This is a genomic window from Lancefieldella rimae ATCC 49626, assembly GCF_000174015.1.
In the GTDB taxonomy this organism is placed as follows: Bacteria; Actinomycetota; Coriobacteriia; order Coriobacteriales; family Atopobiaceae; genus Lancefieldella; species Lancefieldella rimae.
In genome coordinates this window covers 57,672-115,342 of record NZ_ACFE01000005.1, presented here as the reverse complement: position 1 = coordinate 115,342, position 57,671 = coordinate 57,672, and the positions used below count along the sequence as shown (strand labels likewise).

Here is a 57,671-nt window from a genome sequence, read left to right as displayed (position 1 = left end):
GTTGGCAGCACATCACTTCCGACGTGTGGCTTTGCGTCCCATAAAATACTTCGGGAAGCACCGGCTTCAACGAATGCCTCAAGGATGAAGCGGTGAGAAGGACTCTTAGTTCCGGTATTGAGTTTGCCATCGGAGAAGGTGCCCGCGCCACCAAGACCAAACTGGATGTTGCTTTCAAGATCGAGTTCGCCGGTTTGATTGAAATGAGTTACGGCTTCGGTGCGTCGTTGTGCATCGTCGCCGCGCTCAATAAGCAGGGGAGCAAGGCCTGCACGTGCCAGGACGAGAGCGCAAAAAAGTCCGGCACAGCCCGCGCCTATCACCACAGGACGCTGGCGGGGAGGCTGAGGGAGCATTGTTGGAAGTGCAAATGCTTCGGGCTCAATGCGTTTGATATGCTTGGCTATCGGTTTGCGCGAAAGCTTATGCAACAGGTTCTTCTCGGCAGCCAATCCGCCGCGAAGTGTAAGGCGATACGTGAGTACCAATATGATGTTATTGCGCTTTCGTGCGTCAATGGAGCGGCGATGTAGTTCTATGGAAGATATGTCTTCAGGCTTCAGATGCAGTGTTTGGTATAGGGCAGTACGTCCGGCTGGTGCTTCTGCTTTTGTGTTGCCATGAAGAGACGAAATAGGAAGTTTAATGTTTGATACTTCAAGCATGTAAGACCTTCTTTTGGAATGTGCTATACCAAATGTCGTGCGGCAGATATACCTGCAATCATGCCGGACCTCCATGCCCAGGCAAGGTTAAATCCGCCGCAGGGAGCATCGATGTCAAGCGCTTCTCCACAGGCAAAAAGTCCGGGATATGCATGGGCTTCAAGATTCTGGTCAAAATTCTCTATCGCAAGTCCACCGATGGTGATTTGCGGAGGCACGCTTTGTGCAACATCGGTAACGGTGAGGACAAGATGCCGTGCTGCGCTGATTTTTGCGGGAATGGATGTGCTAGGAGCCACAAACTCGGCAAGTGCGGAATCGAGAATACCGTCAGTGGTCTGCGCTTCAATGGCGGCCTGCAGGGCACCACGGTCAACTTCGTAAAGCAAATCAAGGCTGATTGTATCGCCGCTATGAGCCATGCGGGACAAATTAAACACCATGATGCCCGAGATGCCAAAGCTCCTAAAAAGAACTTCGCCTTGCTCCGTGGCTAGGAGCTTTCCGTCGCGCATCAAGTGCGCACGAACGTGAGCACGCTTGCCGTCCAGTTGCGCAGGAATTTTGGGCAGACAAGCAAGCGCACAAAGTCCCGGCCGCTCCGAAACCATGGCAAGACCAAGGTGATGAGTAACAGCGGAGGTAGAAGCTCCTCCTCCGGCAAGGATAACGGTGCGCACCGTCAGAGTGTGGCGTGTCTCTTCCTCAAACGTTTCCTTCCAGGCCACCTCAAAGTCTTGAGACGTTGTTTGAATGTCAACGATCTCTCGTGCACATGCAAGAATGACGCCTGCTTTCTTGGCACGGGTGAGAAGAACGTCTCGCACCGAAGATGCCTCGCGCGTAACGGGGTACATGCGCCCTTCGTCTTCGGTGATCCACGCAAGTCCGCATGTGCGAAAAAACGACAGCACCTCTTTTAAGTATTTGCCGCCCACAACGGAGCGTACAAACGCCGGATGCCGATAGTTTTCAGGACGCACGTCCTCATTGGCAAAGTTGCAGCGTCCGCCACCGGTTGCAAGGATGGTCCGTCCACATTCCAGCGCTCGTTCAAAAACAACAACGGTGCCGGGATGTCCTGCATCTTGCAGTGCCTCCGCTGCGCTGATGGCGGCCGTAAGGCCGGAAGCGCCTCCGCCTACCACAACAATGTCGGCAACGGAAGGCACCTTAACGGCGGCAGCCTGTGCGAGAAGCGCATTGTTCTTCTCGGTACGCGAAAGACGTTTTTTACGCTGAGCTGCCATTACCTGTCCAAGTCAAGTACGCACTCGGTGGCATGGGGGATAAGGTCGTGGGGGAGGTTGCTGCTAAACGTTCCCTGATCGGAAAGTTTGGAGAAAATAGGGTCAATGGGTAGCTGTCCAAGAGCGGAAATGCCAAAACTTGCGGCGGTATCCTCAAGGCGGCTGGGGCCAAACGGCTCAATTTTCTGGTTGCAATGCGGGCACTGCACATATCCCATATTTTCCACAAGACCCAGCACGCGGATGCCCATCATGTTGGCCATCTTAACGGCTTTGCCTACCACCATCTGCACCAAATCTTGAGGAGAAGACACAATGACAATGCCTTCAACGGGCAGTGATTGAAATACCGTGAGCGCCACATCACCCGTTCCCGGAGGCATATCGATAAGGAGATAATCGAGTTCTCCCCAGTTGCACTGTCCGTAGAACTGCTGGATTGCACCGGCAACTACAGGGCCTCGCCAAAGCACCGGGTCGGTTTCATTTTGGAGCACCAAATTGGCGCTCATAATCTTGATGCCACGTGCTTCGGTAACGGGGACGAGTTGATCGTTTTCACCGTGTGCATGAACGCCCGAGAGTCCGAACATCTTGGGGATTGAAGGACCAGTGATATCTCCGTCAAGGATTCCCACGCGTTTTCCTGCACGCATAAGATTGGTTGCCAAGATGCCGGCTACCAAAGATTTGCCGACACCACCCTTGCCTGAAACTACGCCGATGACGTGTTTTACTCGTGAGTTTGCATTCAGCTCAAAGCCGGAAGGCGCAACGGGCTCTTTCTTTTGGCCGTGAAGAGCTTCATCAACCTCGCGTCTCAAGGCCTCTTTATCAATGGTAACGTCGGACATTTCCTCTCCTTATAAAACGACCGGAATTGCTCGTTAATTGGTGATGGCAGCTTTATTCTACCCAAGCTTTTTGAAACTTCACAATACATCAGGAATGGCGAGATTGTGAGCGACAAAAAGGGGCCTCCATGCGTTGCGCTTTTGTGGTTCTCCGTTCAAAATTCAAGATAGTACTCATTGAAGGATGTCGGCTTGGGTAAACTAGAAGATTAGAAAAAAGTCGTCCGGTAGGGTTTGCTCCATTTGCCCTATCAGTATTGATATACCAAGTGAGGAAGTATGGCATCAAGCAAAATTGCGATCCGCGGCGCGCGTGAACATAATCTGGCGGATGTGGACATTGATATACCGCGCGACAAATTAGTAGTTATCACCGGTCTTTCGGGATCAGGAAAATCAAGTCTTGCGTTTGATACCATCTATGCCGAAGGCCAGCGTCGCTACGTTGAGTCGCTCTCAAGCTATGCGCGCCAGTTTTTGGGTCAGATGGATAAGCCCGACCTTGATTCCATTGACGGCCTTTCGCCGGCGGTTTCCATCGATCAGAAGACCACCAGTAGAAATCCCCGTTCTACCGTTGGAACCGTTACGGAAATCTATGATTACCTGCGTCTTTTGTATGCCCGTATCGGCATTCCGCATTGTCTCGAGTGCGGTCGTGTGATTGAGCGTCAGACTACCGACCAAGTTGCCGACAAGATCCTCGAGGCCGGACAGGGACGCCGTGCTCTTGTGCTTGCTCCCGTTGTTTTGGGTCGCAAGGGCGAGTATACCAAGCTGTTTGAAGATCTCAGGAGAGAAGGCTTTTCTCGCGTTCGTGTAGACGGAGAAGTGCGCGAGCTCGATGGGGAAGAGATTAAGCTGGGCAAGACCCTCAAGCACACCATTGAAGTCGTGGTGGATCGTATTGTGATCAGGCCGGATTCTCTCGGCCGCGTCGTTGAAGCGGTTGAACAAGCAACCAAACTCGCCCAAGGTAAGGTGGGTGTATTTCTTCTTGCGGATCGCAATGATCCGGAGCATATGCCTGACGAGCTTTTGCAGTACTCTCTGGCGCTCGCCTGTCCCATCCACGGCCATTCCATGGATGATCTGCAGCCGCGCGATTTCTCGTTTAACGCTCCTTATGGCGCGTGTCCTGACTGCGACGGCCTTGGTGTCCGCAAAATCATTGATGCTGCGGCACTCATCACCGATCCTAAGCTCTCCGTTTCCGAGGGCGTTTTTGGCAGTATTTTTGGTCATTCCAACTACTATCCGCAGATTCTTTCCGCCGTCTGTGCTCACCTGGGAGTTTCTGATACAACGCCGTGGGAAAAGCTGCCGAAGAAAGTTCAAGATGCGCTGCTCGGCGGTCTGGGGGCAACCAAGATCCGCGTTGATTATGTAACGCGCGACGGCCGCAATACCCATTGGTTTACCACGTTTGCAGGCGTGCGCAAGATTCTCTTTGACAAGTACCAAGAAACTACGTCAGAGACGATGAAAACCCATCTTGAGCACTATATTCGCGAGATGCCATGCTCTGCGTGCCATGGAGCGCGCTTAAAGCCTGAGATTTTAGCGGTCACGGTTGGTGAGAAGAACATCTGGGAAGTTACGGAGATGTCCTGTCGGGAAAGCCTGCAGTTCTTCAAAGCTCTGAAGCTGACGGAACGCCAGCATTTCATTGCAGGCCCCATTGTGAAAGAAATTGTGGCGCGATTGCAATTTCTTGTAAACGTTGGCCTTGATTATCTGACGCTTTCGCGTGCGGCGGCCACGCTTTCCGGCGGCGAAGCCCAGCGTATTCGCCTGGCAACCCAGATTGGTGCGGGCCTCATGGGCGTGCTGTACATCTTGGACGAGCCTTCCATCGGACTTCATCAGCGCGACAATAACCGCCTGATAGAAACCCTGAAACAACTTCGTGACCGCGGCAATACGGTACTGGTGGTAGAGCACGACGAAGACACCATTCGCGCGGCGGACTACGTGGTAGATATGGGACCGGGTGCCGGTGAGCTGGGAGGCAAAGTGGTTGCTGCCGGTACACCGGAAGAGATTATCGAAAATCCCGATTCCATCACCGGCGCCTACCTTACGGGCAAACGCCAAATCAGGCTGCCGGAAAAACGTCGTAAGCCCGGTCGAGGGGCGATTAAAATTACCGGCGCGTCGGCAAACAACCTCAAGGGCGTAACCGCCAAAATAGAGCTGGGCACGCTTACCCTGATAACGGGCGTTTCCGGTTCGGGCAAGTCTTCTTTGGTAACGGATACTCTTGCACCCGCACTCACCAATGCGGTTCAACATTCCAAGCGAGCCGTCGGGGAGTATAAGAAACTCTCGGGCATTGATCTTATCGACAAGGTCATCGATATCGACCAGAGTCCCATTGGCCGGACGCCGCGATCCAATCCGGCAACTTATATCGGGCTTTGGGATGATCTTCGTGCGCTGTATGCGTCCGTTCCTGAGTCTCGAGCTCGAGGATACTCGGCAGGACGCTTCTCGTTCAACGTACCGGGAGGCCGCTGTGAAGCCTGTAAGGGTGACGGTCAGATTAAAATTGAGATGAACTTCCTGCCTGATATTTACGTGCCTTGTGAGGTTTGCCATGGTAAGCGCTATAATCGCGAGACTTTGGAGATTCTCTATCACGGCAAATCCGTTTCCGACGTGCTTGACATGACGGTTCATGAGGCGCTTGCCTTTTTTGCCAACATTCCACGGATCAAGAACAAGCTTCAGACCTTGCATGACGTTGGTCTTGGCTACATTCATTTGGGTCAGCCTGCCACTACGCTTTCCGGCGGTGAGGCTCAGCGCGTGAAATTGGCAAAAGAGCTTCACCGGACGCAGACGGGCAAGACCCTCTACATTTTGGATGAGCCTACCACGGGTCTTCATTTTGAGGATGTCCGTCAGTTGGTGGACGTGCTGGAGCGTCTTGTGGACGCAGGCAATACGGTGCTGGTCATTGAGCATAACCTTGACGTTATCAAGATGGCCGACCGCATTATTGATATGGGCCCTGAGGGCGGAGACGGTGGCGGAACCGTGGTTGCCTATGGCACTCCTGAGCAGGTGGCTAAGGTAAAGGGCTCGTATACCGGAGAGTTTCTCGCCCCCATTCTTGAGCGAGACCGCAAACGTTTGGCTCGGGAGCAGGCGTAATATGACAAAGCGAGAAAAGCTCCAGAGGATTCAAAAGACAAACGCCATGCGTGAACTTGAGGCCGCCGGCATTTCATTTGACATACATCAATACGATGTGGATGACAGCATTCCCTCAGGTGAGCTAGGTGTGCGCATTGCAGAGTCATTGGGTGAAGATGTGGATGCGTCGTTTAAGACGTTGGTGTGTGAGGGCGCAGATGGCGGCTATGTGGTGTGTTGCGTTCCGGTAGCACAAGAGCTTGATCTCAAAAAGGCCGCGGCAGTGGCAGGCGAGAAGAGTCTCTCGATGTTGCCCGTTAAAAACCTTGAAGCGACTACGGGCTATGTTCGAGGTGGTTGTACGCCGATAGGGATGAAAAAACAGTTCCCTACGATTATTGATGAAACCGCACAGCTTTTTGATGAGATTAACCTTTCAGGAGGCCGTAAAGGTCTTGGGATCACCGTTTCACCGATTGCGGTAGCATCATGTATACATGCAGTATTTGCCGATATCGTTCGAGAGGCACGGTTGTGAGCTATCAACCAAAACATATGCGTGACGTCTACGCAAAGCAAAATGAATTTCTCTTGCATGATGATGCGCTTGCCACGGCATCCCAAAAGACGCTTGAAGAAGAACCCGGACTTCTCGCTGAAGACCGTCAGAAAGAAGTGAGCCGTTCTGCTTCCATGATGAGCGTGCTGGTTATTATCAGCCGTCTCACTGGCTTTGCCCGCACATGGGCTCAGTCGATTGCCGTTGGCACTACGGTTTTGGCCAGCTGCTATGCGATTGCCAATACGCTGCCCGATCAGCTGTATGAGCTTGTGGGGGCGGGTATGCTGACCACGGCGTTTTTGCCGGTTTATATGTCCATCAAGAAGAAGATTGGTAAAGAAGGGGCAAATGCATACACGTCAAACTTGCTTTCAATTGTAGTTATAGCCACTTTGCTCACTTCCATTTTAGGCATTGTTTTTGCAGGACAAGTCATTTATACACAGTCCTTCTCGGCTAATGTTGAATTTGACTCTGAGCTTGCCATCTATTTCTTCCGGTTTTTTGCCATTGAGATAGTCCTGTACAGTTTCTCGACCATTTTTTCCGGAGTGCTCAATGCGGAGCGTAGTTATTTTTGGCCGATGGCAGCGCCTATTTTTAATAACTTCATAACTACGGCTTCTTTTATTGCATACGCGCTTTTAGCTCCGGTAAACCCCTCTTTGGGCCTTCTGATTTTGGCATTCGGTAATCCGTTGGGTGTGTTGGTTCAGGTTTTGGTACAAATCCCATCCCTTAAAAAGAACGGTATCAGGCTCAGACTGCGCATTAATTTCCATGATCCCGCGCTGAGGGATACGCTTAAAATCGGAGCTCCGGCGCTCATCGTTGTCATTGCCAATTTTATTACGGTATCGGTCCAAAATTCTTCCCAGCTTTCCGTTAGCGCGGCAGGCGGCGCCATCTCCAACTATGCCCGTCTTTGGTATACGTTGCCATATGCCATTCTCACGGTACCTCTTACCACGGCACTCTTTACGGAACTTTCCGACAACTGGGCAAAAAAGAACATTGCGGCATTCAAGCGCGATCTCACACAGGGCGTCTGCCAGATTCTGCTTTTTACCGTGCCTTTTATGCTGTATCTGATTGTGTTCTCGGTGCCTCTGATCTCCATTATTTCATCGCGACAATTTGAGGCAGAGGATATCTTTTTGACCGCTGAGTTTTTAAGCGGCCTTTCTCTGGCGTTACCGCTGTACGGCGTAGGTATGTACCTGCAAAAAGTCTGTTCCGCCATGAGACGGATGACTTTATATGCCGTTGCGGCAACGCTCGGCTCCGGGGTTCAGGTAGCGTTGCTCATCTTTGGCACACCATACTTTGGCCTAGGGTTTGTAGCCGCAACCTCAGCGATATTTAACGTGATCATTGATGTCGTTATGCTCCTTGCGCTCCGTAGGCGCTTGGGACATATCGGACTGGTATCTATGGCATTTGCCTTTGTTCGCTCACTGGGTCTCGGTCTTCTCGGGTCGGCCGCGGCCGTTTTGATCATGCGTGTTCTTGAAGCGTTCATTGGTCCGGTTATCGGATCTCCTTTGCGCGGCATTATCAACTGCTTTGCCGCAGGCATTCCGGCTGTCTTGGTAACGTATGGCCTAGCTGTTATGTTCAAGTTCCCGGAAGCAGCGGCTATCCGCTCTCTGCTTGGTCGTCTGAGGCGCTAACATGGCACGCTCTTCTCGCGATGCAGAACTTCCAAGTCACAAAGATTTTGACGATTTGGTTTCCATACGAGAGCAGGTCGATCAGGTTCCCGTAAGTCCCGGCTGCTATTTGTGGAAGGATGGCTCGGGCAAAGTTATCTATGTGGGCAAGGCAAAAAATCTGCGCAGTCGCATGCGACAGTATGTGACGCTGCAAGACGATCGCGCCAAGATTCCTCTGATGATGCAGGTGGTGCGGAGCTTTGATTACATCGTAGTGGAAAATGAGCATGAAGCGCTGGTATTGGAGCGCAACCTCATTGCCCAGTATCGGCCATACTTCAACGTTGATTTTAAGGACGATAAGAGCTATCCCTTCATCGCCATCACGGAATCTGACGTATTTCCCGCCATCAAGTACACGCGCGAAAAGCATAAGAAAGGAACGCGCTACTTTGGCCCGTATACGGACTCGTATGCCGCTCGTCAGACTATCGATACGCTGCGAAAAGTGGTGCCCATCTGTACGGCAAGTTGTACGGAATGGAAGCGATGCCGGCGTGAGTTGGAAAAGCATCCCAATGAAGCGGCCGTGGCCAACATGATCTTTGCCGAGAAGGGAAGACCATGCTTTGACTATCACGTGGGGCGCGGGCCCGGCGTGTGTGTGGGTGCCATTTCAACGGCTGAGTACGGTAAGCACGTGCGGCAGGTGGAGAATTTCTTGCGAGGCAACCGGTCTGAGATTGTTATGGAAGTTCAAGAGCAGATGCAAGAAGCTGCAGCGGATTTGGACTTTGAGCGGGCGGCGCGCCTGAAAGGACGTCTTGATGCGCTGAGTGCTCTTGACGACAGGCAACAGGTGACATTTCCCACCTCGGTTAATCTGGATCTCATTGGATTTTATCGCGAGGAAACCATCTCTGCCGCATGCGTCTTTGTTGTCCGGGAGGGTCGTACCGTTCGCTCCGTTGAGTTTATTTTGGACAAGGGTCTTGACGTTTCGGAAGACGAGTTGGTTTCGGGTTTTGTGAAGCGCTACTATGACGAAACCGCGGACGTCCCTGCAGAGGTGGACGTACCCCTTGAACTCTCTGATGCGGAGGTTATCTCAGAGTGGCTTTCAGATAAGCGTGGACACAGATGTGGTCTTCATCTTCCACAGCGTGGCGAGAAGTTCCGTCTGCTTGAGATGGCTTCCAAAAATGCACGCCATGCTCTTATGCGCCATATGATTCGCACGGGTTATTCTGATGATCGCAGTAACCAAGCGCTCTTACAGCTTGAGTCAGCACTTGCCCTTGAAGCGCCTCCTTTGCGTATAGAATGCTTTGATATTTCTACGTTGCATGGTAGTTTTACGGTTGCGTCCATGGTGGTATTTACCAATGGAAAACCCGATAAATCACAGTATCGCCGCTTTAAGATTCACGCCGAGCTTGATGAAGCAAATGACTTTGTGTCTATGTCAGAAGTGCTTGGCCGGCGGTATAGTCCTGAGCGTATGGCTGACAAACGCTTTGGTTCACGTCCTGATTTGCTGGTAGTTGATGGTGGTAAACCTCAGCTAACGGCAGCCATTCAACAGCTTGCTGAATTGGGCTTGGATATTCCGGTATGTGGCCTAGCTAAGTCTGATGAAGAGGTGTTTGTACCTTGGGACGATACCCCTATTGTTCTTCCGTCGGGCTCTGCGTCACTATACCTTATCAAACAGGTACGAGATGAATCTCACCGCTTTGCCATTACGTTTCATCGTGAACTTCGCGACAAGGCCATGACGGTGTCGATTCTTGATGAAATCCCAGGCGTGGGTCCTAAACGCAAAAAAGACCTTATGCGTCACTTTGGTTCATTTAAGAAGCTGAACGCGGCGTCTGCAGACGATATTGCAGACGTTAAAGGAATTTCTCCGGCGCTAGCTCAGACAATTTTTGATGAACTGAAAGCATGGCGATCCTGAAAACATGGTGATTCTAATATGGTGTGAATCCTGACGTTCACACTGGTATGTTGGTTTAGGCCTATGTGGTATTAAATAAGAGACCAGTTTTCATAGGTAAAATAGGGGTAAACGGTATGATTTTGCCGGTAAACGGTAGATGTGGTATTAATTTTTCCGTCAATGGTTTAGCGGTAATTTAGATATATCTCTTAGAGGAAAACCAATAAAGTTGCTGTACAGCGCTTTATACTTCATCTATCTAAAATGCGAAGCTTATAAGTATACCGTAAGTGTTTGCTCTTTTTACCTGTGAGTCTCTCGTGCACCTTAAAAACTCCGTTTACCCGAATCGTCATTCCTTTCTGAGATGTATATCCAATATGATAGAGGAGAAAAGCCACGTCTGTGGCAGGGAGCCACGTCTGTGGCCTGAGATACTCAGAAAGAGGCAGAAATGGGCAAGCTTTTTGGTCGTCAACTATCACGTCGCACCTTCCTAGGCGGAGCTGTTGCTGCTGCGGGAATGGGCCTTACGGCGTGCGGCAACAACAATAACAACAACGCTTCAAATACGAGCGATGTTAAGGGTGAAGCAGGGGGCGGTACCATTACTGCCGGCGCTGCATATTCAACACAAAACTATGATCCTTCGTCCACGTCATCTGCTCTTGCACTTGGTGTTAACTGGCAGGTTTCCGAGGGTCTGTATGGCATGAATTACCATGACTATCATGTCTTTAATGAGCTTGCAACGGCCGATCCTCAGAAGGTTGATGACACAACCTTTGAGGTAAGCATCAGAAAAGACGCAAAGTTTTCTGACGGAACGGCGGTAAGCGCTGACGACGTGGTCGAGTCATTCAAGCGCGCAACTGCCGAGGGCAACATTTATGTTTCAATGCTTGCTCCCATCGCATCCGTTGAAAAGAAAGATGACGCTACCGTCACCATCAAAACGAATGTGCCAAACTTCTCGCTTTTGAAGGAGCGTCTCTCCATTGTCCGCGTTGTTCCGGCAAAGTCAGCTCAAGACGACATGAAAAAGATGCCCGTTGGATCCGGCCCTTGGATGTATAAGACCATCAGCGACAACTCTCTTGATCTTGAGCCAAATCCAAACTATAACGGAGTAACTCCCGCTAAGGATAAGGCACTTCACTATGACATCCTCAAAGATCCTACCGCTCGTCTGACTGCGCAGACCGATGGCACGACGCTTGCCATGGAAATGGTACCTGCCGATGCCATTGACCAGCTGAAGAATGCCGGTTGCACCGTTGATACCGTTCAGGGTTTTGGTGTGCGCTTCCTGATGTATAACCTCTCCAAGGCTCCATGGGATAACGTTAAGGTTCGCCAGGCAGTTATGTATGCGCTGGATACCGACAAGATGATCGCCAATGCACTGGCCGGTCAGGCTGAAGCTGCTACCTGCTATCTGCCGTCTTCCTTCTCAAATTATCACAAGGCTGCTACGGTCTATACCCATGACGAGGAGAAGGCAAAGAGCCTTATCAAGGATTCAGGCATCACTCCGGGTGAGGTTGTCCTGCGCACAACCGATAACGAGCAGGTTAAGAATATGGCTACGGAGGTCAAGCAAGATCTTGATGCTCTTGGCTTCAAGGTTTCCATCCAGACCGATACTTCACCTGCTACCTATTCTGCCATTGATGCCGCTGACGGATCGTGGGATCTGCTCTTGGCACCGGGAGATCCTTCCTGCTTCGGTGGCGATACCGACTTGCTTCTGAACTGGTGGTACGGCGACAACATTTGGATGAAGACGCGCTGCCCATGGAAAGAAACGGACGAATGGAAGAAGCTGCATGAGCTCATGGACAAGGCTCTGACCCAGTCCGGTGCGGATCAGCAGTCCACATGGAACGAGTGCTTCGATCTTCTCGCTGAGAACGTGCCTCTGTATCCGGTACTCTTTGCAAAGACCTCAACCGCTTCTTGGAGCGAGAAGCCCAACGGCAATGGCGTAGCGCTTCAGGGCTTCAAGGGTATTGGCACCACCGGCATGTCCTTCGTTGATGTTAATACGGTTACCCAAAAGTAACTGAACCTGCCGGATTATACGTAGTTATAGGGCTCGGGCGGGTCAATGTCGCTCGAGCCTTTTTCTTCGATGTTCTTCAGAGGGGGAGAGTGTGAATAATCTACTTCGTCTTATTGGACGCCGTTTGATCGCGCTGCCAATCATGGCGTTGGGAGTTACGTTTCTTGTATTCTTCCTAATGTCGTTTTCGCATGTTGATCCTGCGTACAATGCATTGGGTGAGAGCGCAACGCCGGAAGCGATTGCAGAGTATCATGCCGAACACGGTCTTGATGACCCATGGCCCGTTCGCTATGTGCGGTATATGGGAGATTTACTTCATGGTGATTTAGGCACGTACGGTACGGCAAACTACTCGGTAGCGGAGCGCATTTCAAAAGCTTTACCGGTGACCATGCAGCTTACCTTTATTGGACTCATCATTGGAGCCGTTGTTTCATTTTTGTTGGGCGTCATTGCCGCACTGTATCGAGACAGATGGCCCGATCAGATTATTCGCGTGTTCTCCATCGCAGGACTTGCAACACCCTCATTTTGGCTTGCGGTTCTCCTCATTTTGCTTTTTGCGGTTACCCTCAAAGCACTTCCGGCATCAGGTATGCTGCCCGATCCGGCCAAAAACTTTTCCGGGTATATAGCTCGAATTATCATGCCTGCCGTTGCGTTGGCCGTTCCCCTTACGGGTCAGATGACGCGTATTGTTCGTACGGCAATGGTTGAAGAGCTTGATCGCGATTACGTCCGTACCGCGCGTGGTGCAGGCATTCCCGAACCCATCGTCATTGCGCGTAACGTCTTGCGCAATGCTCTCATTACTCCGGTTACGACGCTGGGACTCAAGATCGGCTATCTCATGGGCGGCGCCGTGGTCATCGAGGTTATTTTTAACCTACCGGGCATGGGCATGGCAATTCTTGAGGGCATTCAGGGCAACGAGACTATGCTCGTGCAAGGGGTTGTTATTGTTGTGGCACTGTCCTTCATCATTATCAATATCGTGGTCGACATGCTCTATATCCTTATCAATCCGCGAATCAGGACGGTGTAGCCATGATTGAGATACGAAAAAAACAAACCGAGAAGCTCGAGGAGGCTGCGGCAAAAGGACTTAAGTTCAGCGGCTTCAAGAATATGAAGACCACATCCAAGATCGCATTGGTCATCCTTGTGCTTGTGGTACTTGCCTCAGTCTTGGCACCCCTTCTTGCTCCCCATGATCCACTTAAGACTTTTACCGCCCGCCAGGCTCCCGGAAACGGTTTTCTTTTTGGCGCGGACGATAAGGGCCGTGACATTTTGTCTCGCATGCTCTACGGTGGGCGCTATTCACTCGTCATTGGTTTTGGCGCTACGGGCATGGCTTTGGTGCTTGGATCCATTGTGGGTGCCATTGCGGCAGTATCAAGAAAAGCGGTGTCCGAGGTTATCATGCGTCTTCTGGACATCATCATGTCTTTCCCGGGCATTGCGCTTGCGGCGGTCTTTGTTTCCATTCTTGGAAACAGCATTCCGTCCATTATTTTTGCTATCGGCTTTATGTATACGCCACAAATTGCACGCATCGTACGAGCCAATATCGTAAGCGAGTATGGCGAGGATTACGTGCGCGCCACGATTGTTTCCGGCGCCCGTGCTCCGTGGATCTTATGGAAACACGTACTTCGCAACTGTATCGCTCCCATCATGGTCTTTACCGTTACGCTTGTGGCGGATGCCATCATCTTTGAGGCCTCGCTGACCTTCATTGGTGCTGGTATTCAAGAACCCACACCGACATGGGGAAACATCTTAGCCGATGCCCGTGGTGGCGTTTTGGCCGGACGTTGGTGGCAGGCGTTCTTCCCGGGTCTTGCCATTATGTTCACCTGCCTTGCACTCAACATTCTTTCCGAAGGCCTGACTGATGCCATGGCTGCGGCTCCGGGTGCACCCGTTGACGTTGACTCCTCCGAGTCTCGTCGAGCGGATGATATTCTCGCTTCAGACCCCGTGCGCGCCTACGCTGAGCAGGCAGAGTCTCTCAATCGCCGTTTGGGTGATTTGAAAGCGATTGAGCTTGCAAGAACGGACAGGCATAAGCCGAACTTTTCCGTTGATCCAATACTTAAGGTCAAAGATCTTTCCATCAGTTTTGAATCTCACGGTGCCGTCAAGGTCGTTGATGGCGTGAGTTTTGAGGTCCGCCCTGGTCAGTGCATGGCACTCGTGGGCGAGTCCGGTTGCGGTAAGTCAATTACCACCAAGGTCATTATGGGCCTTACCGACCCTAAAGAGTCTATTACCGGAACGGTGCTCTATAAGGGACAAGACCTTCTCAAGATTTCCAAAGACGAGCATCGTCGTCTTTTAGGGCATGAGCTTGCCATGGTGTACCAGGATGCCTTGTCATCGCTGAACCCTTCAATGCTCATTTCGTCTCAGATGAAACAACTTACGAGCCGTGGCGGTACTCGCTCGGCCGAGGAGCTTCTTGAGCTCGTGGGCCTTGACCCCAAGCGTACGTTGGAATCCTATCCTCATGAGCTTTCCGGCGGACAGCGGCAGCGCGTGCTTATCGCCATGGCGCTTACGCGTGATCCGTCGCTTGTTATCTGCGACGAACCTACGACGGCGTTGGACGTTACCGTTCAGAAGCAGGTTATCAAGCTCTTGAATGACCTGCAGGATCGCTTGGGCTTTGCCATGATCTTTGTGAGTCACGACCTTGCCCTTGTGGCGGAAGTGGCTTCCGAGATTACCGTTATGTATGCCGGACAGGTAATTGAGCAGGCGCCCACGACGGAGCTCTTAACAAATCCGGTACATGAGTATACGCGCGGTCTTCTCGGATCGGTGCTTTCGATCGAAGAGGGCGCAAAGGACGGAACAAGGCTTCACCAGGTACCGGGATCGGTGCCTTCTCCCGAAGACTTTCCTGCGGGTGACCGCTTTGCACCGCGCTCAAGCCATCCTGAGGTTGGCCTTGAGGTACATCCGGTTCTTAAAGAGATTCCTGGTCGCCATCATAGTTTTTCGGAACTTCCTGACGAGTACCTGAGAGAACACGGACTTACGCCATATCTTGAACGCATGAATACCAAGGAGGTGGACTAAATGACCGAGCAGCAACCCATCATTTTTTTGGATGATATCTCCGTTACGTTCAAGACGCGTACGGGATCAATATTTCATCCCAATAAGGTGCACGCAGTACAAAACGTTACGCTTAAACTCATGCCCGGCGAGACCATTGGTATTGTAGGCGAGTCGGGATGCGGTAAGTCAACGACTGCAAACGTTATGTGCGGTCTTCAATCACCTACGTCGGGTCGCGTGTTTTTCAAAGGTCAAGATGTGACCAAACGTACCCCCGATCTGCGCAAACAGATAGGTCGTGTGGTTTCGGTGGTCTTCCAAGATCCCGCAACGGCACTCAACCCCCGTATGATTGTGCACGACCAGCTCTTGGATCCGCTTTTGGTACATAAGGTGGGAACGCCGGAGGAACGCGAGAAGCGCATCGATGAACTTGTTGGCTTGGTAGGGCTTCCTCATTCTGCACTCCGCGCTCTCCCGGGTCAGCTTTCCGGCGGTCAGCGCCAGCGTGTGGCAATTGCTCGTGCCATGTCGCTGAACCCCTCTGCCATCATTGCCGACGAGCCAACCTCGGCGCTTGACGTTTCAGTGAGAGCTCAAATCCTGAATCTGCTTACCGATCTTAAGAGCGAGTTGGGTCTTTCGATGATCTTCATTTCGCATGACATTCAAACCGTACGGTATGTATCCGACCGTATTATCGTCATGAATCACGGACAGATTATGGAAGACGGTCCGGCACAGCAGGTATTTGAGCATCCGCAGGATGCATATACCAAAACATTGCTTGGAGCTGCGCCTTCATTGCTTCACCCAAAGCTTGGCAAATAAATCAGGCAGTAAGGGCGTATCCAAATGGGTGCGCCCTTAGCGTATCGTATGAAACGCACGAAGGATTAAGGATGTCCCTTTCAAAGCTTGACCATAGTGAACTCTGTAAAACGCGCCCGCGCACACCGATGCCCGCTGACTTTGAGCGGTTCTGGGAGGCTCGTATGGCCGAGGCCGACGCGGTGCCGCTGAGGTGGCAGCTTGTGCCTTCCGATGAAGTACCCCAAGCTCAAAGCTGCGGTTTTTATGATCTTTGGTTTGAGGGCATGGGAGGCTCAAAGCTGTATGCCAAGTTTCTCTCTCCAAGAGGCGAGAAGAACGTACCCTTGGTACTGCAATTCCACGGGTATCCGGGTGCTTCTCGATCTTGGTTTGAGCAGGCGTCTTTTGTAGGTATGGGCTGTGCAATCCTTGCACTTGACAATCCCGGTCAGGGTGGACGAAGTCAGGACGCAAACGCTTACGTAGGAACAACGGTGGCGGGACATCTTGTCGCGGGACTTGACGGACCCGTAAAAGATCTCTATTACGTACGCCTCTATCAAAATGTTCGAATTTTTTGCCGTATTGCGAGCCAACTTGAAGGCATTGATGCGAACCGTATCTTTGTAAACGGGCAGTCGCAAGGTGGTGGTATGGGCATTGCCTGCTGTGCTCTTAATCAAGATCTCGTTAACCGTGCGGCCATTCTCTTCCCGTTTCTTTCAGACTTCAAAGCCGTCTGGGAGCTGGGTGCTGATACCCAAGCGTATGAGGGGATTCGCTATTACATGCATTGGTTTGATCCGCGCGGGGAGCGCGTGGATGAAATTTTTGGCAAGCTTGCGTATGTCGACAGCGTCAACTTTGCTCGTTTTGTGCGCTGCCCGGTACTTTTTGGATCCGGCCTTGCCGATGAGGTATGTCCTGTTCCCACACAATTTGCCGTGTATAACGCACTGACGTGTCCAAAACGACACCTTTTGTTTGAAGGCTTCGGGCATGAGGAGATTCAGGCGTTTGACGATACGATCATCGACTTTTTTGACGCAAATGATGCGCGTGCTTGGCTTGCGGGAAAGGTGTGCTCATGAGAGACGTCTCGTCATATCGGGATTTTCTTAAAACCTATCATGGACGCACGCTTTGTCCGGACGTTTTCGACGAATTTTGGGCAGACGTTTGCGAGGAAAATAAACCCGAAGCAAGGGAAGTGCGGAAGGCTTCCGTAAACTGCTCACGTCTTACCTGCGAGGAGTTTACGTACCTCGCCTCTGACGATGTCTCTCTCAAAGCTCATATACTGCGCCCCAGGGGAGTGGCCTCTTTGCCAACCGTCATACTGTATACCGATTGTGGTCGAGAAGTGCGGGGCTGGCTGCATCTGGCGCGCTTTGCGTCGCTTGGCTTTGCCGTGGTGGCTCCTGAAATCCGCAGTCTTCCTCAGGCAGTGTATACATCGTTTGAGAAAGCATGGAAAGGCGAGGTCAGTGCCGGTAATCTGACGGCGTACTATTTCAATGCAAACGCACTCGATCGAGCGGAAGATTCCGCCGTTGAGTGTGCATGCAGAGCTCCTCTCTTTCAGTTGGTATCCGATGCGTATGCAGCGGCTCATGCCACACGACTGCTTCCCTTTGTTGACAAGGGTTGTCTTATAACCTGGGGAGAAGGACTTGGCGGGACACTGGCTTTGGATACGGCGGCATTGCTCGGCTCCCAATGCGCAGGTGTCATGGCACAAAACCCCTTCTTTGCCGACTCCGCAGCGTGCGTGCCGGATGGATTTTGCAGTGCGCAGGAAACACCGAAAAACGTACGGATTGCAGATGCCATGGGTCTTCTCGATACCGCAAGCTTTACCGAGCGCATCACCTGTCCAACGTTGATGGCATGCTCGCTGGAGGACCGGTCGTCTCTTCCCGAAGGAACGTTTGCGGCATACAACCGCATTCCTGCGGAACAAAAGCGGATGGCGGTCTATCCCAGACACGCACATGAGCGCATTAACGATTTTGAAAACTTGCAAATTGACTTTTTGTTGACGTATTCAGGCGGTAGACTTTAATGACTACGTTGAATGATATTCAACCGGAAAGGATTCGGTACATGTCTACAAATCTTGCATTCAGAGGGGTTATTCCTCCTGTCGTTACCCCCGATACCAAAGACCATCAGCTTGATGTGGTTTCCTTTGAGCGCTCCGTCAATCGCATGATTAATGCCGGCGTTGACGGTCTCTTTTTCCTCGGCTCATCAGGGGAGGTTGTCTTTGCCACCGATGAGAGACGTGATCAGATTGTCCGAGAGGCAGTCCGTATCGTTGCGGGTCGTGTCCCCGTGTTGGTGGGCATTATTGACACGCAGACCGAGCGCGTGCTTGAGCATGGACACCGTGCGCTTGAGGCGGGAGCCGACGCGCTTGTGGCAACGGCACCGTTTTACGCTCTTGGTGGCATCGCCGAGATAGAAGAACATTTCCGTATCCTTCACGCTGAGCTTGACGCACCTCTTTTTGCCTATGACATTCCGGTATGTGTGCACACCAAGCTTCCGTGGAAACTTCTTGCACGTCTGGGCGCAGAGGGAGTCCTTGCGGGTGTGAAGGATTCATCGGGAGATGACGCATCTTTCCGATATCTTGTACAAGAAAACGAGAAAAACGGTCACCCCATGGCGCTTTTGACCGGCCATGAGATTGTGGTTGACGGGGCGCTTCTCGCCGGGGCGGATGGATCCGTTCCGGGCCTTGCAAACGTTGAGCCTGAAGGATACGTTCGCATGTGGAAGGCTGCACAGGAGGGGGATTGGGCTTCGGTTAAGCGCGAGCAAGACCGGCTCAATGAAATATCTCACATTTTTGACGTTACCTCGGGCGTGCAGGGATACGGAGCCGGTGTAGGTGCCTTCAAATGTGCCCTTCACCTTATGGGAGTCTTTGACACGCCGCAGATGCCTCGTCCCGTAAGGCCTCTTTCCGCTGAAAATACCGAAGCAATCCGCACCGTTCTTGTTGAGAATAATCTGCTCTGATACGTAACCTTTTGAGGAGGGATGATTGTGTCCTACGAATGTGATGCACGCAGAACCGCCGTTGCCGTTGATATTGGCGGTACAAAAATTGCATGCGGCCTTGTTGATCTGGATGCGGAGAAGATGCCGCAGGTACATGATGTCAAAAAAATCCCTACGGAAGCGGATTTGGGCGGAGCTCATGTGCTTGAGCTGGTTATCCAATCAATTAAAGACGCCCTTGTTCGCGCGGAAGAGCGTGGCGAGAAGCCCGTGGGAGTCGGCATTTCTTCTGCGGGTGTCGTAGATCCGCGTAGCGGAAACATTACCTTTGCCAACGATCTCATGCCCGGGTGGGGAGGCACTTCTCTTGGCACCGTCGTAACCGAATCATGCGGTCTTCCCTGTGCGGTACTGAACGACGTACACGCTCACGCACTTGGTGAGGCACGCCACGGCGGAGGCAAAGAACTCCCTTCGGTACTGGTGGTTGCCGTGGGAACGGGTATCGGTGGTGCATTTGTAAACCACGGCATCATCATGCTCGGGGCTCATGACGAGGCGGGCCATATAGGGCACGTGGCCGCTTTGGCAGCCGCAGGGGTGGCTTGTTCCTGCGGAGCCACGGGACACCTTGAACCCGTTGCCGCAGGCCCCGGTATCATCCGCGAATATCTGCGGCTTGGAGGCATTGACAGCTGCGACGATGGTTCTCCCGTGGACGGTGCCGAAATTGATTTTCGTGCAAATAACGGAGACGTGCGTGCGCAAGCCGCCGAAGAACTCTCCGGCCGGGCACTTGGTGAAGTGCTGGGCAGCATGTGCAATATGCTTGACCCCGCCGCCATCATTCTTTCGGGTTCCGTGGCAGAGTGTGGTCCGTATTGGCAAAACGCCCTGCATGCTGCTTTTGAGAGTCAGGCAATGCCGCCTGTCAAATCGACACCCATCATAAAAGGTGTGCTCGGTGGCCGGGCACCGCTTATTGGTGCCGTTGAAAATCTTTTTGATCCCGCATATTTGGAGACGAGGAACACATGTCATTAAATCCGCTGGTACAGTCTCTCAAAGGTGGACTTATCGTAAGCGTGCAAGCATATCCCGGAGAGCCGCTTCGCCACCCTGAAACCATGGCACAGATGGCGCGCGCCTGCGAGCTGGGAGGCGCTGTCGCCATTAGGTGCCAGGGACTCTCCGATATTGCCGCCATCAAAGGACGGGTGGAAATCCCCGTTATCGGTCTTTGGAAAGAGGGACACGAGGGCGTCTACATTACGCCAACCTTGCGTCATGCTCTTGCGGTCGTCAATGCAGGAGCAGACGTGGTGGCGCTTGATGCAACCGATCGCGCCCGTCCCGACGGAAGGACGTTTGCGGAAACGGTCCGCTCTTTGCGTGAGCGTACCGACGCGCTTGTCATGGCCGATTGCATGACCATGGATGACATACGCCGTGCCGTGGCGTGCGGCTGCGATTTGGTTTCAACGACGCTTTCGCATAACAAGGCGGCAATCGATACCACCTTGGACGACGGTCCTGATTTGCCGCTGCTCCGCCAGGCGACCACCGAGTTTCCCGGTATTGCCATCATCTGCGAGGGACACGTGCACACGCCCGCAGATGCCAAGGCTGCCATTGATGCTGGCGCTTGGGCAGTTGTCTCCGGCACGGGCATCACGCATCCGACTTCAATTACGTCATGGTTCAAAGCAGCGATTGAATCATAGACAGAGCGAGAAGTACTTCTCGCCGTCGGCCTTGCAAAGGAAGAGGGCTTATGGGTCAAGATAATCCTATTCAAAGGCAAAAAGTATCCGTGCCTGACATTGTGATTATTACCGGTATGTCGGGTTCCGGGCGCACGCAGGCGCTGCACGTCTTTGAGGATATGGGATATTACTGCATTGATAACCTGCCGCCGACGCTTATCTTGCAGCTTGCAAACGTGGTGGGAATCAATTCAAGTATAGGCCGTCATCTGGCCGTTACGTGTGATTTGCGCTCGCAGGGACTTTTTGACGATATGCTTGAGGTTCTGCATTCGCTTGCCGACCATGAGCTGACCTACAGCATGGTTTTTCTCGACTCGTCGGATGAGGTTATCATGCGCCGCTATGACGAGAATCGCCGTCGGCATCCGGTGGCACAACAGGGTGAATCTCTTGAGAAGGCCGTCAAGCGCGAACGGAGGCAACTTGCGGTGGTGCGCAAGGCAGCAGATGTCGTCATCGATACGTCAACCATGCGCACGACAACGCTGCGCAATCGCTTGCGCCGCATCTTCTCGGAGCTTTCCGACCAGCAGCTTCTTGAAGTAAATGTTTTCTCGTTTGGCTTTAAGCATGGGATGCCCGTTGAGTCGGATCTTATGATTGACGTGCGGTTCTTGCCCAATCCGTTTTATGACCCAGAAATGCGCACCATGACGGGGCTTGATGAGCGCGTTGCCACATACGTGCTCGATAACCCCACAACCAAGAAATTCCTAAAGTCATGGTTTGAACTGCTGGACGTCATTATGCCCGGCTATGTGGCAGAGGGAAAGTCGCATCTCTCCATTGCGGTTGGTTGTACGGGAGGGCAGCATAGAAGCGTGGCCATTGCAAAGGCAACAAGCGAGCACCTTCTGCAGGCGGGCTATCGTGCTACACTTTCACACCGTGATCTTGCGCTTGCAAACACGCAGGCCAAAGGGCAATAGAGAGGGTCTATGTCATTTACCGCCGAGGTAAAAAATGAACTTTCGCGCGTCGTGTCCGCGTCAAAAGAGGCTGATTTAGCGCAGCTCTCCGCATTGATACGCGTGACGGGTACGCTGTCGTTTCACGGAACCCGCTCGTATAGCGTGCGCATTGTAACCGAGACGGGTACCGTAGCGCGTACCGTTGTAGCGCTGTCCCGCCAGCTTTTTGGTTTAGGTACGTCAATCGAATACCGACGTTCCATTATGCATAAAAAACGCAATTACTTACTTGAAATTTCCGATCAAGAAGCACTGGGCGATGCCCTGGCCAAGTTGGGTATCCTGACATCTGATTTTGGCATCAACCAGGGAATACCACGAACACTTCTGCAAACAAAACAAGCGCGGGCGGCGTTTCTCCGTGGTGCTTTTATGGCCGGTGGTTTTGTTGCTGACCCTCGTAAGGACTTTCATTTGGAGATTGCCGTAACGGGAGAGCGTTTTGCCCAGGATCTTGTGGTTCTTCTCGCCACGGCAGGAGTTACCGGCCGCTTGAATCATCGGAATAAACATACGTCTCAGGCAGAACGAACGCGTGAGCTGTATGCGGTGTATCTCAAGAGCTCAGACGATATCATTGCATTTTTGCGTTTTATTGGAGCTCAGAATATGGCAAAGGTTGTCTTTGCGGCTCGCCAGATGAAGTATGTTCGCAACAATGTTAATCGAGGAGTGAATGCGGAGGTTGCCAACCAGAGGCGCTCTTCTAATGCGGCGGCATTACAACTCAGTTTGATTGATCGTGCCGATCAACTTATAGGACTGAGCAAACTGCCGCCCGCGGTGCAAGAGTTTTGTCGGGCTAGGCGAGAAAATCCCGAGGTATCACTTGCGGCGCTGGGAGAATCTCTTGTGCCGTCCGTATCGAAATCGGCAATGTATCATCGTCTTCTCCGGCTTGAGGAAATAGTACAGAAAGCAGAAAAGTTTCAATAACTCCGTTTAACTTTTCGGTGAGTGCGGTAATATAAACGGTGTACGGTTTATATGTTTTATGACCGTTGGGGAGAAGCCCTGACGTCATCGAAAGGAGCATTACGTATGGCAGTAAAAGTTGCTATTAACGGCTTTGGCCGCATTGGTCGTCTTGCCTTCAGGCAGATGTTTGGCCACGAGGGTTCCGAGATTGTTGCCATCAACGATCTTACGTCCCCAGAGATGCTTGCTTACCTTTTGAAGTATGACTCTACCCAGGGCAACTATGCTCGTGATCACAAGGTTGAGTCCACCGACCACTCCATTATTGTTGATGGTCATGAGATTATCATCTACAAAGAGGCAGACGCAAACAACCTTCCCTGGGGAGACCTTAATGTTGACGTCGTGCTTGAGTGCACCGGCTTCTACACTTCAAAGGAGAAGGCACAGGCTCACATTAACGCTGGCGCCAAGAAGGTTGTTATCTCTGCTCCTGCAGGAAATGACCTCCCAACCATTGTCTACAACGTTAACCATGAGACTCTTACCGCAGATGACAACATCATCTCTGCTGCTTCCTGCACCACCAACTGCCTTGCTCCTATGGCAAAGGGCCTCAATGACTTTGCGCACATTGTCTCCGGCATTATGACCACCATTCACGCATATACCGGCGATCAGATGATTTTGGACGGTCCTCAGCGCAAGGGTAACTTCCGTCGTTCCCGCGCCGGTGCCGAGAACATTGTTCCTAACTCAACCGGTGCTGCCAAGGCAATCGGCCTTGTCCTTCCTGAGCTCAACGGCAAGCTCATCGGTGCTGCTCAGCGCGTTCCTACGCCAACCGGCTCCATCACCAATCTTTATGCCGTCGTTGATAAGAAGGTAACTGTTGACGAGGTCAACGCTGCCATGAAGGCATATGCGGAGACCATTCCTGAGACCTTCGGATACAACGAGGATCAGATTGTTTCTCGCGACATCGTTGGCGAGACCCACGGTTCCATTTTTGACGCTACACAGACCATGTGCAACGATCTTGGCAACGGCCAGACACTCGTTCAGGTTACCTCTTGGTACGACAACGAGAACTCCTATACTTCTCAGATGGTCCGCACCATCAAGTACTTCGAGAAGTTCGTTGCGTAAGTGCGCTCACATATGTGACGCTTCGGCGCGGTCGCAGCATCTGCCGCGGCTGCGCCTTTTTATGAGAAGTATTTAGCCTGTACATTTGTATTTGGCTTGTATGTCTTCTTACTGGATAAGAAGAAATCAGCATTCAAAGAAACGTGAAGAGAAAGAGGAATGACATGGCTTTCACAAAGAAGACCGTTCGTGACGCCGATGTCGATGGTAAGCGCGTTCTTATGCGCGTTGATTTTAACGTGCCTCTAAAGGATGGCGTTGTAACCGACGATACTCGTGTCCGTGCAGCTCTGCCCACCATTCAGTATTTGCTTGACCACAACGCCAAGGTCATCTTGATGAGCCACCTTGGTCGTCCCGATGGTACGGGCTTCCAGCCTGAGCTCTCACTGCGTCCCGCTGCCGAGAAGCTCTCTGAGCTTTTGGGTAAGCCGGTTAAGTTCGTAGAGGACACGTATGGCGAGAAGGCCAAGGAAGCCGTTGACTCCCTTGAGAGTGGCCAGGTTCTTGTCCTTGAGAACGTCCGCTTTGATAAGCGCGAGAAGAAAAACGATCCGGAAATTGCAAAGATCCTTGCTTCGTATGGTGACATCTTTGTACTTGATGCTTTTGGTACTGCTCACCGCGCACAGGGTTCTGTCGTTGGACCGGCTGCCTATCTGCCTGCCTATGCCGGCTTCCTGCTTGAGAAAGAGGTTGATACGCTGACCTCAATCTTTGCCGATCCTGCTCGTCCGTTTGTTGCCATTGTCGGTGGATCGAAGGTTTCTTCCAAGATTGGCGTCCTTGATCACCTTATTGATTCTGCCGATACCCTTATTATCGGCGGTGGTATGGCCTATACGTTCTTCCTCGCAAAGGGTTATACCGTAGGCACTTCACTGCAGGAGCCCGATTGGGTTGAGCCTGCAAAGAAGATGCTCGAGAAAGCCGAAGCCAAGGGCTGCAAGATTTTGCTTCCTGTTGACAACGTTGTGGCCGATCACTTTGGCGAGGATGCAAAAGGGGAGGCTGTCAATTCCGACAACATTCCTGATGATCGCATGGGCATGGATATTGGCCCCAAGACGGTTCAGCTCTATACCGATGCTATCAAGGGCGCAAAGACCGTTTTCTGGAACGGACCGATGGGTGTCTTTGAGTTTGATCAGTTTGCAAAGGGCACTGAGGCAGTTGCTCGCGCCATTGCAGATTCCGATTGCACGTCCATTATCGGCGGCGGCGATTCCGTTGCCGCTATCAATAAGTTCGGTCTTGCCGATAAGATGAGCTGGATCTCTACAGGTGGTGGAGCATCCATGGAGCTCGTTGAAGGTAAGGCTCTTCCTGGAGTGGAGGCGCTTCTCGATGCGTAAGCGTATGATTGCCGGCAACTGGAAGATGAATAAGACGTTCTCTGAGGCAATCGTACTTGCCCAGGGAATCGTTGATGAGCTCTCAGCAGGCACAGGAGACGTTGATGTCGTGGTGGCTCCTCCTGCCGTTGACCTCAAAGGCGTCTCTGAGGTTCTTACTCAGGCAAACTCTTCCGTTGCTCTTTCCGCACAGAATGTATATTGGGAGGAGTCCGGTGCATATACCGGAGAAACCGCACCTTCCATGCTGGAGTCCGTAGGTGCCACCTATTGCATTATTGGTCACTCGGAGCGGCGCGGATATTTTGGCGAAACTGACGAGGACATTAACCGCAAGGCAAAGGCATTGATGGCTCACGGTATCATCCCAATTTCTTGCTGCGGCGAGTCTTTGGAGATTCGCGAAGCCGGAAAGCATGTTGAGTTTGTCGTCGAGCAGATTAAAGCCGATACGGCCGGTCTTGAGATTACAGATCCCTCTAAGTACGTAGTGGCCTATGAGCCTATTTGGGCCATCGGTACCGGAAAGACCGCGACGGCTGATGACGCGCAAGAGGTGTGCGGCGCAATCCGTAAGACGTTAGCTGAGATTTTTGGCTCCGAGATCGCTGCCGGCATTCGCGTTTTGTATGGCGGCTCGGCAAAGCCCGAAAACATCAACGGCTTCCTCGAGAAAGAGGACGTGGACGGTGCTTTGGTAGGCGGTGCATCACTCAAGGCTGACTCTTTTGCCGCTATGGTAAAGAGCGCGATGAACTAAGAAAGGCTTTGAGCGCACGGCGGGTGCTCCCATGGTGTAAACGCCACGTGCAAGCCATCCTGAACGGTATACGTATTTTGCGAAAATACACACGCTGCATTTCAAAAAGATGTGGCGTGTGTTATTCTATTACGCTAGTTTTGTCTGTTAGAAAGTTTGTTTCCAACACGCTAACACATGCAGTAAAACTGCGTAACCTAAAGGAGCTTTTTGTGGGTGCACTAAATACTATTTTGCTGGTACTGCTTTGTATCTCCGGTATCTTAACTATCTTTTTGGTGCTGGCACATTCCGGTAAGGGAACGGGCATCTCTGACATGATTGCTGCATCCATGTACAATTCCAACGCAGGCACCGGTATTCTTGAGAAGAATCTTGATCGTCTGACCATCATCACTACAACCATCTTCATCCTCTGCATTGTTATCATGTCGCTTACATTTCCTTTGGGTTCTATGAACGTTGGATAAAAATCTCCACGGATGCACCATATGCGTCTTGCTGAAGGTTTTTGAGAAGCTGTAAACACTGTTGTATGGCGAGAAGATTGATCTTCTCGCCATATTTGTATTTATAGGTCTTATTTTGAAATGACGGCTTCATTGCCTGACTTTATCGCCTGAGATTCATATTCGAGAGGCGAGGAGTACAAAAAATCTGGCAGCCTACATTTCACAAAGGTAAACAATGGGTATTTCTCGATATACTGCCCAAAAAACACTGTCATTATAAGACATGATTTTGTTGCGAATGTGCTCTTTTGGCTGCTCAACACGGTGGGTAATTGCTCGGTTTTACATTTTTCTTGGAGTAATTTGGCTGATTGCGCGCTACTCGTGATAAAATTGCCGTTTAGTGTATGTGGGTTCCATGGGATTTTCATGCATAAGAGGTAGTATTCGTTGGAAATGTTCGATTGCCATTTTGAAAATTCCTCGTCTGTATTCGTACAGACGCATGGCGGTAAGGAGAGTAAATGGCACGGTTTGTCTGGTATTTGACCAAGAGGATACTGAGCTACATTGTGATGATTTTTGTCGCAACGTCGCTTACGTTTTTCCTTGCATCTGCATTTATGAGTCCTCGCTCTAACTATGAGCAGCGCACTCCTCGTCCACCTCAGGATTCTATCGAGCAGTCGCTCTACAAAGCTAATCTGAACGATAAGACTCCCGTTATTGAGAGATACCAAAAGTGGCTTGTTGGTGTCGTTACTCATTTTGATTGGGGTATGGCTCCGGATGGCAGCTCCATCAATACGCAGATGAGCTCAAAGTTCTTGGCTTCCGTTCAGCTTCTGACCTTGGCAACCATTTTGTCCATCTTTATAGGTGTCGGGCTTGGCGTATATACCGCACAGCGACAATATCAGTGGCAAGATCGTTTCTTTAGCGGCGTGGCCTCGCTCTTTATGGTCATTCCAACCGTTGTTCTTGCAATTTTGATTGTCTTTGCCGCAATTGAGATTAATGCTCTTACCGGCAGCAGGATTTTCTACGTTACGGGTCTTTCCAGCGGGAATTTCCCAACGTTTTTTGAGTGGCTCCTTGACTTCTTGCAGCACATCTTCTTACCAACGCTTGTTCTGACCATTGTCAGCTCCGTTGGCTATCACCTGACGCAGCGTACTTACCTCTTGGATGAGATGCATGCGGACTACGTACGCACTGCACGTGCAAAGGGATTAACGCGCAAGCAGGCCATTCGCAGACATGCCTTGCGGGCCTCGCTCATTCCAACGGCAGTAAACGTTGCCTTCTCTATCGCAGGCATCTTTACGGGCGCCGTTATGACCGAGAAGATCTTTGCTATCCACGGTCTTGGTGAGTACTTTATCAACTGTATCAATAACAACAACATTCATGGTGCCGTTGCAGTCGCCGCATTCTCTGCTGCATGTACGCTTGTGGGCGCACTTCTCGCCGATCTCTTTGCAGCTGCCCTTGATCCACGAATTAAGATGAGCTAAGGAGGCAGCAATGGCTAACGATAAAGAAAAAGTTACTGAAAAAGTGGAAGATTCCGCTGCTTCTCTTACCACAAATAAAGGACAGATGACAAACGCCGAGCTTGAACTCCAGGCTGATTCTCTTGGTTCCGGAGAAGTTAAGCGTATTAGCTACTTCGGCCTTATCGGCAGACGTTTCTTGCGTCAGCGCTCTGCCATGATAGGCTTGGGAATCTTGCTTGTTTTGATTCTTATTGCTCTTTTTGGTAAGTATCTGACTCCGTACAACTACGTTGACCCGGACTTTACTGCCATTAACCAAGCCCCTAATGCCAAGCATTGGTTTGGTACGGACGGAGCAGGCATTGATTTGTATGCCAGCGTTGTGCATGGCCTTGGCCGTTCGCTGACCATCGGTATTACCTATGCACTTCTGACTTCGGTGATTGCGGCCGTTATCGGTACCGCCATCGCATACGTTCGCGGCGTTCCCGAAAAGATTGGCATGTGGATTCTTGACATGCTCATGGTCATTCCAAGCTTCCTTTTGGTTGCCATGATTGTTCGCGCGGCTTCCGGTACCACAGGATGGGTTATGCTCATCATCGGTATGACGGCCTTCGGATGGATTGGCTATGCTCGTACCTTGCGCACTATGGCGCTTTCGCTTCGCGAGCGTGATTATGTACGTGCAGCCAAATATATGGGTGTTCCTTCAATTAAGATCATTATTCGCCACCTTATTCCAAACCTCGGTTCAATTCTTATCATTGACACGGTTCTTGGCGTTATCGGCGGTATTAACTCCGAAACAGCATACAGCTTCCTGGGCCTTGGCATTAAGGCTCCTGACACCTCACTGGGTTATCTTTTGAGTGCGGGCTCTTCGGCAATGCTGTCCACTCCTTGGCTCATTTTGATTCCATCGATTGTGTTGATTATTCTTTGCGTAAGCATGCAGCTTATCGGTGACGGTCTTCGTGATGCTTTCGATCCTTATTCTCGTGCGGCAGGCATGGTCGAGGACGATGACGATGCTGCTGAAGCGCAGGATTCGGAGAGTTCACGTAACGCCAAAACGGATACGGATACGACGGAGCGTGCGTAATGGCTGATATTGATATGAGTAAAACAGTTGAGAAGAACATGGTGGAAGACGACGTTCTTCGCTATGAGATGCTGGAGTCCAACGGACCAAAGGGTGCTCCGCAGGGCGCGCCCGTTATGAGCGTCCGTAATCTTAAGGTCTCCTTTAACACCGAAGCCGGCCGTGTTGATGCCGTTCGTGGCGTTAACTTTGACCTTTGGGGCGGTCGTACCTTAGGTATCGTTGGCGAATCCGGTTCCGGTAAGTCCGTCACCGCGCTCTCTTTGATCGGACTTCTTGATGACAATGCACATGTCACGGGTTCAATTAAGCTTGGAGACGAGGAGCTTCTCGGCAAAACCGATGAAGAGATGTCAAAGCTTCGCGGTACAAGGATTTCCATGATTTTCCAAGATCCGCTGTCTGCGCTGACTCCTATGTTTACCATCGGCGATCAGCTTGCTGAGGCTCTTTTGACTCATAATCCTCACATGCCAAAGGCCGATGTTCACAATCGTTGCCTTGAGCTTCTTGAGATTGTCGGTATCACCAATCCGGAAGAGCGCTTGGACGCCTATCCACATGAATTCTCAGGCGGCATGCGTCAGCGCGTGGTTATTGCCATCGCAATCGCCAATAACCCCGACATCATCATTGCCGACGAGCCTACTACTGCTCTTGACGTAACGATTCAGGCGCAGATTCTTGACGTTTTGAAGGTGGCGCAAAAGGAGACGGGAGCCGCCGTTGTCCTGATTACGCATGACTTGGGTGTCGTTGCGGGTACCGCTGATGACATTATGGTTATGTATGCAGGCCGCGGAGTCGAGCGTGCAAGTGTGGATACGCTCTTTGCCGAGCCTCGGCATCCATACACCATGGGTCTTTTAGGTGCAGTTCCAAAGCCGCATTTGCCTGCAGAGCACAGGCTCGTGCCAATTAAAGGTAACCCGCCTTCGCTTGCAGCCATTCCTTCGGGATGCCCCTTCAATCCGCGTTGTCCTATGGCAACCGAGAAGTGCCGCGCCGTTGAGCCTGAGTTGACGCTTGCAAATGCTGCGGAGGGTCATTTGGCATCGTGTCACCGCTTGGAGGAGATTTGTAAAAAGAATCTCACCTACGCAGAGGTATATCCTGAGTTTGAGCCGCTGCTGCCTAAATGGGTAGACGTGCCTCGCTCCGAGCGCCCCATTGTGCTTGAAGTGGATAACCTTACCAAGACATTCCCTGTTCAGGGCAAGGGCTTTGTCCGCCGCGAGAAGGGCACAATGACTGCTGTTGATCACGCGAGTTTTCAGATTCACGAGGGCGAGACGCTGGCTCTTGTCGGCGAGTCCGGTTCAGGCAAGTCCACCACGCTTATGCAAATCATGGATCTTCTGAAGCCTGAGGACGGCCGCATCGTTGTGCTTGGTAAGGATACGGCAGAGCTTAAATCCGCTCATGCGCGCCGTGCGGTTCGCAAAGATCTCCAGGTTATTTTCCAAGACCCCATGAGTTCTCTTGATCCAAGAATGCCTATCTATGATGTTTTGGCAGAGCCTCTGAAAGCACAGGGATGGAAAGATGCCGACATCAATAAGCGTATTGGTGAGCTTATGGTGCTTGTCGGTATTAACCCTGACTATGTTGACCGCTTCCCGTCTCAGTTCTCAGGCGGCCAGCGTCAGCGTATTGCCATTGCTCGCGCCCTTGCAACAAATCCTAAGATTTTGCTGTTGGACGAGCCCATTGCTTCGCTTGATGTTTCCATTCAGGCCGGCATCATTAACCTGCTTGAAGACCTTCAAATTCAGCTGAAGATCTCCTATCTCTTTGTTGCGCATGACCTTGCAGTTATCCGGCATATTTCCGACACCGTTGCCGTTATGCACCTCGGTAAGATTGTGGAGTACGGTGAGACTGAGGAAGTCTTCAACAATCCTCAAGATCCCTACACCAAGGCATTGCTTTCCGCAATTCCTATTCCGGATCCTAAGATTGAACGTACGCGCGAGCGTCTTATCTACAAAGACGGAAAACTCGTTCCGGCAGAGCGTATTACCGTCGAGTAGGGGATTAAAAGAACCCGCCAAAGACGGGGCAAGATTTAGATGTTGTATCGAGAAGTGCGTGCATGGAGCCGCACTTCTCGCGCTTTTAAGCTGCTTTTGAACTTTTAGGATTTCTTAAAGTGGATTTCAGATGTTACATAACTGTTTCTTCTTGCGAAAACGGCTAAAAAAAGCGTATATTTTAATGGTTATTGAATCTGTAGGCCAATAAACGGAATAGGTGATTTTATGGCTAACAGTCTGACCCGTCGATCTTTCTTTGAGGTTTCCGGTCTTGCTGCAGCAGGTCTTGGACTTACCGCCTGCGGTGGAGGCAACGGTGCTCAGGGAGGTTCCGGCGATACAGGAGTTGAGCCACAGGACGGCTCTCCGGCAACAACCGCTCTCGACAAGCTCCCGCTTCCTGAGAAGGGCAAGACGTACAACAACCCCAAGAAGCGCGACGACGTCAAAGACGACGGAACGGTAACGTTGGCCATCAATGAGGTCGGCCCCAATTGGAATTATGTGGGGCTTGAAGGTAATACAACCTACATGAACTGGCTGTGGTCTTTGTATATGCCCATTGGTATGGTTGTTACCGATGCAACCGGTTCTAAATACACAGCAAATCCGGATTATATTAAATCCCTATCCTCTGATGAGTCTTCAGGCAAGCAGGTTATTACCGTTGTGTATGCCGATCAAGCCAAGTTCAACGATGGAACCGATATTGACTGGAAAGCACTTGAAACTGCATGGAAGTGCCTCTCCGGCCAAAGTAGCGACTACGAGGTTCCCGGAACCGATGGCTACGACAAGATTGAAAGCGTTACTCAGGGTGATACCGCAAAGACGGCAGTTATTACCATGAGAGAGCCGGTTTATCCGTATGAGGCTCTTGTAGACAGGGTGCTTCACCCCGATTTCCTTGATGTTGATACGTTTAACAGTGGCTTTTTGAATAATCCTCATGTTGAATATGGTGCTGGTCCTTACATTGTTGATTCCTTCGATGATACCCATGCTACTTTCAAGCCCAATCCCAAGTGGTGGGGGGATGCTCCTAAATCTACGACGATAACGTATAAACAGATGGAAGCCCAGGCTACCTTTAATGCGTTCAAAAACGGTGAGATTGACTCTGTCGGTACGGGTCTTTCCGGTACTGCTGAGATGCTTTCCAACTTTAACAGCATGGAAGACGCTCAGATTCGTCGTGGCCTTTCTACCTCTATTGCGGTTATTGAGATTAACTCTACACGCGGAGTGCTTCAGGATATTGCAGTCCGTAAGGCATTCTGCCAGGCAGTCGATCCCGCAACCATCGTTTCCATCGTTTTCCAGGGCGTCAATTGGCAAGAGGAAGCGCCAGGTTCCATGCTCCTTCCGTACTGGGCAGACGGCTATGAGGACAACCGTCCTGATGATTTAAAGAACCTTAAGGACGCTTCCGCTCGTACCGCAGCTGCAAAGAAGACACTTGAGGATGCAGGCTATAAGGCTGGCTCTGATGGCATCTACGCAAAGGGCGATACCAAGGCAAGCTTCTCCTTTACTACCTTTGGTGACTCCACAAGCGTTAAGAACCGTTCTGCTGCCATTCAGAAGATGGCAAAGGATGCGGGTATTCAAGTTGATATTGACAACCACGCCTCTTCTGAGTTCTCTAAGCTTTTGAGCTCCGGTGCATGGGATACTTGTCTTTTCGCTTGGAATGGTACTACTACCTCCATTTGGAATGGTGTCCAGCTATACGGTTCAGAGTCTTCTTCTAACTTTGGTAAGCAGGGCACTGCCGAAACTGATGCTGAGTTTGCAAAGGTTCCTTCCATTAAGGATAAGACTGCACAGGCTAAGCAGTGCAACGATACCGAAAAGAAGCTGATGGAAACCTATGCCTATCTGCCTCTGTTCACCGGTCCTGACTGCTCTGTTGTCAAGAAGGGTCTGGCAAACTACGGTCCTTCACTCTTTGAGTCCACGCCTGTAACCGATCTTGGTTGGCAGAAAGACTAAGCTTGGGGGATAGAGTTTCGTGAAGGGCTGTGTTGAGAAAAACTTTCTTGATTTTCTCGCGCGCAATGGAGCGGAATGTGTTAGTATATCCCTCGCTGTAAAGCATGTCGGAGTGGCGGAATTGGCAGACGCGCTAGCTTGAGGTGCTAGTGACTTACTAAACGGTCGTGCGGGTTCAAGTCCCGCCTCCGACACCACGAAAAGAGTAGCGAGCCTCCCCGGAGGCTCGCTTTTCATGTGTTTATCGCATTTGTAAACAGAACGTTTCCATACGTTAAACAATCTGTTTCTATATATTGAACAGTCTGTTTCCGATTACATCCTCATTTTTTGATTTGCTATAGTGAGCAAATCAGCAGTTCACTGTTAATGGAATGGGTGATCGTATGACGTACAAAAATCTTTCCCGTCGTTCGTTTTTAACGCTTTCCGGTGTTGCCGTCGCAGGTTTCGGCCTTGTCGGCTGCAATAACGGTGGCACCGCCAACGATGGAAATAAGGTGTCCGGTGACGCTGAGCCATTAGAGGGAAGTCCGGCTACCACGGCTCTTGACAAACTTCCTCTTCCTGAGAAGGGCCAGGTCTACATCAACGCCAAGAAGCGTGACGAGATTAAGGACGGTGGCACCCTTACGCTGCCCATCAATGAGATTGGACCGGATTGGAATTACCTTAATGTAGCGGGAAACACTGTCTACATGCACGATCTTTGGAATTACTACATGCCTGCCCTTTGCGTGCTTGGTGATGCCACGGGATCCAAGATTGAACCCAATCCTGACTTCATCAAGTCCATCAAGGTGGACGAGAGTACTGGTAAACAGGTCATTACGGTTGAATATGCCGAGAAGGCCGTCTTTAACGATGGCACCTCCATGGACTGGCAGGCTTTTAATGCCGTCTATACCGTTATGAGTGGCAAGAATGCGGACTACACGCCTTCTGCTACCGACGGCTATGACAAGATTGAAAGCGTCGCCAAAGGTGATACTGACAAGATTGCCGTTGTTACCATGACAGAGCCCGTGTATCCGGCTGAGGCGCTCTTTGGCGTTGCCTTACACCCATCTGCAGTTGATGTCGATACCTTCAATAATGGCTGGGCCAATAATCCACATGCCGAGTGGGGCGCAGGTCCGTTTACCATTGACTCTTTCAATGACACGCAGGTGACCTTCAAGCAAAATCCCAACTGGTGGGGTGATAAGCCAAAGCTTGATACGATTGTCTTCAAGCAGATGGAGGCCCAGGCGCTCTTCAATGCGTTCAAAAACGGAGAGATTGATACAACCGGCGCAACTCAGTCCGGCTCTGCCGAGATGCTCTCCAACTTCAATAGCATGGAGGACGCACAGATACGGCGCGCATACGGTAAGTCGGTCTATAACATTGAGATTAACTCCACACGTGGCGCTCTTACCGATATCAACGTCCGTAAGGCATTCTGTCAATCCATTGATCCTTCGGTCATCGTCTCCATCGTTTTCCAGGGTGTCAATTGGCAGGAGGAAGCTCCGGGTTCCATGCTTCTTCAGACGTGGTCTGACGGCTATGAGAACAACCTGCCCTCTGATGTTAAGGATCTAAAGGACAGCGCTGCACATACCGCAGCAGCAAAGAAGACGCTTGAGGATGCGGGCTATGCGCTCGGCTCCGACGGAATCTATGCCAAGGACGGCACCAGAGCGGCCTTTGCCTTTACAACGTTTGGCGATTCGGCAACCACTAAGAACCGTGCGGCCGCAGTGCAGAAGATGGCCAAGGATGCCGGCATTGAAGTTACGATTGACAACCACCCGTCCTCCGAGTTCTCCAAGGTATTGGTTTCTGGCGATTGGGACACTTGCCTGTTTGGATGGAGCGGCACCGCAACCTCCATTTGGAACGGCGGTCAGCTCTATGGATCTGAGTCCGAGTCCAACTTTGCCAAGTGCGGTAACGCAGAAATTGATGCCGAGTTTGCGAAGGTTCCTTCCATTTCCGACCACGCCAAACAGGTCAAAGCAAGCAACGATGCCGAGAAGAAGAGCATGGCTACCTACGGTTACCTGCCTGTCTACTCCGGCCCTGAAGTTATTGTTACCAAGAAGGGTATTGCTAATGTCGGACCATGCCTGTACCTTGACATTCGTACCGAGGATATCGGCTGGGAGAAGTAAGGTAAAAAGCGGTTACGTACCACTTGACCTTGTCGGTTTGCATCTTTTATCGTGCATTAAAAGCGGGTCCTTCGGGGCCCGCTTTTTCGTGCTGCTTAAATCCATATAACCGTGCTGCTTAAATCTCTATAACTCCAAAACTTCAACGTCCATAATTATGGGACAGTTTGTAATTTGCTGATTGCATAATAGTCCGGAGTCTCTCTCATTGCTGATTTCGTGGCACAATACCATTTGAGAGATGAAAGGTGACACCTATGGCGGAGTCTGTAAAAAAGCATGAATTGAGTGTGCAGTCTGTTGATGGAATTATCGACGGCACCGTTACCGCAACACTTGCGCGTATTTTGCAACTTGTGGGAGATGCTATCGTTATTTTTGATGTGGACGGCCGCGTACTTCTCGCCAATGACGAGGCGGTAAGGCTTTTTAGATGGCATGAGGAAGACTTTGTTGGATCCGACATTCGCACATATTTTGCGCCCGGTACAACGGAAGTTGAGTCAACGGCGTTCTCTCCGGAGTCACTACCTTTTGCGCTTGACGGGAGCACAGCGCTTGTAATGGTCTCGGGCGCTGCCGGTGAACCTTTGGCGCTGCGAGTGCGTTCCGAGCGGGTAGGGACGCCTACAGAGGCTTTCGTGCTCGTTGCCGCTCCGGTAGACAATGAGATAATTTCCAATCGAGAAGAACTACGTACGATAGAAGACCTTCATCGAGCAAATAAGAGGCTTTCGGGAGCCCTCCACATTGTGCTGGATACATTGGACTCAGAGAATATGGGTCAGTTGCTTGAGCGCGTGCTCACGGAGATCTCCGACACCATGGAGGCTGACGGCGCGCTGATATATCTTGCAGAAAATGACGGCTTTCATTTGCATGGGGTAACCGAATCCGTTTCAAGGGCCCTGTCTCCTCGTTTTGTTCGGTTTGGTCATACCATCGAAAAGCTCTGCTCAGATGCGGGCCATGCATTGCGTCTGCGGATAATGCCGCCGGATCATGAGGATCTACGCAATGGGCACCTGGACTTCCGGAGCGTCGTGAACGATGACACGCGCGAGGTTTATGCAGTTGCGACACATCATCTACCGCCGTTTATGAGCTTTATCGCAGTACCCGTATGGTTTGGCGGGCAAATCATAGCGCTTATCGAGGTAGGATGGAAAACCGTGCATCCCTTAAGCTCTGATGACACGCGTCTTCTGGACTCTATTTCAAATTACTTGTCGGTACAGCTTGTTGGTGCGCTTTCCGCGATGCGTACGCAACGCCGTTCAGAATTGCGCGAGCTTTCGGTTGATATTCGTAATCGGTTACTTGCGGCGGCCAATACTGAGGGAAAATCTGCTTTTGAGTTGTTGCCGGAGATCATGCAAGAGATCGCTGAAGCTCTTGACGCGGTTGTTTTTCCGGTTGGTTGGTGTGAGGTATCGGGAAAGAAGGTAGTACATCCCACGAAGGGCTCGGTATTTGAGCTTCCGGCTGACTTGGGGGAGGACCTAACAAAAGAAGAGGAAGCTCAAGTAGTTGCAGTTGCGCCTGAGTCAGAATTGAGCGAAGCGCTTCATGCGCTTGGACAACCGTGTGTAGGCGCGGCACTTCTCGCCGGGAAACTAGAGGGAGCGTGTCGTACCTGGCTCTTTTTACGTGAGTATGGATCTGAGCCCATGAGTGACATTGATCTGGAGCTTTTGAGTCGCGTGGCCGTGAGCGTTCGCGCGATTGTCGCGGGTGCGGAGGAGAGTCAGCAAAATAAGCGTATCTCACAGGCGTTGATGACAGGCATGAAGAACGAACTGCAGCATGTTGATGGTATTGATGCGCAAGGGATTTATTCGTCCGCAACGGCCGAAGCTTTTGTCGGCGGTGATTTTTACAGTCTGGTGAGGCTTTCGGGGCGACGTGCATGCATCATTATGGGAGATGTTTCCGGCAAGGGCATCGAGGCCGCCTCAGTGTCGTCGGCGGTCAAGACCGCGCTTTCCGCATATGCGTGGGAGGGGATAGGACCCGCCCGTATGGTAGCAAATCTGAATGAGTTTCTTTTGGGCTTCTCGCGCGTTGAGACGTTTGCGACGCTCTTTGTCGGCGTGGTTGATCTTGCAAAGGGCGTTCTCACGTACTGCTCGGCGGGACATCCGCCTGCAGCGCTCGTGCGTGCGGCTACGGGTGAAGCTCAGCTTTTAGATGTGCAGTCCGGAGTCGTAGGGGCATTTCAAGATATGACGTACAAAAACGGCTATGTTGAGCTGCATAAAGACGACATTTTGTTTCTCTATACCGACGGTACGACTGAAGCGAGAAGCCCTGAGGGAGCTTTCTTTGGCGAAACAGGCTTGCGCGATATGGTCATGAGTGAGGTTCCTCGCGGCTTTGAGGGGCTTCTCGACCGGTTTTTGGCAACGCTTGACAGTTATACCGGGCGCAGGCTCGAAGATGATGTCGCTATGGTTGCACTGCGGTTTTCCGGCCTTTTGTCGTAGTCTTTTGGTGCGGTAGCTTTCTGGTGCGCATGCAATCGATGTGTGCAATCGATGTCCGAAATCGGTGCACGCAATCGGTGTACGAAATCGGCGCACGCAATCGGTGTACGAAATCGGCGTATACAATCCGATTGATGTGTTGGGGTGTCTTGTTGCTTGATGTGTTGGGATGGCTTGTTCTGAAATAAATTTTTGCATGTGGGAACAAAGCTTGTATGCGAACAAAACCCAACATAGTAGTGCTTTCCCTAAGTTCTGACCTTGATGTCACAACGGTTCCTGCCGTCCGTCGCGAGGTCGAGAGTCTTTTGAAGCAGGGATGTTTGCGAATCATACTGAATATGGCGGACGTTTCTTACGTTGATTCCGCCGGTATGAGCTTTATTATGTGCGCCCTACGACGTATCTGCGCGATGGGCGGGCTTATGAGTTTGACCAATGTGTCACAGCCGGTATTTCGCGGGCTGTCTCGTATGCGCTTGGTGGATTTTATGCCGGTTGCGCGCGTGGGGGCGCGTGAGCATATTGCTCCGTTGGATCCTCGGGTGCACCCGCTTTGGCAGACAACCTTTCGGGTGGATCCAACTGCACTTTGTACGGCTCGCACGAGGCTTGACGAGCTGCTCGCCAGTGTGCCGTTTTCCAACGACGCGAGATTTGATTTGAAGCTTGCGGTAGGAGAGGCCATTGGCAACGCCGCCGACCATACCTGTGAGGGTGGTATTTTGACAACGGTCGCGGCATACGCCGATCGGGTAATCATTGATGTGGCTGATTGCGGTGCGGGATACACGTTGGCGGACGACGAGGAACCTCCGGAGGTGAGCTGTTGTTCTGAGCGAGGTCGCGGGGTGAAGCTGATGCGACTTCTCACCGATGCGGTTTCTATCTCGGTAAAGCCATCGGGGAAGGGCACCGTTGTGCATCTCGTGAAACTCGTGCGGTAGAGATTTTGGGTTGTGATTTTATAACAGCTACCTGTGATGCACATCCTGTGACCTGTGATGCACTTCTCACAACCTGTGATGTACTTTTCTGCTTCAAAACAGGGGGCTGTGATGTACTTTTGGCGAGAAAACCGGTCTTATCGCCATAAAAAAGTACATCACAGCTCCGAAAAAGTACCTCACAACTCTGCAAGTACCTCACAGGCCATCTCGTTAATAAACTTGGTTGCTGTTGGCAGAGCCTCAATCAAATGGCGCACAGTTTTTGATAGTATGAACGGCTTGCCTGTTCTAGATCACTCCATAACTTCAATCTTTTTTGGAGTTCGAGTTTTTTCTTTTCTTGCGAGGGTTTATGGACGGGCATGTTCAATTCATTGCGAATCGTTTCAAATAGATTGTCCATTATAACGATATCGTCATAATCCTCTTTCCATATGACATATTCAATTATCCCTAAAGCCTGCAGCTCATTTCTGCGTATATCATCGAGCCTGTGTTGTTTTTGATTTGCATGATATCGGCCGTTATATTCAAGAGCAATGCCCCATTTTCTTTTTTCTGTTTGCGTTGGAACATCCTTAAAGCAAAAAAGCAAATCGGGTTTTCTTATAGACCGTTCTCTCATGCGAGAAGTCATTCGTTGTACCATGACGCTCTTATTGACCTCTATTTTTCCGAGGTTGTATCCGCCTTTTGAAAATGGAAGAGTTGCCCGGATATACAGTTTTGTTTCCATCGGCGAACCGGCCAGTCCGCAGCACATAGATAAAGCCTTAAGGACTCGGGTTTTGGCATTTCCGCTTTCAAGCTGTTTCAGAGTGTTTTGGATGCTGGCTATTGATGTAAGTGGAAATTGATGGGGATAAAGTACAGGCTCTTCATCGCCCTTAAAAGTATAGAGACCACAAATTTCCGAGATAAGAAACACTAGCTCAAGAATGCTAAGCGTTCGTGACATAACGACCGGCAAAAATGATGGAGAAACACAATAAAGCTCTCCAGTAATGTGGATAACAGCGTTTTCCGGTAGTGGCTTACTAAAAACATAAGCCGAAACCTTCTTTGATCGATGCCTGCAAAGAGGGTTAGAAACCAATACATCAAGAGGGAAATTCTTTTGCGTTTTAAAAAGATTTTGCAAAACTTCATGGGTTGCAGCAACATCAAATAGCTTAGGAAACTCTCGCGGAGCAAAATGCGGATTTTTGCCAAAAGCTACTGCAAAGCGACGAAAAGATTCTTGTCGCATCAAAATCAAGGCACTTTTATGTGAAATCAATACTCTCATAGACTTCTTTATAGGCCTCCCCATAGATCTCCTGTGGATTTCCTGTAGATCTCCTATCGATCTCCTATAGGCGTATTGTATGTGAGCGGAGTTCAAAGCTGAGGTGGTTTTTATATGGATTTATCAGTAGTTATTTGACCGTTATCTGACTGATATCTGACTGGTATCTGACTGGCATAGCCTATTGTTTGCTATGCCGTATGTAGTTAAGTCAGGAGATATCGAGGTGCGTTATATATAGAGGTGGTTATACGGTAGCCGCCAAACCTGTGAGGTACTTTTGCAGAGCTGTGAGGTACTTTTTTATAGCGATAAGACCGGTTTTCTCGCCAAAAGTACATCACAGCCCCCTGTTTTGAAGCAGAAAAGTACATCACAGGTTGTGAAAAGTACATCACAGGTCACAGGATGTGCATCAGAAGTCGTAAGAAGTGCACCGCAAGTTGCAAGAAATCACATCACAGGTTGCCGCAACAACTTTACAGGTTCGGAAAAACTACGGGTCTCATGGTGTCAAAAGCTCAGGGTTTCATAAAAAGCATCTGATGCGTAAATGCACCAGATGCTTAACATTTACTGGAGGCGAGACCCGGATTCGAACCGGGGATAAAGGCTTTGCAGGCCTCTGCCTTACCACTTGGCCATCTCGCCAAAGATGACGTATAAAAAAGGCCGAACAAGTCCGGCCGAAAAATCATGGAGCGGGCTACGGGGTTCGAACCCGCGACCTCAACCTTGGCAAGGTTGCGCGCTACCAACTGCGCTAAGCCCGCGAACGCGAGGAATAATATACGCAAACCTAGCGACCAATGCAAGCGAAAACATGAAATTCATGCAAACTTTTTGTTTCGGATGCTTTTTTCGGACGTTTATGGGCCTGAATTTACCGTTGCGTATCAAGATCGGTATGCGCAAATTGATGCACCTCTCAACTCTGATGCTCCGGTTCTCATATCGTAAAAATATCGTATCCTAGAAGAAGTGGCTATTGATTGGAATCGTTTCATGCTGTTTATCATTGCGTCGCTTCTGGCGCTTTTGGGTATTATATGGCTCGTCGTACGCGGATTTGCCAATGCATTCCGCTTCTTTGCCGATTGGCTTTCAGATGGCGAGAAGCTTGAAGATAAAGAGTCGGGTGTTGCGGCACCTGCGGCGACCGCAACAGCACCCGCAACGTCAACAGCGACGACAACAGCAACGGCAACGACAACGACAACGACAACGACAACGACGCCCACAACGTCAACGCCACTCGCAACCGCGGCGCGTGATGCGACAGCCGCAACCGCGGCAAATCCCACTGCAAAAAACAGAGTCGTTGCCATATTTTCATATCCCGAAAAAATACATTCCACAAAAGTAAAGAGGGAGAGTTATCTTGATGCCATGCATATGGGCTGGTACCAGGTTGTAATCCTTTTTGTGGTAGGCAGCATGGCGGGATTGCTCCTCGAAGAAATCTGGATGCTTATCACTGCCGGTCTCACCGAATCAAGAGTGGGACTTGTGTGGGGACCGTTTTCTCCGCTTTATGGCGCAGGCACCGTTCTTCTCACGCTCATAAGCTATCAACTTCGTAGAAGACACGCCCATAACGTGGTGGTTTTTTGCATCTCCGCCGTTGTCGGAGGTCTCCTTGAGGAGATTACCGGCTGGGGGATGCTGACATTTTTCCACATGCAGTCATGGACCTATGCGTTTCTTCCCGATCACATTACTGAATTTGTAGCGTGGCGATTTTTGTTTTTCTGGGGGCTTCTTGGCCTGATATGGTGCCGTTTTGTTATGCCTCGCGCGCTCTATCATATAGGAGAGCCAACTTCCAAGCGTCAAGCCATTTTTATTACGCTTATATCACTGTATCTTGTGGCTGATATAGGAATGACGGTAGCTTGCTTTATGCGGGCCACCGCGCGGGACGTGGGAATTCCGCCGCAAAATACGTTTGAGCAGTGGGTAGATATGCATTATTCAAATGAGTTCATTTCGGCCCGATTCCAAAATCTTTCGACCGGCGTTGAGAAAGCAAAATAGCATGAATGAGCAAAATAGCATGAATGACGAGATGCATGACGAGATACATGACGAAATACGTGACGAGATGCGTGACGAGAAAAACTTGAATGACAGCTGTCATGACCAAAAGGAATATGTTGAGAAGAACCGCTCGGTGTACCTCGACTTTGCAGCCGCAACACCCATGGACCCTGAGGTTGTTCAAGCAATGCTGCCGTACTATACCGAACTCTTCTATAACCCGTCTGCTCCGTACGCCCGTGCTCGGGCAATCAGAGATGAGGTGGAGCGAGCACGCGCATCACTAGCACACGGCATTGGAGCCAGACCGGGAAATATCGTCTTGACGGCAGGCGCTACGGAAGCCAACAACCTGGCATTTGCGACGGTATCGGAAGACGGACACGTCATTGTCGACGCCATTGAGCATGAGAGCATTCTTGCGTGCGCCGGAGGCTTCAGCCGCAAGACGCTTCGCGTGGGCGCAGATGGGCGCGTGGATCCAAAAAGCGTTGCCGCAGCGCTTAGACCTGAGACAGAGTTGGTTTCCATAGAGCTGGCAAACGGCGAGATTGGCACCATTCAACCCATACGAGAGATTTCCGCTGTTGTCGCGCGCGAACGTAATCGCCGCTTAAAGGCGGGCGAGAAGCGCCACATTTATTTTCATGCCGACGCTTCACAGGCCACTTCCACGCTTTCGGTCAACGTTTCTTCTCTCGGGGTTGACATGATGACGCTTTCCGCCGCTAAGATTTATGGCCCCAAGCAGGTGGGACTTTTATGGGCGTCTGATGACGTGCGGCTTCGGCCGCTTGTGCTTGGTGGTGGCCAGGAGGGAGGCGTGCGTTCGGGTACGGAAAACGTTGCGGGTATTATCGGCTTTGCTCGTGCACTTGAGATGGTACAGGCCCGGCAAAAAGATGAGGCCCGCCGTCTTTCTCGCCTGCGTGATCTTTTGCAGAGGCTGCTTGTCAAAGAGTTTCCGCAGATGGTCGTTTCCGGTCCAAAAAACGCAAAGCTTCGTCTTCCCAGTTTGTTGCACGTGTCGTTTCCTGAGATTGAAGCACGTCGTTTGGTTATTCTGCTTGAGCGCGAAGGCGTTTCGGTGGGAACGGGATCGGCTTGCGCAGCGTCAAAAATGCACATATCGCATGTCCTTGAGGCAATCGGAGCACCCCGTGAGGTAGCTGCGGGAAGTCTGCGCTTAACGCTGGGACACTCAACAACCGAGGCAGATATCATATATGCAGCCGAAGCCATTATCCGTGCGGTTCATGCGGAGCAAGATCGCATACAGAACGCGCGTTTATCGTATGGAGACATCAATGGATAAAGTGTATTTGGGCATGAGCGGCGGCGTCGATTCGGCGCTTTCGGCAGCACTTCTTTTGGAACAAGGCTTTGACGTTCATGCGGTGTATATGCGCAACTGGTCGAAGGATCTTCCCGGATTTCATTGCCCGTGGGCAGACGATTTGGCCGATGCGGAGCGCGTGGCCGTTTCTCTTGGCATTGATCTGGCGGTGTGGGACTGCGAGAAGGAATACAAAGAGACGGTCGTTGACTATCTGCTTGATTCCTATGCTCACGGGTATACCCCCAACCCCGATGTCATGTGTAACCAAACCGTCAAGTTTGGCACGTTTGCGAAGCGAGCCTTTTCCGAAGGGGCCGACTATATCGCAACGGGCCATTATGCGCGCCTCGCCTCCGGCGAGAAGAACGCCTGCGGTGGTGACGATGCAAATAATACGACCGGGATGGCCGGAGCAATGCACGGCAGCGGAACTTCTTGCCTTATGCGCGCCGCCGATGAGCATAAAGATCAGACGTATTTTCTCTGGCGTGTTCCGAGTGAGATTTTCGACAGAACGATTTTTCCGATTGGCGATATTCCCACAAAGGCTGAGGTGCGCGCCATGTGTGCTGATCGGGGTCTCGGCATTGAGAATAAGCCTGATTCCGATGGGATCTGCTTTATCGGACCGGTTGGGCTCCGTACGTTTTTGCTTGATGCATTTGAGCGCAAAACAGGCGATATTATTGAGTGGGAGAGCGGGAAAAAGCTTGGCGAACATGACGGTGCTTTTTTGTTTACCATAGGGCAGCGTAAGGGACTTTCCGTTGGAGGAGGCCCTGCTCATTATGTGGTGGCAACGGACACAAATACAAATACCGTGTATGTAACGTCTGATCCCCTGAGTGCGGCACTTTGGACAAAGACGATGGATATTGTGGACACACACTGGATTTCCGGATGTGTGCCGGCAGATGGCGCATATACCGTGCGCACGCGCCATACTGGTGAGCTGCGTCCGTGCATGTTAACAAAAGTGAGTGCCACGACCATGCGTATTACCTATGAGGTTCCGGTACGTACGGTAGCACCCGGTCAATCGGCGGTTTTTTATGATGGCCTGGTGTGCATCGGTGGCGGAATCATTGAGCGTGATGAAGAGCTTCTCGCCAAATTTGCAGAATAGCTGATGGCGCGTTTGTCTCGCTAGGCAGTGTCTGTTGCAGGTATACTTACATACGTTAGGGATAAGAAATTTACGAGAAGAGGCTTAAGGTCGGGAGGTGTTCATGGATCGTCCGGAAGATGTTGTTCCGTCAAAGTCAACAAGCGTAAAGCCTGGATCTCCAAAGGCGACCAAGCCTAAAGTAAAAATTACTCCGAAGGTGGCGGTGAGTCCAAACTCCGCTTCCGAATCAGTAGAAGATGCTCGTAAAAGTTATGGACAGGTTCGCAAAAGCGTTCTGTTTTTGGTGCTTGTGAGTGTTCTCTACGGTGTTTACATCGTATTTTCCGGACAGTTCGACGAGTTTGTTGGAGCGCTTGCCGGTGTTGATACCAGCTGGCTTATAGCCGGTGCTTTTGCGTACTTTGCATATTATTTGCTGGGAATTTTTGCGTACATTATTTCGGTTATTACCGATCCGGAATGTCCCGTAGGCATCCGCGACCTTATGAGCGTTGAGGCGGCGGGTATCTTCTTTATGAATCTCACGCCCAATGGAGCAGGAGCCGCTCCCGCGCAGATTTTTCGCCTTACAAGAGCGGGCATTTCCGTGGGACAGGCAGGCGCGCTTCAGTTTACGCGGTTTGTGATGTATGAAGCGGGAGAAGGAATATTTGCCGCTCTTATTCTGCTGTTCAGGTTCAATTACTTCTTTGAGCAGTTTGGTGATGTGACAATTGTCGGTGTCGTTCTCTTTGGTGCAAAAATTCTCATGGTTGGAGGGATGCTTGCAATCTGTCTGCTGCCGCGTATGGTTGTTGCACTGGGCAATTGGGGACTCCGGATCCTTTCACGTTTTGGCATTGTAAAGCGCTATGACCATTGGCATGAGATTATTAATACGCAGGTACATGAGTTTTCGGCCGGATTCAAAAATGCCGCTAAAAATATTCCTGAGATGTGCGTTGTACTTGTCATCACCCTTTTTCAGCTGGGATGTCTTTACTCCTTGCCGTACTTTGTGTTGAATGCCCTCGGACAACCTGCGGATCTTTTGACCTGCCTGGCGTCCGGTTCCATGCTGGAACTTCTTACCTCGGCAATTCCGCTTCCGGGAGGTACCGGTGGCGCTGAGGGCGGCTTTGCGTTTCTCTTTGCACACATGTTTGGCGAGAAGATCGCTGCGGGTTTCGTATTGTGGCGTGCCATTGAGTATTTTCTTCCGACACTCTTTGCGTCCATGCTCCTCGGCCTGCGCTCTCATGGCGGCCCGACGGTATATCAGCGTTGGACAAGAGCGGTAACTTCTCTTTCCGCATTTATTTCAGGCGAGAAGCGCTTGGGACAGAAAAAGTCTACGGCTGCCGGTGGTATTCGTGTCAAGGTGAATACCAAGTCTCAAAAGAAGTAGGGTATCAAGAAAGCTTAAAGAAAGTTGTAAATGGCACTTGCGCCAATCGTAGTTTTTGTCGTACTATATCCCTCGCTGCAATTGAGCAGCTTTATTCGGGCGTTTAGCTCAGGGGGACGAGCGCTTCCCTGACACGGAAGAGGTCACAAGTTCAAATCTTGTAACGCCCACCACAGACTCACAGGTCATCGGGTTTTCTCGATGGCCTGTTTTACTTAGAGTAATGCTATTTCTACTTAAATTGGCTGAATGCAAACGTGTCTAAAAACCTATTGTAAATCTAGAGAAAAAATGTACTCAATATAATCAGACAATTACTACGTTCGCCGATCCTATGAGCCTATTACCGAATAAAAGTAACCTTTAGTAAACATATTTCTGATGCTTTTTATATAATAGCGAATAAGGTTAGGGAGCTTTTGTTAAAGAGAGTGAGGTCTCTACGAGCCATGAACATAGATTTCAAATGGCGTCGGAGGCTACTGGTAGTTGAGACTATCATATCGGTAAGCTTTTCAACCTTGTTAAAGTTCAAGCTTATAAGCCCGGTAATTTTTGCATGGTCCTTGATTCCTGTTACTATTCTCTTTTTTGCAGCAACCGTAACGGGAAATGAGACAAAGCCGATATTTAAGATTATTTCATGTGTGCTCTGGCTTGTAATAGTGGTGTATTCAATGATGTTCTTTTTGAATCAATGGTACATGGATTAAAAGATTACATACATGTAGTATAAATATGCCCCTAGGGGGTATTATGCTTTATACATAGGGCATCTCAGAAGGGGTGTTCATAAAGTGTGTAAAAGGAGAACATGTGTCGGCACTCAGTCAACCAAAAGCAACAGAGTCAAAGACCGAAGCGCAGTCTCAATCGGAGACCTGTTTGTGTGCCCATAAAAACAAACCCCGCTCGCAGGAGCTTAAATCAAGTGTGTCACGGCGTATCAATCGCGTGATCGGACAGCTCGGTGGTATTAAAACTATGGTCGAGGACGATCGCTACTGCGGAGACGTTCTTATCCAGCTTGCTGCTGTGGAATCTGCAGTAAAGGCGATTTCTCGGGAAGTGATGCAAGACCACCTGAAGTCTTGCGTGGTCGATCGTGTGCAGCAAGGCGATACTGACGTTATCGATGAGGTTATGGATCTCTTCAAGAAGTTTATGTAAGGCAAGGTTGCAAGATGGATCAGAAAACGTTTGATGTCATAGGAATGACGTGCGCAAGCTGTGCCGCTCATGTGGAAAAAGTGGCTGCTTCCGTTAGCGGTGTCAAAGAAGCTCGGGTCAACTTGCTCAAGAACTCAATGGAGGTTGATTTTGACGGCAATCAAAAGACGCTTCAGGATATAAGCGCTGCCGTCTCAAAGGCCGGCTATGAGGCACAACCTCGTCTTGAACAGAAGGTTGCTGTTTCATCTGAGGCTCGTGCGACGGACGCTGCTCAAAAGGAAGTTGAATCAAAAAAACGGCAGCTTATAGAGTCTCTCGCATGTGCCGTTCCGCTTTTTTACATAGCCATGGGGGACATGCTTGGCTGGCCGGTTCCGCCACAGCTTTCCGGTATGCGCAACATGATGAATCTTGCGCTTACTGAGCTTCTTCTCTGCATTCCCATACTTTTTATCAATCGACATTACTTTATCGGTGGTTTTCGTTCGCTTATCCATGGCGCACCTAATATGGACGCACTTATCGCGCTTGGTTCTTCCGCAAGTTTTGCCTACAGTGTGGTCAGCCTCTATCAAATGGCAAATGCCTTTGTCGCAGGGGATTGGACGGCTGCTCACATAGCCATGCATGGCATGTATTTTGAATCGGCGGGTTTGATTCTTGCCCTCATTACGCTGGGAAAGTTCTTTGAAGCTCGTGCGAAGGGACGTACCACCGGAGCCATTGAGGCTTTGATGAACCTTACTCCTAAGACGGCAGTGGTAGAGCGCGACGGCAAAGAAGAAACCGTCTCTGCCGCGGACGTTCACGTGGGCGACATTTTGGTAGTTCGCGCGGGAAGCGCCATTCCTGTGGACGGTGTGGTGGTGGAAGGGGAGAGTTCGGTAGATGAGTCGGCTATCACGGGCGAGGCAATCCCCGTGGAAAAGGCGGTTGGTGCGCACGTAACCGGCGCCACCGTTTCCGTCGGAGGCTGGTTCAAGATGCAAGCGCAGGCCGTAGGCGATGATACAACGCTTGCCGGCATCATCCGTCTTGTTGATGAGGCAACGAGCTCAAAGGCTCCCATAGAGCGCCGTGCCGATACCATTGCAGGCGTCTTTGTGCCGGTGGTCATGGTATTAGCGCTTCTCACCTTTGTCGGCTGGCTGTTTGTGTTTGCACCGGGTGATTTTGTCGTCGCTCTTTCTCATGCCGTGTCGGTGCTGGTAATTTCTTGCCCCTGTGCACTTGGTCTTGCAACGCCGACCGCCGTCATGGTAGGTACCGGTTTGGGCGCTTCTCAGGGCGTTTTGGTAAAGTCTGCCGAGGCGCTTGAAGGTGCGGCAGCAGCCACTACGGTTGTCTTTGATAAAACAGGAACTCTTACCGAAGGTAAGCCCAGCGTAACTGACGTAATTGCCACCGAAGGTGTGGAGACAGAAGATCTCATTGCTCTTGCGGCAACCCTTGAGCGTAAAAGCGAGCATCCTCTCGCGCAGGCGATTGTGGCCTATGCCGATATGCACTCTGCCAGCGTACCGGCCACTCAAACACAAGGCGAGAAGAACGCCGAACTCACGGATTTTATGCAGGTTGTGGGAGGCGGCCTTACAGCAACTCTTGCGGGTTCAAAAATCGCTGCAGGAAATAGGCGTCTTATGGAGCAGGAGGGCGTTGACCTTGGCGGCCTTGAAGCTTCCGCGAATACCTTAGCCTCCGATGCAAAAACACCACTCTTTTTTGCGAGAGACGGCAAGCTTGTAGGGATTATCGCCGTGGCGGATACCATAAAGCCAACAAGTGCGAAGACAATTCTGAAGCTGCGAGCCATGGGCATACAATCCATTATGCTCACGGGAGACCAAAAAACCACGGCGGCGGTGATTGGGGAAAAACTCAACGTTGACCGAGTGATTTCTGACGTTTTACCAAGCGAGAAGGAACTTCAAATCCGTCGTCTTCAAGAGTCCGGCGAGAATGTCATCATGGTGGGCGACGGCATTAACGATGCTCCGGCACTTGCTCGGGCAGATATCGGTATCGCTATTGGAGCAGGCACTGATGTGGCTATCAGCTCGGCAGACATTGTGCTTATGAAGTCAGATCCGACAGATGTTGCCGGAGCTATTGAACTTTCGAAAGCAACTCTCAGAAATATCAAGCAGAATCTCTTCTGGGCGCTCTTCTATAATGCTATTTGTATTCCGGTTGCCATGGGCTTTTTGGCGCCTTTGGGCGTTACGCTCAATCCGATGATAGGAGCGGCGGCCATGGGATTCTCGTCAGTTTTTGTAGTGACAAACGCCCTGCGTCTGCGCACGTGGAAACCAAAAGAAATTGATGTGAGTCATGTGGGATCCGTTGAAACTCAGGTTCAATCAGGTTTTGATGCGCAGTCAAAACCCATATGTACAACAGCAATACCTGTAATCGTACCGACACCGAAGGAAAGGAAAGAGCGTATGGAAAAGAAATTGAATGTTGAAGGAATGAGCTGTCAGCACTGTGTTGCACACGTTACTCAGGCGCTTGAAGCCGTAGAGGGCGTTTCTCGTGTGGAAGTATCGCTTGAAGATGCGTCTGCCATCGTTGAGTTTGACGGTGCCGTTTCTGACGAAGCGCTTATTGCCGCAGTCAAGAATGCGGGTTATGAAGCGAGTATTGCGTAAGACACCTTTAAGCGATAAGGAGGGTTACATGGTAGATGGACCTCGCATCGGTGCGCTTGAAGCCGGTGGAACCAAGATGGTTTTAGCGATAGGAACGCGAGAAGGAAAAATTTTCGAGCGTGAGGTTATGCCTACCACAGAGCCTGCGGGCATCGTTTCGAAGATGATTGCCTGGTTTGCCGAGCGAGAGATTGATGCGCTTGGAGTGGGAGCTTTTGGTCCTACGTGTGTTAACCCTGAGCTGCCCGATTATGGCAAGATACTCTCGACGCCTAAGCAAGGTTGGGTCAACTATGATTTTTTAGGGGCGCTGAGAGCAGGACTTGGTGTGCCCATTGGCTACGATACGGATGTCAATGCCGCGTGTTTAGGGGAGGCTCTTTTTGGCTCGGCACGTGGTTTGAAAAACGTTGTTTATCTTACGGTAGGAACGGGTATCGGAGCGGGCGTTCTTTTGGGTGGGAAGCTTCTGCATGGCATGTTGCATCCGGAGGCCGGCCACATTCCGATTGAGCGGGAGAAAGACGATCCGCTGGCGATGTCCGTCTGTCAGTATCACGTATCTTGTCTTGAGGGCCTTGCTTCAGGTCCTTCCATCGAGAAGCGCTGGGGACTTCCGGCCTCCGAGCTTGATGAAAAGCAGGAAGTATGGGAACTGGAAGCTACCTATCTTGCAAAGGCTCTGGCAGTGTATGTACTTTGCTATTCGCCGCAGCGTATTATTTTGGGTGGCGGCGTTATGAAACAGACTCAGCTCTTTCCGCTTATTCGCCAAAAACTTTTGGAAAACCTTAACGGCTATATCAATACAGCCGAACTTAGTGCGATTGATTCATATGTTGTTAGTGATGGCTGCAGTGGAAATCAAGGTATTCTTGGTGCGCTTGCCTTGGGCCTGCAGAGCTTGGATAGTTAGAGTACAAGCGGGTACAATGGGTAGCATATATTCACCCCATAAGCGGGTGTATGTATCAGAAGGTTGAATGGGTGTCTAAGAGGGGAAGCGTATGCCGGCAATTCTTACTCATGACTTTTTTGGAAAAGATGCCTTTGAGATAGCGGCCGGTAAGCTCGGCTTTGCCACGCTCGAAGAGCAGGAGGCCTTTTTGCTGGGCAACCAAGGTCCGGACCCTCTCTTTTTTCTGCAGGCAGACCCTTTGCTGCACCGTTGGGCGAATATGGGCTCACGTATGCACAAAGCCCGTACTCCCGAGCTATTGCTTTCCATGCGTGATGCTCTTGCGCCGCTGCCGCTTCAAGATGTTGCCGTTGCGCGTGCATATTGTGCGGGCTTTCTCTGCCACTATCTTTTGGATACCACGGCGCATCCGTTTGTGTTTTCCTTGCAGGACGGTTTAACGTCGATGGGCGTGGAAGGGCTTGATGAGCAAGCGGGACCTTTGGTGCACGCCGAGATAGAACGTGATCTTGATGAAGCGATTCTCTATGCTCGGACGGGAAAAACAATTAAAAGTTATCGTCCCTATTCCGAGGTGTTGCGCGCATCGCTGCGAACGCTTTATGTGCTTGACCGTGTGTATTTTTATGTGCTTTTGTGGACCTATGATCAACCGACCGATACAAGGATTTTCTCGTCTGCCGTTGTGGATAATCGAATGATTCAGCGTTTGATATATTCTCCCGATGGTAAGAAGGCGAAGTTTTTGAGTCGTGTGGAGCGTACCTTTGCTCCTCATCGGTATTCTCTCATGGAAGCAATCTCGCATCGGCTACGGGCTTCGGCTGATTCTGACTTTGACAACCATGAAGGCCATGCGTGGATTGATCCTGCAACAGGTACGAAACGCCATGAAAGTTTCTGGGATCTCTATGATGCCGCACTTGCCAATGTTCCCTATGCACTTGACATGTTCTTCTCGCATGATTTTAATTTGGAAGCTGCAAGAAAATTGACGCATGGTCTTAATTTTGACGGCAAGCCGTCTGTGGAAGACTGTTTGGGATCGCATAATCGTTAGGAGTTTTGTGGCAACATACGTTTTTACCGATATTCACGGGCACGCCAAGCCGCTCAGGCGGATACTTGAACGCATTGCGCCTCAAGATGAGGATCAATTTATTTGCCTTGGCGATATGATTGATCGCGGTCCTGATCCGCTTGGTGTCATCGAAACGGTCAAAACGTTGCCACACGCGGTAGTTCTCCAGGGCAACCATGAGCAGATGCTCGGGCGTTTTTTAGCGAATGAAGACGATACGGAAGCGCTTATTACGTGGATATACAACGGCGGCGAGACAACACGCGATCAGCTTAAGAGCTACTCTCAGCAGCAACGATTTGATCTTTTGGAGTGGCTGCAAAGTTTACCCTTGCATTATGAATGCATCAGGGGAGGGCGTCCATACATTCTTGTGCATGCCGGTATTCGTGCAGGTATTTCTCCGGTGCCTCCGGCGTGGAACCTTGAGACTCTGCATTCGTTTGTAGAGTTACAGAACACGGAGGATCTCCTGTGGATTCGCGAAGACTTTTGGTCTCGGCCTACTGGACTCGTTGATTCCGGGGGAAACGGTCCCATTGTCATTTGCGGACATACCCCTACGCCATATCTCGCTTCCGTGGGTGCTTCAAATATTAATCGGAGTGCGCAAAATGAGGAGGGCCTTGCGCAGTATATCCGCGCTGGCGCAACTCCCGCCACCGGTAACGTGCATGATAAGTGGGGCATTGATACGGGAACGGTCGGAGGCGCCGGATACGGGCAAGTGAGCGTAATTCGTCTTGATGATGAAGCGGAATTTACCGAGCCGCTTCAGGTGGGAGACTAAATACATGGGAAAGCTCCCACAATCCGGGCGCGAGCATATCGTAAATCCCTTGCCTCCCATTGTAGATAGGGATTCTCGCGTTCTGTTATTGGGTTCGATGCCAAGTCCTAAATCTCGGGAAATTGGCTTTTACTTTGGTAATCCACAGAATCGTTTTTGGCGTGTTATGGCCGGTCTTTGGGGCGAGAAGCCCTTGGAAAGCAGTGAAGAAAAGATACGCTTCTGCCACCTACACCATGTGGCCATCTGTGATGTTTTGAAGGCGTGTGACATTATAGGCGCCAGTGATGCGAGCATTGAAAATCCGGTTCCCAATGACATTGCGAGTTTGCTTGAGCAGGCAAACATTGTGCAGATATATACGCTTGGAGGCATGGCTACACGGCTTTACCATCGCCATATTGAACCGACAACTCACCTTGCCGCTACGTCATTGCCGTCAACAAGCCCCGCGAATGCTCGCATGACTCTGGACGATTTAATTTCGGCGTTTACCGTTGTACGGAAAACGGCAGAGGCATTCAGATAGCATAATTGTTTCCAAATGATTATCGATTTTATGATGTGGTTGACAAATTCCTAGTTGCAAGTAGGATTATTCTCATGCGATTTAAGACGATGACATACACCATGCCGTGTGCATACACCGCAATCTGTCAAAAGCCCGGGTCTGCTATGGCCAGGGGTCGGGTGCTCTGTGTCCTCTTCTGGTAAGGGTTCGGGCGTTAAGCTGTTTGTTTTACCTTTCGGAAAAATAATACGCAGATAATTGGCTTGTATATGCAAAATGTGCTGCAAGCTTTGGAGAGGATTGTAATCGCATGGATTGGGGCTTCATCGGGAAATATCTTCCCCTGTATGCCACGGCTGCACGCATAACCATTGGTATTTCATTTTTTGGTATCGTAGCTTCACTTATAGTGGGTTTAATCTGCACGGTAGTTGTACAAGCAAAAACTCCCGTACTGAGACAATGTGTATCGGTATACGTTGAACTCTCGCGTAATACCCCCTTATTGGTGCAGCTCTTTCTCATTTACTTTGGACTTACCAAAATCGGTATCAAGATGGATGCGGAAGTGGCGGCGGTAGTCGGGTTAACTTTTTTGGGCGGCTCATATATGGCCGAGGCTTTACGCTCCGGCTTTGACTCTGTAGAGCGCATACAGGAGGAGTCGGCGTGGGTGCTTGGTCTCTCACAGAAGCAATCGCTTTGGTATGTGGTTCTCCCACAAGCACTTTCCGTATCACTGCCAAGTCTTGTTGCCAATACGATTTTTCTCATTAAAGAATCGTCGGTTGTCTCGGCTATTGCTCTGGCTGACCTTATGTTTGTTGCAAAAGATCTCATCGGCATGATGTACAACACAACAGAAGCTCTCTTTATGCTGGTGGTTGCCTACATTCTCATTTTGGTACCTGTTTCTCTTATGGGAAGCCGGCTTGAGAGGAGGTTTGACTATGCTCGCAGATAATATTCTTTTGCAAGAGGGTGTTATTCCTCGTCTTTTGGGAGGGCTGTGGGTCACCGTTGAGATTGGATTTCTTTCCGTCGCGCTTTCGATTCCTCTTGGAGTGTTTGTTGGTCTTTTGATGACGTCCCGCTCCAAAGTTATTCGTGCGATTTTGAGGATGTATCTCGAAGTTGTTCGTGTGATGCCCCAGCTTGTCTTACTCTATGTGGTCTTTTTTGGCACCGCAGCCTGGTTTGGTGCCAACCTTGACGGATTTGAGGCTTCAGTTGCAGTGTTTACCTTTTGGGGAGCTGCCGAGATGGGAGACCTTGTTCGTGGCGCACTTACGTCAATTCCAAGTTCTCAATATGACAGTGCATTTGTGCTGGGACTTTCTCGCCGTCAAACATTTCTACGAGTCGTTTTACCTCAGGCAATACGACGCTTGCTTCCGCCTGCAATCAACCTTATTACACGCATGATTAAGACGACGGCACTTTGTAATTTGATCGGAGTTGTTGAACTCATTCGCGTCGGCTCTCAGATCACTGATTTTTATCGTTTCAAATTTCCGACAACGGGAGCCTTGTGGATCTATGGCGCCATTTTCTTCTTGTATTTTGCCGCCTGTTTTCCCTTGTCGCTTCTTGCGCGCAGACTTGAAAGGAGTGCTCAAAAATGAGTGTCAATACCGCGAAAACTCCTGAAAAAACCACCGGTATTATGGACGGTGCTGTGCAGGTACCGGTGCTTGAGATTAAGAATCTTGTAAAGTCCTATAAAAGTAATGCGCCCGTGCTTGACGACGTTTCATTTTCCGTCAAGAAGGGACAGGCCGTTGTGGTTTTGGGTCCTTCCGGCTGCGGCAAGTCAACGCTTTTGCGTTGCGTTGTCGGACTTGAAGACATTCAAGGGGGAGAAGTAATCCTTGCGGGCCAAAAAATCTCTGGCGAGAAACACACTCACGTCCATTCAGGTATCGGAATGGTGTTTCAGAGCTATGATCTCTTCCCCAATATGAACGTTCTGAAAAACGTGTCCTTGTCGCCCCTCATTGCTCAAAAGCGCAACAAGGAAGAGGTATATGCGCAGGCGGAAGAGCTGCTTCGCCGTGTGGGGCTTTGGGATTTACGTGAGGCGTATCCTTCATCTCTTTCGGGTGGGCAAAAGCAGCGGGTGGCTATTGTAAGAGCCCTTATGACCAATCCTGAGGTCATGCTTTTTGATGAAATTACCGCAGCTCTTGATCCTGAAATGGTGTACGAAGTTCTGGAAGTGGTGATGGAGCTCGCCAAGCAAGGTCGCACGATGATAATCGTGACGCATGAGATGAATTTTGCACGTGCGGTGGCCGACCATATCGTCTTCATTGACCAGGGCAAGATCGTTGAGGAATCGGATGATGCCGAGAAGTTCTTCTCGGCTCCCACAACAACTCGTGCAAAAGAATTCCTTAAAACTTTTGAGTTTGATAAGACCTCTCGTCATACTACTTCGGACTAGAAAAGAGTTTATATGAACAACTTATTTGCAAACGTATCCCGTCGCGCATTTCTTGCGGGTGCCGCAAGCTTTTCCACAATGCTCCTTTCCGCATGCGACCATGGCGGCGGTCAAACGGCAACGGGCGGCGGTTCTGCAGGCGCATCCGATACATTCCGCAGTGTCGATGACATCAAAAAGGCAGGAACAGTCAATATTGGATATTTTTCCGATAAGGCTCCTTTCGGCTATGTCGATAAGGACGGTAAACCTGCCGGCTACGATGTGGTTTTTGGCAACCGACTTGCAAAAGACCTTGGGGTAGAGGCTAACTACATTTCTACCGATGGCCTCAATCGTGTTCCCTTTTTGCAGTCAAACAAGGCAGACATTATGCTTGCAAACTTTACGGTAACCGACGAGCGTGCCGAGAAGGTTGATTTCTCGCTTCCGTACATGAAGATCAAGCTCGGTATTGTTTCCCCTGAGTCGGCGGTTATTAAAAGTGTCGATGAACTCAAGGGTAAAAAACTTATCGTATCTAAAGGCACTACTGCCGAGACGTATTTTGAGAAGAACTATCCTGAGGTCACCATGGTTAAGTTTGACTCGTATGCCGATGCCTACAATGCGCTTTTGGACGGTCGCGGAGACGCGTTTTCAACCGATAACACCGAGGTTTTGGCATGGGTGAAATCTAACCCCGGCTTTGTGGTGGGTGTAGATGATTTAGGAAATGCCGATACCATTGCCGCTGCCGTGCATAAAGGCAATACGTCGCTTCTTGAGTTTATTAACAATGAGATTACGGGGCCGCTTGCAGAAGAAAACTTCTTTCACAAAGATTATGAAGAAACGCTCAAACCGGTTTTCGGTGACGACGTTGATCCGGAGACCATTGTGGTTGAAGGCGGGAAAGTGTAGCTCTCGTTTGCTACCAAATGGTTAATTACCTCGAAAGCTCAAAGATCTCAATCTTTGAGCTGTTAGAGTAGCTGAAACGTTTTGCTTGAATGCAGCGTTTGACAGTACGTGAGCACGGCGCAAGGGGAGGTATGTATCGTATGGCAGATTCTACTAAAAGGCAGAACAGAGAAGTGGCCTCAACGGCGAAGCAGGAAAAAAAGGGATTCAAGGTTCCGCGTATCCCAGGAGACATCATGCTCTATCCGCTTCTTGTCGGTCTGCTTCTAAACTCTTTTTGTCCACAGGTGCTTGCCGTTGGAAGCTTTACAACGGCGGTTGTCAAAGGCTCTTCTACCATTGTCGGCCTGCTTTTGATCTTTATGGGTGCAAGTATTAATTTACGTGCAGTTCCCGAAGCCTTGAAGACGGGTGTTGTGGTTCTTGTGCCAAAGTTGGCTCTCTCCATTGCCCTTGGTCTTGGTGTAGCCGCTTTCTGCGGAAACAATTTCTTTGGCCTTTCCGCACTGTCCATTATTGGCGGTATTGCATTTTGCAATGTTGCTCTTTATTCCGGCATCATGACAGAATACGGCGACTCAGGAGAGCAGGGAGCAACGGCGCTTCTCGCCCTTACCGCAGGCCCGACCATCACCATGCTTGCCCTTGGAGTTTCCGGCCTTGCCGACATCAAACCTTTGGTATACGTGGGAACGCTGCTGCCTTTGGTATTGGGCATCATCATGGGAAACGCAAGTCCGTTTTTGAAAAACCTGTTGGTTCCCGGCATTAACCCCTGCATTGCGGTCGTGGGCTTTTCTCTTGGCTGTGGCATGAGCCTTGAGCAGCTTATTCAAGGCGGTCTTTCCGGGGTACTTCTCGCGGTGCTCTGCATTGTCATTGGTATTTTGACTTCACTTTTTGAGAAACTGTGCGGAGGATCGGGCAAAGCCGGCGTCGCTTCCGGTACGGTCGCAGGAACCGCTGCTACAACGCCAAAAGCTTTTGTGGAAGCCGACGCGTCCTATACTGCCATCGCCCCCGTTGCTACGGCTCAAATTGCGGCGGCAGTGGTCATTACGGCGTTTTTTGCACCGATCATTACCGGATGGGTTGATAAAAAATTCTGTCACGATACGCTTAGTAGTGACGGTGTCCAAGAAGAGAATGCTGCAACAGTGCCTTCTTCGAAGGAGCCGCCAATACGGAAGTAGGTTATGGGTGGCGTGACGATAAGGAAGCGGATGTCAAAACTGCGGCAGGACATATCAGGGTATTCACTTGCTTGTCCTGCTGCCCGCTTTTTACAGGGTGCTTTGTGCTGTGAAGAGCTTGCGGATGGCTGGGTTCACCCCGAGCGATTTTCCAAAAGTCAAATGCGCGCTCTTGGCAGTTGT

Annotated in this window: 46 protein-coding genes and 4 tRNA genes (2 of these 50 cut by a window edge); 44 read left to right on the top strand and 6 right to left on the bottom strand. The window is 50.7% G+C overall.

Annotation, left to right across the window (positions count from 1 at the left end; all coding sequences use genetic code 11):
* The 3 genes in view from ATORI0001_RS07420 to ATORI0001_RS07410 are tightly spaced (at most 23 nt apart) and all read right to left on the bottom strand, a layout consistent with a single transcriptional unit that may run on beyond the window.
* Positions 1 to 665, bottom strand: partial view of an NAD(P)/FAD-dependent oxidoreductase gene (locus tag ATORI0001_RS07420; protein ID WP_003150571.1) — the 5' portion only. 1,009 nt of this gene lie to the left of the window's left edge; 665 of the gene's 1,674 nt are visible here — the first part of the coding sequence; the start codon lies at positions 663 to 665; its stop codon lies off the left edge, out of view.
* 23 nt (positions 666 to 688) lie between these two features.
* Positions 689 to 1,915: an NAD(P)/FAD-dependent oxidoreductase gene (locus tag ATORI0001_RS07415; protein WP_003150634.1), complete on the bottom strand. Its 1,227-nt coding sequence runs from the start codon at positions 1,913 to 1,915 to the stop codon at positions 689 to 691.
* On the bottom strand, positions 1,915 to 2,769 hold the full coding sequence (locus ATORI0001_RS07410) for an Mrp/NBP35 family ATP-binding protein (RefSeq protein ID WP_003150464.1): 855 nt from the start codon (positions 2,767 to 2,769) through the stop codon (positions 1,915 to 1,917). Before ATORI0001_RS07410 ends, ATORI0001_RS07415 begins: the two co-directional genes overlap by 1 nt.
* A 279-nt stretch (positions 2,770 to 3,048) precedes the next feature.
* Here ATORI0001_RS07410 and uvrA point away from each other — a divergent pair, with 279 nt between their 5' ends.
* The 27 genes from uvrA (at position 3,049) to ATORI0001_RS07275 (ending at position 38,635) form a co-directional block, all read left to right on the top strand.
* Positions 3,049 to 5,928, top strand: a complete 2,880-nt coding sequence (gene uvrA, locus ATORI0001_RS07405; protein WP_003150635.1) for an excinuclease ABC subunit UvrA — start codon at positions 3,049 to 3,051, stop codon at positions 5,926 to 5,928.
* Between the two features lies 1 nt (position 5,929).
* The gene (ybaK, locus tag ATORI0001_RS07400; RefSeq protein WP_003150586.1) at positions 5,930 to 6,448 is read left to right on the top strand and encodes a Cys-tRNA(Pro) deacylase; all 519 of its coding nucleotides are present in this window, start codon (positions 5,930 to 5,932) and stop codon (positions 6,446 to 6,448) included.
* A 17-nt stretch (positions 6,449 to 6,465) separates the two neighbouring features.
* Positions 6,466 to 8,145 carry a murein biosynthesis integral membrane protein MurJ gene (gene murJ, locus ATORI0001_RS07395; protein WP_155811582.1) on the top strand — a complete coding sequence of 560 codons (1,680 nt, stop codon included), beginning with the start codon at positions 6,466 to 6,468 and terminating at the stop codon, positions 8,143 to 8,145.
* 1 nt (position 8,146) lies between these two features.
* Positions 8,147 to 10,087: an excinuclease ABC subunit UvrC gene (uvrC, locus tag ATORI0001_RS07390; RefSeq protein ID WP_003150501.1), complete on the top strand. Its 1,941-nt coding sequence runs from the start codon at positions 8,147 to 8,149 to the stop codon at positions 10,085 to 10,087.
* 436 nt (positions 10,088 to 10,523) lie between these two features.
* Positions 10,524 to 12,134 carry an ABC transporter substrate-binding protein gene (locus tag ATORI0001_RS07385; RefSeq protein WP_003150469.1) on the top strand — a complete coding sequence of 537 codons (1,611 nt, stop codon included), beginning with the start codon at positions 10,524 to 10,526 and terminating at the stop codon, positions 12,132 to 12,134.
* Positions 12,135 to 12,225: 91 nt separating this feature from the next.
* Positions 12,226 to 13,182: an ABC transporter permease gene (locus ATORI0001_RS07380; protein ID WP_003150564.1), complete on the top strand. Its 957-nt coding sequence runs from the start codon at positions 12,226 to 12,228 to the stop codon at positions 13,180 to 13,182.
* 2 nt (positions 13,183 to 13,184) lie between these two features.
* On the top strand, positions 13,185 to 15,227 hold the full coding sequence (locus ATORI0001_RS07375) for a dipeptide/oligopeptide/nickel ABC transporter permease/ATP-binding protein (protein ID WP_003150471.1): 2,043 nt from the start codon (positions 13,185 to 13,187) through the stop codon (positions 15,225 to 15,227).
* Positions 15,228 to 16,040, top strand: coding sequence for an ABC transporter ATP-binding protein (locus tag ATORI0001_RS07370; RefSeq protein WP_003150543.1), 813 nt, complete (start codon positions 15,228 to 15,230; stop codon positions 16,038 to 16,040).
* 71 nt (positions 16,041 to 16,111) lie between these two features.
* A complete protein-coding gene (locus tag ATORI0001_RS07365) occupies positions 16,112 to 17,113 on the top strand; it encodes an acetylxylan esterase (RefSeq protein WP_003150589.1) in 1,002 nt (333 codons plus the stop codon).
* A complete protein-coding gene (locus ATORI0001_RS07360) occupies positions 17,110 to 18,087 on the top strand; it encodes an acetylxylan esterase (protein WP_003150449.1) in 978 nt (325 codons plus the stop codon). The genes ATORI0001_RS07365 and ATORI0001_RS07360 overlap by 4 nt, the downstream gene beginning before the upstream one ends.
* 41 nt (positions 18,088 to 18,128) lie before the next feature.
* On the top strand, positions 18,129 to 19,052 hold the full coding sequence (locus ATORI0001_RS07355; protein ID WP_003150551.1) for a dihydrodipicolinate synthase family protein: 924 nt from the start codon (positions 18,129 to 18,131) through the stop codon (positions 19,050 to 19,052).
* A gap of 27 nt (positions 19,053 to 19,079) precedes the next feature.
* On the top strand, positions 19,080 to 20,078 hold the full coding sequence (locus tag ATORI0001_RS07350; protein WP_003150629.1) for an ROK family protein: 999 nt from the start codon (positions 19,080 to 19,082) through the stop codon (positions 20,076 to 20,078).
* Positions 20,069 to 20,758 carry an N-acetylmannosamine-6-phosphate 2-epimerase gene (locus tag ATORI0001_RS07345; RefSeq protein WP_003150520.1) on the top strand — a complete coding sequence of 230 codons (690 nt, stop codon included), beginning with the start codon at positions 20,069 to 20,071 and terminating at the stop codon, positions 20,756 to 20,758. Before ATORI0001_RS07350 ends, ATORI0001_RS07345 begins: the two co-directional genes overlap by 10 nt.
* A 50-nt stretch (positions 20,759 to 20,808) precedes the next feature.
* A complete protein-coding gene (gene rapZ, locus ATORI0001_RS07340) occupies positions 20,809 to 21,732 on the top strand; it encodes an RNase adapter RapZ (RefSeq protein WP_003150492.1) in 924 nt (307 codons plus the stop codon).
* 9 nt (positions 21,733 to 21,741) lie between these two features.
* A complete protein-coding gene (gene whiA / locus ATORI0001_RS07335; RefSeq protein ID WP_003150611.1) occupies positions 21,742 to 22,710 on the top strand; it encodes a DNA-binding protein WhiA in 969 nt (322 codons plus the stop codon).
* Positions 22,711 to 22,815: 105 nt separating this feature from the next.
* Positions 22,816 to 23,841, top strand: coding sequence for a type I glyceraldehyde-3-phosphate dehydrogenase (gene gap / locus ATORI0001_RS07330; protein WP_003150514.1), 1,026 nt, complete (start codon positions 22,816 to 22,818; stop codon positions 23,839 to 23,841).
* A gap of 164 nt (positions 23,842 to 24,005) precedes the next feature.
* Positions 24,006 to 25,196, top strand: coding sequence for a phosphoglycerate kinase (locus ATORI0001_RS07325; RefSeq protein ID WP_003150508.1), 1,191 nt, complete (start codon positions 24,006 to 24,008; stop codon positions 25,194 to 25,196).
* Positions 25,189 to 25,956 (top strand): triose-phosphate isomerase, encoded by a 768-nt coding sequence (gene tpiA, locus ATORI0001_RS07320; RefSeq protein WP_003150532.1) that lies wholly within the window; start codon positions 25,189 to 25,191, stop codon positions 25,954 to 25,956. Before ATORI0001_RS07325 ends, tpiA begins: the two co-directional genes overlap by 8 nt.
* Before the next feature lie 212 nt (positions 25,957 to 26,168).
* On the top strand, positions 26,169 to 26,426 hold the full coding sequence (gene secG / locus ATORI0001_RS07315; RefSeq protein ID WP_003150503.1) for a preprotein translocase subunit SecG: 258 nt from the start codon (positions 26,169 to 26,171) through the stop codon (positions 26,424 to 26,426).
* Positions 26,427 to 26,932: 506 nt separating this feature from the next.
* Positions 26,933 to 27,925: an ABC transporter permease gene (locus ATORI0001_RS07310; protein ID WP_003150633.1), complete on the top strand. Its 993-nt coding sequence runs from the start codon at positions 26,933 to 26,935 to the stop codon at positions 27,923 to 27,925.
* 10 nt (positions 27,926 to 27,935) lie between these two features.
* Positions 27,936 to 29,012 (top strand): ABC transporter permease, encoded by a 1,077-nt coding sequence (locus ATORI0001_RS07305; RefSeq protein ID WP_003150624.1) that lies wholly within the window; start codon positions 27,936 to 27,938, stop codon positions 29,010 to 29,012.
* Positions 29,012 to 31,045, top strand: coding sequence for a dipeptide ABC transporter ATP-binding protein (locus ATORI0001_RS07300; RefSeq protein ID WP_003150605.1), 2,034 nt, complete (start codon positions 29,012 to 29,014; stop codon positions 31,043 to 31,045). The genes ATORI0001_RS07305 and ATORI0001_RS07300 overlap by 1 nt, the downstream gene beginning before the upstream one ends.
* Positions 31,046 to 31,273: 228 nt before the next feature.
* A complete protein-coding gene (locus ATORI0001_RS07295; protein ID WP_003150474.1) occupies positions 31,274 to 33,043 on the top strand; it encodes an ABC transporter family substrate-binding protein in 1,770 nt (589 codons plus the stop codon).
* Between the two features lie 106 nt (positions 33,044 to 33,149).
* Positions 33,150 to 33,240 (top strand) — tRNA-Leu (locus tag ATORI0001_RS07290).
* A 189-nt stretch (positions 33,241 to 33,429) separates the two neighbouring features.
* The gene (locus tag ATORI0001_RS07285) at positions 33,430 to 35,202 is read left to right on the top strand and encodes an ABC transporter family substrate-binding protein (RefSeq protein WP_003150537.1); all 1,773 of its coding nucleotides are present in this window, start codon (positions 33,430 to 33,432) and stop codon (positions 35,200 to 35,202) included.
* Positions 35,203 to 35,459: 257 nt separating this feature from the next.
* Complete coding sequence (locus ATORI0001_RS07280) at positions 35,460 to 37,688, top strand: SpoIIE family protein phosphatase (RefSeq protein WP_003150619.1); 2,229 nt, start codon at positions 35,460 to 35,462, stop codon at positions 37,686 to 37,688.
* Between the two features lie 215 nt (positions 37,689 to 37,903).
* Positions 37,904 to 38,635 carry an anti-sigma factor antagonist gene (locus tag ATORI0001_RS07275; protein ID WP_003150616.1) on the top strand — a complete coding sequence of 244 codons (732 nt, stop codon included), beginning with the start codon at positions 37,904 to 37,906 and terminating at the stop codon, positions 38,633 to 38,635.
* A gap of 247 nt (positions 38,636 to 38,882) precedes the next feature.
* Here ATORI0001_RS07275 and ATORI0001_RS07270 read toward each other — a convergent pair whose 3' ends face one another.
* From ATORI0001_RS07270 to ATORI0001_RS07260, 3 genes are all read right to left on the bottom strand, one after another.
* A complete protein-coding gene (locus ATORI0001_RS07270; RefSeq protein ID WP_003150626.1) occupies positions 38,883 to 39,950 on the bottom strand; it encodes a hypothetical protein in 1,068 nt (355 codons plus the stop codon).
* Positions 39,951 to 40,503: 553 nt separating this feature from the next.
* Positions 40,504 to 40,577: transfer RNA gene (locus ATORI0001_RS07265), tRNA-Cys, on the bottom strand.
* A 46-nt stretch (positions 40,578 to 40,623) separates the two neighbouring features.
* Positions 40,624 to 40,699: transfer RNA gene (locus ATORI0001_RS07260), tRNA-Gly, on the bottom strand.
* A gap of 232 nt (positions 40,700 to 40,931) precedes the next feature.
* Here ATORI0001_RS07260 and ATORI0001_RS07255 point away from each other — a divergent pair.
* From ATORI0001_RS07255 to ATORI0001_RS07170, 17 genes are all read left to right on the top strand, one after another.
* Positions 40,932 to 41,963 carry a putative ABC transporter permease gene (locus ATORI0001_RS07255; protein ID WP_003150479.1) on the top strand — a complete coding sequence of 344 codons (1,032 nt, stop codon included), beginning with the start codon at positions 40,932 to 40,934 and terminating at the stop codon, positions 41,961 to 41,963.
* Between the two features lie 19 nt (positions 41,964 to 41,982).
* Complete coding sequence (locus ATORI0001_RS07250; protein ID WP_003150545.1) at positions 41,983 to 43,281, top strand: cysteine desulfurase family protein; 1,299 nt, start codon at positions 41,983 to 41,985, stop codon at positions 43,279 to 43,281.
* Complete coding sequence (gene mnmA / locus ATORI0001_RS07245; protein ID WP_040324676.1) at positions 43,274 to 44,431, top strand: tRNA 2-thiouridine(34) synthase MnmA; 1,158 nt, start codon at positions 43,274 to 43,276, stop codon at positions 44,429 to 44,431. The genes ATORI0001_RS07250 and mnmA overlap by 8 nt, the downstream gene beginning before the upstream one ends.
* 103 nt (positions 44,432 to 44,534) lie before the next feature.
* Positions 44,535 to 45,821 (top strand): lysylphosphatidylglycerol synthase transmembrane domain-containing protein, encoded by a 1,287-nt coding sequence (locus ATORI0001_RS07240; protein WP_003150541.1) that lies wholly within the window; start codon positions 44,535 to 44,537, stop codon positions 45,819 to 45,821.
* A 97-nt stretch (positions 45,822 to 45,918) separates the two neighbouring features.
* Positions 45,919 to 45,994 (top strand) — tRNA-Val (locus ATORI0001_RS07235).
* Between the two features lie 643 nt (positions 45,995 to 46,637).
* Positions 46,638 to 46,991, top strand: coding sequence for a metal-sensing transcriptional repressor (locus ATORI0001_RS07225; RefSeq protein WP_003150453.1), 354 nt, complete (start codon positions 46,638 to 46,640; stop codon positions 46,989 to 46,991).
* A 14-nt stretch (positions 46,992 to 47,005) separates the two neighbouring features.
* Positions 47,006 to 49,645, top strand: a complete 2,640-nt coding sequence (locus ATORI0001_RS07220; protein ID WP_003150575.1) for a heavy metal translocating P-type ATPase — start codon at positions 47,006 to 47,008, stop codon at positions 49,643 to 49,645.
* Between the two features lie 28 nt (positions 49,646 to 49,673).
* Complete coding sequence (locus ATORI0001_RS07215) at positions 49,674 to 50,561, top strand: ROK family protein (protein WP_003150623.1); 888 nt, start codon at positions 49,674 to 49,676, stop codon at positions 50,559 to 50,561.
* A gap of 91 nt (positions 50,562 to 50,652) precedes the next feature.
* A complete protein-coding gene (locus ATORI0001_RS07210; RefSeq protein ID WP_003150614.1) occupies positions 50,653 to 51,624 on the top strand; it encodes a zinc dependent phospholipase C family protein in 972 nt (323 codons plus the stop codon).
* A gap of 7 nt (positions 51,625 to 51,631) precedes the next feature.
* Positions 51,632 to 52,435 carry a metallophosphoesterase family protein gene (locus ATORI0001_RS07205; RefSeq protein ID WP_003150485.1) on the top strand — a complete coding sequence of 268 codons (804 nt, stop codon included), beginning with the start codon at positions 51,632 to 51,634 and terminating at the stop codon, positions 52,433 to 52,435.
* A 4-nt stretch (positions 52,436 to 52,439) separates the two neighbouring features.
* Positions 52,440 to 52,964 carry a DNA-deoxyinosine glycosylase gene (locus tag ATORI0001_RS07200; RefSeq protein ID WP_003150547.1) on the top strand — a complete coding sequence of 175 codons (525 nt, stop codon included), beginning with the start codon at positions 52,440 to 52,442 and terminating at the stop codon, positions 52,962 to 52,964.
* 292 nt (positions 52,965 to 53,256) lie between these two features.
* On the top strand, positions 53,257 to 53,910 hold the full coding sequence (locus ATORI0001_RS07195) for an amino acid ABC transporter permease (protein ID WP_003150600.1): 654 nt from the start codon (positions 53,257 to 53,259) through the stop codon (positions 53,908 to 53,910).
* Positions 53,897 to 54,571, top strand: a complete 675-nt coding sequence (locus ATORI0001_RS07190; RefSeq protein ID WP_003150587.1) for an amino acid ABC transporter permease — start codon at positions 53,897 to 53,899, stop codon at positions 54,569 to 54,571. Before ATORI0001_RS07195 ends, ATORI0001_RS07190 begins: the two co-directional genes overlap by 14 nt.
* The gene (locus ATORI0001_RS07185; RefSeq protein ID WP_003150608.1) at positions 54,568 to 55,392 is read left to right on the top strand and encodes an amino acid ABC transporter ATP-binding protein; all 825 of its coding nucleotides are present in this window, start codon (positions 54,568 to 54,570) and stop codon (positions 55,390 to 55,392) included. Before ATORI0001_RS07190 ends, ATORI0001_RS07185 begins: the two co-directional genes overlap by 4 nt.
* A 12-nt stretch (positions 55,393 to 55,404) precedes the next feature.
* Positions 55,405 to 56,295, top strand: coding sequence for a cysteine ABC transporter substrate-binding protein (locus tag ATORI0001_RS07180; RefSeq protein WP_003150618.1), 891 nt, complete (start codon positions 55,405 to 55,407; stop codon positions 56,293 to 56,295).
* Positions 56,296 to 56,435: 140 nt separating this feature from the next.
* Positions 56,436 to 57,488, top strand: a complete 1,053-nt coding sequence (locus tag ATORI0001_RS07175; RefSeq protein ID WP_050768539.1) for a 2-keto-3-deoxygluconate permease — start codon at positions 56,436 to 56,438, stop codon at positions 57,486 to 57,488.
* A 30-nt stretch (positions 57,489 to 57,518) separates the two neighbouring features.
* Positions 57,519 to 57,671: the 5' end (the start) of an SGNH/GDSL hydrolase family protein gene (locus tag ATORI0001_RS07170; protein ID WP_003150461.1), read on the top strand. Its footprint extends 987 nt past the window's final position; the window shows 153 of its 1,140 coding nt (coding positions 1–153); the start codon lies at positions 57,519 to 57,521; its stop codon lies beyond the right edge, outside the window.

What these genes read in the sequence shown, in the direction of transcription:
- ATORI0001_RS07415 (WP_003150634.1), bottom strand. Translation starts at nt 1,915, where the DNA reads ATGGCAGCTCAGCGTAAAAAACGTCTTTCGCGTACCGAGAAGAACAAT.
- ATORI0001_RS07410 (WP_003150464.1), bottom strand. Translation starts at nt 2,769, where the DNA reads ATGTCCGACGTTACCATTGATAAAGAGGCCTTGAGACGCGAGGTTGAT.
- uvrA (WP_003150635.1), top strand. Translation starts at nt 3,049, where the DNA reads ATGGCATCAAGCAAAATTGCGATCCGCGGCGCGCGTGAACATAATCTG.
- ybaK (WP_003150586.1), top strand. Translation starts at nt 5,930, where the DNA reads ATGACAAAGCGAGAAAAGCTCCAGAGGATTCAAAAGACAAACGCCATG.
- murJ (WP_155811582.1), top strand. Translation starts at nt 6,466, where the DNA reads ATGCGTGACGTCTACGCAAAGCAAAATGAATTTCTCTTGCATGATGAT.
- uvrC (WP_003150501.1), top strand. Translation starts at nt 8,147, where the DNA reads ATGGCACGCTCTTCTCGCGATGCAGAACTTCCAAGTCACAAAGATTTT.
- ATORI0001_RS07385 (WP_003150469.1), top strand. Translation starts at nt 10,524, where the DNA reads ATGGGCAAGCTTTTTGGTCGTCAACTATCACGTCGCACCTTCCTAGGC.
- ATORI0001_RS07375 (WP_003150471.1), top strand. Translation starts at nt 13,185, where the DNA reads ATGATTGAGATACGAAAAAAACAAACCGAGAAGCTCGAGGAGGCTGCG.
- ATORI0001_RS07370 (WP_003150543.1), top strand. Translation starts at nt 15,228, where the DNA reads ATGACCGAGCAGCAACCCATCATTTTTTTGGATGATATCTCCGTTACG.
- ATORI0001_RS07365 (WP_003150589.1), top strand. Translation starts at nt 16,112, where the DNA reads ATGTCCCTTTCAAAGCTTGACCATAGTGAACTCTGTAAAACGCGCCCG.
- ATORI0001_RS07360 (WP_003150449.1), top strand. Translation starts at nt 17,110, where the DNA reads ATGAGAGACGTCTCGTCATATCGGGATTTTCTTAAAACCTATCATGGA.
- ATORI0001_RS07355 (WP_003150551.1), top strand. Translation starts at nt 18,129, where the DNA reads ATGTCTACAAATCTTGCATTCAGAGGGGTTATTCCTCCTGTCGTTACC.
- ATORI0001_RS07345 (WP_003150520.1), top strand. Translation starts at nt 20,069, where the DNA reads ATGTCATTAAATCCGCTGGTACAGTCTCTCAAAGGTGGACTTATCGTA.
- rapZ (WP_003150492.1), top strand. Translation starts at nt 20,809, where the DNA reads ATGGGTCAAGATAATCCTATTCAAAGGCAAAAAGTATCCGTGCCTGAC.
- whiA (WP_003150611.1), top strand. Translation starts at nt 21,742, where the DNA reads ATGTCATTTACCGCCGAGGTAAAAAATGAACTTTCGCGCGTCGTGTCC.
- gap (WP_003150514.1), top strand. Translation starts at nt 22,816, where the DNA reads ATGGCAGTAAAAGTTGCTATTAACGGCTTTGGCCGCATTGGTCGTCTT.
- ATORI0001_RS07325 (WP_003150508.1), top strand. Translation starts at nt 24,006, where the DNA reads ATGGCTTTCACAAAGAAGACCGTTCGTGACGCCGATGTCGATGGTAAG.
- tpiA (WP_003150532.1), top strand. Translation starts at nt 25,189, where the DNA reads ATGCGTAAGCGTATGATTGCCGGCAACTGGAAGATGAATAAGACGTTC.
- ATORI0001_RS07310 (WP_003150633.1), top strand. Translation starts at nt 26,933, where the DNA reads ATGGCACGGTTTGTCTGGTATTTGACCAAGAGGATACTGAGCTACATT.
- ATORI0001_RS07305 (WP_003150624.1), top strand. Translation starts at nt 27,936, where the DNA reads ATGGCTAACGATAAAGAAAAAGTTACTGAAAAAGTGGAAGATTCCGCT.
- ATORI0001_RS07300 (WP_003150605.1), top strand. Translation starts at nt 29,012, where the DNA reads ATGGCTGATATTGATATGAGTAAAACAGTTGAGAAGAACATGGTGGAA.
- ATORI0001_RS07295 (WP_003150474.1), top strand. Translation starts at nt 31,274, where the DNA reads ATGGCTAACAGTCTGACCCGTCGATCTTTCTTTGAGGTTTCCGGTCTT.
- ATORI0001_RS07285 (WP_003150537.1), top strand. Translation starts at nt 33,430, where the DNA reads ATGACGTACAAAAATCTTTCCCGTCGTTCGTTTTTAACGCTTTCCGGT.
- ATORI0001_RS07280 (WP_003150619.1), top strand. Translation starts at nt 35,460, where the DNA reads ATGGCGGAGTCTGTAAAAAAGCATGAATTGAGTGTGCAGTCTGTTGAT.
- ATORI0001_RS07275 (WP_003150616.1), top strand. Translation starts at nt 37,904, where the DNA reads ATGCGAACAAAACCCAACATAGTAGTGCTTTCCCTAAGTTCTGACCTT.
- ATORI0001_RS07270 (WP_003150626.1), bottom strand. Translation starts at nt 39,950, where the DNA reads ATGGGGAGGCCTATAAAGAAGTCTATGAGAGTATTGATTTCACATAAA.
- ATORI0001_RS07255 (WP_003150479.1), top strand. Translation starts at nt 40,932, where the DNA reads ATGCTGTTTATCATTGCGTCGCTTCTGGCGCTTTTGGGTATTATATGG.
- ATORI0001_RS07250 (WP_003150545.1), top strand. Translation starts at nt 41,983, where the DNA reads ATGAATGACGAGATGCATGACGAGATACATGACGAAATACGTGACGAG.
- mnmA (WP_040324676.1), top strand. Translation starts at nt 43,274, where the DNA reads ATGGATAAAGTGTATTTGGGCATGAGCGGCGGCGTCGATTCGGCGCTT.
- ATORI0001_RS07240 (WP_003150541.1), top strand. Translation starts at nt 44,535, where the DNA reads ATGGATCGTCCGGAAGATGTTGTTCCGTCAAAGTCAACAAGCGTAAAG.
- ATORI0001_RS07220 (WP_003150575.1), top strand. Translation starts at nt 47,006, where the DNA reads ATGGATCAGAAAACGTTTGATGTCATAGGAATGACGTGCGCAAGCTGT.
- ATORI0001_RS07215 (WP_003150623.1), top strand. Translation starts at nt 49,674, where the DNA reads ATGGTAGATGGACCTCGCATCGGTGCGCTTGAAGCCGGTGGAACCAAG.
- ATORI0001_RS07210 (WP_003150614.1), top strand. Translation starts at nt 50,653, where the DNA reads ATGCCGGCAATTCTTACTCATGACTTTTTTGGAAAAGATGCCTTTGAG.
- ATORI0001_RS07200 (WP_003150547.1), top strand. Translation starts at nt 52,440, where the DNA reads ATGGGAAAGCTCCCACAATCCGGGCGCGAGCATATCGTAAATCCCTTG.
- ATORI0001_RS07195 (WP_003150600.1), top strand. Translation starts at nt 53,257, where the DNA reads ATGGATTGGGGCTTCATCGGGAAATATCTTCCCCTGTATGCCACGGCT.
- ATORI0001_RS07190 (WP_003150587.1), top strand. Translation starts at nt 53,897, where the DNA reads ATGCTCGCAGATAATATTCTTTTGCAAGAGGGTGTTATTCCTCGTCTT.
- ATORI0001_RS07185 (WP_003150608.1), top strand. Translation starts at nt 54,568, where the DNA reads ATGAGTGTCAATACCGCGAAAACTCCTGAAAAAACCACCGGTATTATG.
- ATORI0001_RS07180 (WP_003150618.1), top strand. Translation starts at nt 55,405, where the DNA reads ATGAACAACTTATTTGCAAACGTATCCCGTCGCGCATTTCTTGCGGGT.
- ATORI0001_RS07175 (WP_050768539.1), top strand. Translation starts at nt 56,436, where the DNA reads ATGGCAGATTCTACTAAAAGGCAGAACAGAGAAGTGGCCTCAACGGCG.